The sequence below is a fragment of the Actinomadura sp. NTSP31 genome, assembly GCF_041951385.1.
Lineage (GTDB): Bacteria > Actinomycetota > Actinomycetes > Streptosporangiales > Streptosporangiaceae > Spirillospora > Spirillospora napierensis.
Window position 1 is genome coordinate 1 of the sequence record NZ_JBGNUT010000038.1, and the last position, 57671, is coordinate 57671.

General features: G+C 72.6%; 50 protein-coding genes and 1 tRNA gene (1 of these 51 running past the window's edge). 18 read left to right on the forward strand and 33 right to left on the reverse strand.

Annotated features, from left to right (window positions below; genetic code table 11):
• Nucleotides 1-67 precede the first annotated feature (67 nt).
• The 3 genes from ACA514_RS41810 to ACA514_RS41820 are packed head-to-tail and all read right to left on the reverse strand — an operon-like array spanning nt 68 to nt 3299.
• On the reverse strand, nt 68-1369 hold the full coding sequence (locus ACA514_RS41810) for an ABC transporter permease (RefSeq protein WP_375046989.1): 1302 nt from the start codon (nt 1367-1369) through the stop codon (nt 68-70).
• Entirely contained in the window at nt 1366-2106 is a 741-nt protein-coding gene (locus tag ACA514_RS41815) for an ABC transporter ATP-binding protein (protein WP_375047102.1), read from the reverse strand. Before ACA514_RS41815 ends, ACA514_RS41810 begins: the two co-directional genes overlap by 4 nt.
• A complete protein-coding gene (locus ACA514_RS41820; protein WP_375046991.1) occupies nt 2106-3299 on the reverse strand; it encodes an efflux RND transporter periplasmic adaptor subunit in 1194 nt (397 codons plus the stop codon). The genes ACA514_RS41815 and ACA514_RS41820 overlap by 1 nt, the downstream gene beginning before the upstream one ends.
• Before the next feature lie 183 nt (nt 3300-3482).
• Between ACA514_RS41820 and ACA514_RS41825 the strand changes: the two genes are divergently transcribed.
• The 5 genes from ACA514_RS41825 to ACA514_RS41845 all read left to right on the forward strand — a co-directional run bounded on the left by ACA514_RS41825 (nt 3483) and on the right by ACA514_RS41845 (nt 8889).
• Entirely contained in the window at nt 3483-4235 is a 753-nt protein-coding gene (locus ACA514_RS41825; RefSeq protein WP_375046993.1) for a DUF427 domain-containing protein, read from the forward strand.
• Between the two features lie 320 nt (nt 4236-4555).
• Nucleotides 4556-5605 carry a ferredoxin reductase gene (locus tag ACA514_RS41830; RefSeq protein ID WP_375046995.1) on the forward strand — a complete coding sequence of 350 codons (1050 nt, stop codon included), beginning with the start codon at nt 4556-4558 and terminating at the stop codon, nt 5603-5605.
• Nucleotides 5606-5617: 12 nt separating this feature from the next.
• Entirely contained in the window at nt 5618-6730 is a 1113-nt protein-coding gene (locus ACA514_RS41835) for a fatty acid desaturase family protein (protein WP_375046997.1), read from the forward strand.
• Between the two features lie 144 nt (nt 6731-6874).
• Nucleotides 6875-8302, forward strand: a complete 1428-nt coding sequence (locus ACA514_RS41840) for an MFS transporter (RefSeq protein ID WP_375046999.1) — start codon at nt 6875-6877, stop codon at nt 8300-8302.
• A gap of 65 nt (nt 8303-8367) precedes the next feature.
• Nucleotides 8368-8889, forward strand: a complete 522-nt coding sequence (locus tag ACA514_RS41845) for a hypothetical protein (RefSeq protein ID WP_375047001.1) — start codon at nt 8368-8370, stop codon at nt 8887-8889.
• 16 nt (nt 8890-8905) lie between these two features.
• Here ACA514_RS41845 and ACA514_RS41850 read toward each other — a convergent pair whose 3' ends face one another.
• The 10 genes from ACA514_RS41850 to topA all read right to left on the reverse strand — a co-directional run bounded on the left by ACA514_RS41850 (nt 8906) and on the right by topA (nt 21544).
• Nucleotides 8906-9733 carry a stage 0 sporulation family protein gene (locus ACA514_RS41850; protein WP_375047103.1) on the reverse strand — a complete coding sequence of 276 codons (828 nt, stop codon included), beginning with the start codon at nt 9731-9733 and terminating at the stop codon, nt 8906-8908.
• A 92-nt stretch (nt 9734-9825) separates the two neighbouring features.
• On the reverse strand, nt 9826-10860 hold the full coding sequence (locus tag ACA514_RS41855; protein WP_375047003.1) for a hypothetical protein: 1035 nt from the start codon (nt 10858-10860) through the stop codon (nt 9826-9828).
• Nucleotides 10861-10989: 129 nt separating this feature from the next.
• On the reverse strand, nt 10990-11832 hold the full coding sequence (locus ACA514_RS41860; protein ID WP_375047004.1) for a fructosamine kinase family protein: 843 nt from the start codon (nt 11830-11832) through the stop codon (nt 10990-10992).
• Between the two features lies 1 nt (nt 11833).
• Nucleotides 11834-12313 carry a low molecular weight protein-tyrosine-phosphatase gene (locus ACA514_RS41865; RefSeq protein WP_375047006.1) on the reverse strand — a complete coding sequence of 160 codons (480 nt, stop codon included), beginning with the start codon at nt 12311-12313 and terminating at the stop codon, nt 11834-11836.
• Between the two features lie 19 nt (nt 12314-12332).
• Entirely contained in the window at nt 12333-12911 is a 579-nt protein-coding gene (locus ACA514_RS41870) for a permease-like cell division protein FtsX (protein WP_375047008.1), read from the reverse strand.
• Entirely contained in the window at nt 12908-13432 is a 525-nt protein-coding gene (locus ACA514_RS41875) for a SigE family RNA polymerase sigma factor (protein ID WP_375047010.1), read from the reverse strand. The genes ACA514_RS41870 and ACA514_RS41875 overlap by 4 nt, the downstream gene beginning before the upstream one ends.
• A gap of 147 nt (nt 13433-13579) precedes the next feature.
• Nucleotides 13580-15289: a S8 family serine peptidase gene (locus ACA514_RS41880; RefSeq protein WP_375047012.1), complete on the reverse strand. Its 1710-nt coding sequence runs from the start codon at nt 15287-15289 to the stop codon at nt 13580-13582.
• Nucleotides 15290-15441: 152 nt separating this feature from the next.
• The gene (locus ACA514_RS41885) at nt 15442-16584 is read right to left on the reverse strand and encodes a DNA polymerase III subunit delta' (RefSeq protein ID WP_375047014.1); all 1143 of its coding nucleotides are present in this window, start codon (nt 16582-16584) and stop codon (nt 15442-15444) included.
• Between the two features lie 114 nt (nt 16585-16698).
• On the reverse strand, nt 16699-18819 hold the full coding sequence (gene tmk / locus ACA514_RS41890; protein ID WP_375047016.1) for a dTMP kinase: 2121 nt from the start codon (nt 18817-18819) through the stop codon (nt 16699-16701).
• Nucleotides 18820-18847: 28 nt separating this feature from the next.
• Nucleotides 18848-21544, reverse strand: a complete 2697-nt coding sequence (topA, locus tag ACA514_RS41895; RefSeq protein WP_375047018.1) for a type I DNA topoisomerase — start codon at nt 21542-21544, stop codon at nt 18848-18850.
• A 253-nt stretch (nt 21545-21797) separates the two neighbouring features.
• Between topA and ACA514_RS41900 the strand changes: the two genes are divergently transcribed.
• A complete protein-coding gene (locus tag ACA514_RS41900; RefSeq protein ID WP_375047020.1) occupies nt 21798-21983 on the forward strand; it encodes a DUF5703 family protein in 186 nt (61 codons plus the stop codon).
• 335 nt (nt 21984-22318) lie between these two features.
• On the opposite strand, the gene ACA514_RS41905 is transcribed toward ACA514_RS41900, so the two are convergent.
• The 3 genes from ACA514_RS41905 to ACA514_RS41915 form a co-directional block, all read right to left on the reverse strand.
• Entirely contained in the window at nt 22319-24613 is a 2295-nt protein-coding gene (locus tag ACA514_RS41905; RefSeq protein ID WP_375047022.1) for a chaplin family protein, read from the reverse strand.
• A 133-nt stretch (nt 24614-24746) separates the two neighbouring features.
• On the reverse strand, nt 24747-25451 hold the full coding sequence (locus tag ACA514_RS41910; RefSeq protein ID WP_375047024.1) for a hypothetical protein: 705 nt from the start codon (nt 25449-25451) through the stop codon (nt 24747-24749).
• A gap of 100 nt (nt 25452-25551) precedes the next feature.
• Nucleotides 25552-26862, reverse strand: a complete 1311-nt coding sequence (locus ACA514_RS41915) for a M20/M25/M40 family metallo-hydrolase (protein WP_375047026.1) — start codon at nt 26860-26862, stop codon at nt 25552-25554.
• Nucleotides 26863-26987: 125 nt separating this feature from the next.
• Between ACA514_RS41915 and ACA514_RS41920 the strand changes: the two genes are divergently transcribed.
• Nucleotides 26988-27073 (forward strand) — tRNA-Leu (locus tag ACA514_RS41920).
• Nucleotides 27074-27192: 119 nt separating this feature from the next.
• Here ACA514_RS41920 and ACA514_RS41925 read toward each other — a convergent pair.
• Entirely contained in the window at nt 27193-27615 is a 423-nt protein-coding gene (locus ACA514_RS41925; RefSeq protein ID WP_375047028.1) for a hypothetical protein, read from the reverse strand.
• 37 nt (nt 27616-27652) lie between these two features.
• On the reverse strand, nt 27653-28102 hold the full coding sequence (locus ACA514_RS41930; protein WP_375047030.1) for a nitroreductase family deazaflavin-dependent oxidoreductase: 450 nt from the start codon (nt 28100-28102) through the stop codon (nt 27653-27655).
• Nucleotides 28103-28268: 166 nt separating this feature from the next.
• Here ACA514_RS41930 and ACA514_RS41935 point away from each other — a divergent pair, with 166 nt between their 5' ends.
• Complete coding sequence (locus ACA514_RS41935; protein ID WP_375047032.1) at nt 28269-28730, forward strand: MarR family winged helix-turn-helix transcriptional regulator; 462 nt, start codon at nt 28269-28271, stop codon at nt 28728-28730.
• A gap of 291 nt (nt 28731-29021) precedes the next feature.
• Here ACA514_RS41935 and ACA514_RS41940 read toward each other — a convergent pair whose 3' ends face one another.
• Together ACA514_RS41940 and ACA514_RS41945 are read right to left on the reverse strand one after the other, a co-directional pair.
• A complete protein-coding gene (locus ACA514_RS41940) occupies nt 29022-29309 on the reverse strand; it encodes a hypothetical protein (RefSeq protein ID WP_375047034.1) in 288 nt (95 codons plus the stop codon).
• 68 nt (nt 29310-29377) lie between these two features.
• On the reverse strand, nt 29378-30904 hold the full coding sequence (locus ACA514_RS41945) for a beta-N-acetylhexosaminidase (RefSeq protein WP_375047036.1): 1527 nt from the start codon (nt 30902-30904) through the stop codon (nt 29378-29380).
• Between the two features lie 355 nt (nt 30905-31259).
• Between ACA514_RS41945 and ACA514_RS41950 the strand changes: the two genes are divergently transcribed.
• The 3 genes from ACA514_RS41950 to ACA514_RS41960 all read left to right on the forward strand — a co-directional run bounded on the left by ACA514_RS41950 (nt 31260) and on the right by ACA514_RS41960 (nt 35888).
• Nucleotides 31260-33017 (forward strand): hypothetical protein, encoded by a 1758-nt coding sequence (locus tag ACA514_RS41950; RefSeq protein WP_375047038.1) that lies wholly within the window; start codon nt 31260-31262, stop codon nt 33015-33017.
• Between the two features lie 37 nt (nt 33018-33054).
• Nucleotides 33055-33642: a hypothetical protein gene (locus tag ACA514_RS41955; RefSeq protein ID WP_375047040.1), complete on the forward strand. Its 588-nt coding sequence runs from the start codon at nt 33055-33057 to the stop codon at nt 33640-33642.
• A 383-nt stretch (nt 33643-34025) separates the two neighbouring features.
• Nucleotides 34026-35888 (forward strand): hypothetical protein, encoded by a 1863-nt coding sequence (locus ACA514_RS41960; protein WP_375047042.1) that lies wholly within the window; start codon nt 34026-34028, stop codon nt 35886-35888.
• 75 nt (nt 35889-35963) lie between these two features.
• Here ACA514_RS41960 and ACA514_RS41965 read toward each other — a convergent pair whose 3' ends face one another.
• Both ACA514_RS41965 and ACA514_RS41970 read right to left on the reverse strand, forming a co-directional pair.
• Nucleotides 35964-37961: an ATP-binding protein gene (locus ACA514_RS41965; RefSeq protein WP_375047043.1), complete on the reverse strand. Its 1998-nt coding sequence runs from the start codon at nt 37959-37961 to the stop codon at nt 35964-35966.
• Nucleotides 37962-38004: 43 nt separating this feature from the next.
• On the reverse strand, nt 38005-38694 hold the full coding sequence (locus ACA514_RS41970; protein WP_375047044.1) for a response regulator transcription factor: 690 nt from the start codon (nt 38692-38694) through the stop codon (nt 38005-38007).
• A gap of 93 nt (nt 38695-38787) precedes the next feature.
• On the opposite strand from ACA514_RS41970, the gene ACA514_RS41975 reads away from it, so the two are divergent.
• The 4 genes from ACA514_RS41975 (at nt 38788) to ACA514_RS41990 (ending at nt 42570) form a co-directional block, all read left to right on the forward strand.
• A complete protein-coding gene (locus ACA514_RS41975) occupies nt 38788-39540 on the forward strand; it encodes a L,D-transpeptidase (RefSeq protein ID WP_375047045.1) in 753 nt (250 codons plus the stop codon).
• A gap of 34 nt (nt 39541-39574) precedes the next feature.
• Nucleotides 39575-39817 (forward strand): hypothetical protein, encoded by a 243-nt coding sequence (locus tag ACA514_RS41980; RefSeq protein WP_375047046.1) that lies wholly within the window; start codon nt 39575-39577, stop codon nt 39815-39817.
• A gap of 45 nt (nt 39818-39862) precedes the next feature.
• A complete protein-coding gene (locus ACA514_RS41985; protein ID WP_375047047.1) occupies nt 39863-41185 on the forward strand; it encodes a tetratricopeptide repeat protein in 1323 nt (440 codons plus the stop codon).
• 185 nt (nt 41186-41370) lie between these two features.
• Nucleotides 41371-42570 (forward strand): N(5)-(carboxyethyl)ornithine synthase, encoded by a 1200-nt coding sequence (locus tag ACA514_RS41990; protein WP_375047048.1) that lies wholly within the window; start codon nt 41371-41373, stop codon nt 42568-42570.
• A gap of 46 nt (nt 42571-42616) precedes the next feature.
• Here the strand turns inward: ACA514_RS41990 and ACA514_RS41995 are convergent, their stop codons facing one another.
• Both ACA514_RS41995 and ACA514_RS42000 read right to left on the reverse strand, forming a co-directional pair.
• Nucleotides 42617-44023, reverse strand: a complete 1407-nt coding sequence (locus ACA514_RS41995) for an FAD-binding oxidoreductase (protein WP_375047049.1) — start codon at nt 44021-44023, stop codon at nt 42617-42619.
• A gap of 84 nt (nt 44024-44107) precedes the next feature.
• Complete coding sequence (locus tag ACA514_RS42000) at nt 44108-47197, reverse strand: AAA family ATPase (protein WP_375047050.1); 3090 nt, start codon at nt 47195-47197, stop codon at nt 44108-44110.
• 202 nt (nt 47198-47399) lie between these two features.
• Here ACA514_RS42000 and ACA514_RS42005 point away from each other — a divergent pair, with 202 nt between their 5' ends.
• Nucleotides 47400-48590 (forward strand): cytochrome P450, encoded by a 1191-nt coding sequence (locus ACA514_RS42005; protein WP_375047051.1) that lies wholly within the window; start codon nt 47400-47402, stop codon nt 48588-48590.
• 19 nt (nt 48591-48609) lie between these two features.
• Complete coding sequence (locus ACA514_RS42010) at nt 48610-49533, forward strand: NADP-dependent oxidoreductase (RefSeq protein ID WP_375047052.1); 924 nt, start codon at nt 48610-48612, stop codon at nt 49531-49533.
• A gap of 18 nt (nt 49534-49551) precedes the next feature.
• Here ACA514_RS42010 and ACA514_RS42015 read toward each other — a convergent pair whose 3' ends face one another.
• The 7 genes from ACA514_RS42015 to ACA514_RS42045 form a co-directional block, all read right to left on the reverse strand.
• The gene (locus ACA514_RS42015) at nt 49552-50328 is read right to left on the reverse strand and encodes a polysaccharide deacetylase family protein (protein ID WP_375047053.1); all 777 of its coding nucleotides are present in this window, start codon (nt 50326-50328) and stop codon (nt 49552-49554) included.
• 99 nt (nt 50329-50427) lie between these two features.
• Nucleotides 50428-51228, reverse strand: a complete 801-nt coding sequence (locus tag ACA514_RS42020) for an ABC transporter permease (protein ID WP_375047054.1) — start codon at nt 51226-51228, stop codon at nt 50428-50430.
• Nucleotides 51225-52199 (reverse strand): ATP-binding cassette domain-containing protein, encoded by a 975-nt coding sequence (locus ACA514_RS42025; RefSeq protein ID WP_375047055.1) that lies wholly within the window; start codon nt 52197-52199, stop codon nt 51225-51227. Before ACA514_RS42025 ends, ACA514_RS42020 begins: the two co-directional genes overlap by 4 nt.
• Nucleotides 52200-52225: 26 nt before the next feature.
• Complete coding sequence (locus ACA514_RS42030; protein ID WP_375047056.1) at nt 52226-53071, reverse strand: DUF4097 domain-containing protein; 846 nt, start codon at nt 53069-53071, stop codon at nt 52226-52228.
• A 78-nt stretch (nt 53072-53149) separates the two neighbouring features.
• A complete protein-coding gene (locus tag ACA514_RS42035; protein ID WP_375047057.1) occupies nt 53150-53683 on the reverse strand; it encodes a toxin-antitoxin system HicB family antitoxin in 534 nt (177 codons plus the stop codon).
• 90 nt (nt 53684-53773) lie between these two features.
• A complete protein-coding gene (locus ACA514_RS42040; RefSeq protein ID WP_375047058.1) occupies nt 53774-55684 on the reverse strand; it encodes a potassium transporter Kup in 1911 nt (636 codons plus the stop codon).
• Nucleotides 55685-55741: 57 nt separating this feature from the next.
• Nucleotides 55742-56113 carry a BlaI/MecI/CopY family transcriptional regulator gene (locus ACA514_RS42045; protein WP_375047059.1) on the reverse strand — a complete coding sequence of 124 codons (372 nt, stop codon included), beginning with the start codon at nt 56111-56113 and terminating at the stop codon, nt 55742-55744.
• Between the two features lie 96 nt (nt 56114-56209).
• On the opposite strand from ACA514_RS42045, the gene ACA514_RS42050 reads away from it, so the two are divergent.
• Nucleotides 56210-56752, forward strand: a complete 543-nt coding sequence (locus ACA514_RS42050) for an SMI1/KNR4 family protein (protein WP_375047060.1) — start codon at nt 56210-56212, stop codon at nt 56750-56752.
• A gap of 172 nt (nt 56753-56924) precedes the next feature.
• Here ACA514_RS42050 and ACA514_RS42055 read toward each other — a convergent pair whose 3' ends face one another.
• A complete protein-coding gene (locus tag ACA514_RS42055; RefSeq protein ID WP_375047061.1) occupies nt 56925-57638 on the reverse strand; it encodes a class I SAM-dependent methyltransferase in 714 nt (237 codons plus the stop codon).
• A gap of 26 nt (nt 57639-57664) precedes the next feature.
• Nucleotides 57665-57671, reverse strand: the 3' portion of a protein-coding gene (locus ACA514_RS42060; protein WP_375047062.1) for a helix-turn-helix transcriptional regulator. It continues 818 nt past the right edge of the window; the window shows 7 of its 825 coding nt (coding positions 819-825); its start codon lies off the right edge, out of view; it ends in the stop codon at nt 57665-57667.

Sequence of the window (57671 nt, forward strand, 5' to 3'; positions counted from 1 at the left end):
GGGTGGGGCGGGAGCGTGGGCGGTCGGGGCTGTGGCGCCTGGGGGTCACGTGTGGCTCCTTGGGCGGTCACTCATGGCGGAGCGCCTCGATCGGGCGGAGCTTGGCGGCGCGGTTGGCCGGGTAGCTGCCGAAGAACAGGCCGATCGCGACGGAGACGGCCAGGGCGAGCACGATCGACGACGGGACCAGGACGGGTTTGACGCCGACGATCGTGAAGAGGCTGCCGACCACGCCCGCGACGACGCCGAGGACGCCGCCGATGAGGGACAGGACGGTGGCCTCGGCGATGAACTGGCCGAGGATGGCGCCGCGGGGGGCGCCGACGGCCTTGCGGATGCCGATCTCGCGGGTCCGCTCGGTGACGGTGACCAGCATGATGTTGGTGATGCCGATGCCGCCGACGAGCAGGCTGATCGCGGCGACGGCGCCGAGCAGGACGGTGAAGGTCCTGTTCGACTCCGAGACCGCGGACTGGACGCTGGCCTGGCTGGAGACGGTGAAGTCCGCGGTGCCGGAGGAGGCGGTGTCGTGCCGCTGGCCGAGGATGTCGGTGATCTCGGCCTGGGCGGAGTCGACGGCGCCCGAGTCCTTGGCCTGGACGATGATCTGGTCGAGGGCGCCGTAGCCGGTGAGGGCCTCCTGGACGGCGGGCAGCGGGGCGACCGCGATGCTGTCGGGGTCGGAGAAGCTGGAGGAGGACGACCCGGTCGCCTTGAGGACCCCGACGACGGTGAACCGGATGCCGCTGACGTCGATCTTCTTGCCGATCGGGCTGACGCGTCCGAACAGGTCGGAGGCGGTGGTGCTGCCGAGGACGACGGTCTTGTTCGCGGCGGTGACGTCGGCGGCGGTGAAGGCGGAGCCGGCGGCGACGGTCTTGTTGGCGGCGGCGAAGTAGGTCGGGGTGGTGCCGACGAACTGGCTGATCGTGGCGCTGGTGCCCGAGTAGCCGGCGGTGACGGACTGGCTGGTCACGACAGGTGAGGCGCTCTTGACGGACGGGGCGTCGGAGGCGTCGACGAGGGCCGCGGCGTCCTGGGCGGTCAGGTCGTGGGCCTGGGTGCGGGGGCCGGAGCTCTGGCCGGTCTGCGAGCCGGCGCCGGGGCCGCCCCCGCCGCCCGGGCCGCCGCCGAAACCGCCGAAGCCGCCGCGTCCGCCGCCGCCCGTGGTGGTCTTGGTGACGGTGAGGGAGTCGGCGCCGAGCCGCTGGATGCTCTTCTTGATCTGCTCGGACGAGCCGTTGCCGACGGCGACGAGCAGGATGACGGCGCCGACGCCGATGAGGATGCCGAGGGTGGTGAGCGAGCTGCGCATCTTGTTGGCCGACAGGCCGCGCAGCGCGAACCGCAGGATCTCCAGGGGGCTCACCGGGCGCCCTCCGTGGTCCAGGACACGGCGGGCGGCGGGCCGGCGACGGGCGCGCGGCGGACGTCGTCGACGACGCGGCCGTCGACGAGCCGGACGACGCGTTTGGCGTGCGCGGCGACGTCGTCCTCGTGGGTGATGACGACGATGGTGCGGCGGGCGAGGCTGAGCCGGTCGAAGACGGCGAGGACGTCGGCGGTGGAGCCGCTGTCGAGGGCGCCGGTGGGTTCGTCGGCGAGCAGCAGGGTGGGGGCGGTGACGAGGGCGCGGGCGACGGCGACGCGCTGCTGCTGGCCGCCGGACAGTTCGTTGGGCTCGTGCCGGGTGCGGTCGGCGAGACCGACCTCGCGGAGGGCGGCGAGGGCGCGGCGGCGGCGTTCGGGGCCTTTGACGCCGCCGTAGGCGAGCGGGAGTTCGACGTTGGCCTGCGCAGTCATCCGGGGAATGAGGTTGAACGACTGGAAGATGAACCCGATGCGGCGGTTGCGCAGGATGGCGAGGCGGCGCTCGTCGAGGCCGCCGACGTCGATGCCGTCGAGGAGGTAGCGGCCGGAGGTCGGCACGTCCAGGCAGCCGATGATGTTCATCAGGGTGGACTTGCCGGACCCGGACGCGCCCATGATCGCGACGTAGTCGCCGGTGTCGACGGTGAGGGAGACGCCGCGCAGCGCGTGGACGGCGGTGTCGCCCTCACCGTAGGTCTTGCTCGCGTCGCGGATGTCGAGGACCGGCTGGGGGATCACCTGCGGCCTCCGGCGCCGCCCGGCGCGCCGCCCCCGAAACCGCCGCCGACGCCGCCGGGCAGGCCGCCGCGCTGGGTGGTGCCGGTCGATCCGGTGGTGCTGGAGGTGACGACGACCTGCTCGCCCTCGTCGAGGCCGGACGTGATCTCGGTGCCCTGGTCGCCCTTGACGCCGACCTCGACGGTGACGGGGACCTGCTTGCCGTTGCGGACGACGGTGACGGTGCTCTGCCCGCCGGCGGTCTTGACGGCGGCGGTCGGCACGTACAGGACGTCGTCGGCGGACGCGGTGGTGATCTCGACGGTGGCGGTCTGCCCGAGCCGGACCCCGGACGGCACCTTGGTGAGCGAGATCGTCACGGGGAACTTCACCACGTTGTCGGTGGTGGTCGGGGACAGCCCGATCGCGGTGATCTTGCCGGTGGCGGTCTTGCCGGTGAGCGCGTCGAAGGAGACGGTCGCGGTCTGGCCGGTCTTGAGCTTGGTGGTGTCGGCCTCGGTGAAGTCGCCCTCGATCTGCAGGTGCTTGGTGTCGATGAGCTCGATGAAGCCCGAGCCCGACGACGAGGAGGAGGACCCGGACGACGAGGACGACGAGGCCCCTCCGCCCGCGGAGGCCCCCGAGCCGGACGCCCCGGAACTCGCGCCGGAGCCGGACGAGGACGACGAGGCCCCGGAGCCGCTGGAACTGCCGCCGACGGTTCCGTTGACGGCGGTGACCGTCCCGGCGAACGGGGCCTTCAGCACGGTGCCCTGGTAGGCGCGCAGTGCGGAGTTGTAGGCGTTCTTCACCTGCAGGTAGCTGGCGTAGCCCTTGGCGGACGTGGTGTCGCCGTCCTCGGCGGCGGCCAGGTTGGCCTTGGCCGCGTCGACGTTCTCGAGCGCCTCGGTCTGGTCGAGCCGGGCCAGGACGGCGCCGGCGGGGACCTTCTGGCCCGCCTTGACGTAGATCTTGGCGACCGTGCCGGACGCGCCGAACGACAGGTCGCCGCTGCGGGCGCTCGCGACGGAACCGGACGCCGAGACCGACGCCGACACCGTGCCGCGCTGGACCTGCGTGACCCGGGTGGCCGCGGCGGCGCCGTCACCTCCGTCGCCGAGGGTGAGGTATGCGGTGCCGGCTCCGGCCACCAGCAGCACGCCGAGGGTGCCGTTGATGAGCGTGGTCCGGCGTTGGAACGGCCATTTCATGTCGAGCAGGCTCTTGGCCGCGCATGGGGCTGAGGTGAGGTGAATATGAGAATTGGATGAGAGAACCGGGACCGGTGTGACAGGACGGGCGCATGTGGGCAGATACAGGGGTCGCGGTCGAGGCGGCGGGAAGCGGCCGCCGGAAGGCGAAATAGCACTGCCGACGGGCGGGTTGGTGCGGTCATGAGTGCACCGAAGGAGCGGACCCGCGTCCGTATCGAGCAGAGCGGCAAGCGCGTCAGGGCGTACCTCGGCGGCAACCTGGTGGCCGACACCACGTCGCCGTATCTCGTCTGGGAGATCCCCTACTACCCGACCTACTACTTCCCTGTGGCGGACGTGCGGGCCGAGCTTGTCGAGGACGGCCCGGGCAAGCATTCGCCGAGCCGGGGCGACGCGACGGCTTACACGGTGAAGGTGGACGGGGCGGAGGCGCCGGGCGCGGTGCTCCGCTATGCCGAGTCGCCGGTGGAGGAGCTGCGCGGGCTCGTCCGGCTGGACTGGGACGCGATGGACGCCTGGTTCGAGGAGGACGAGGAGGTGTTCGTCCATCCGCGCAACCCGTACACGCGTGTCGACGTGCTGGCGAGTTCGCGGCATGTGCGCGTGGAGGTGGACGGCGTGACGGTGGCGGAGTCGTCGAGCCCCAGGCTGCTGTTCGAGACCGGTCTTCCGGTGCGGTATTACCTGCCGAAGACGCACGTCCGGATGGATTTGCTAGAGCACACCGACACCGTGAGCCACTGCCCTTACAAGGGCACGGCGGAGTACTGGTCGGTGCGGGCCGGCGGCAAGGTCCACGAGGATCTGGCGTGGGGGTACCGGACGCCGCTGGAAGAGTCCCGCCAGGTGGCCGGTCTGGTCTGCTTCTACAACGAGAAAGTGGACGTCTTCGTCGACGGGGTGCTGCAGGAGCGGCCGAAGTCGCGTTTCTGAGACCGGACGGTTCCGTCGTCTGAGCGAGGAGAGGTAGCGCCCAACCCACATATCCACGTGGAACGTTGTCACCAGGCATTACACCATCGGATGGACCATCGTGCGATGGTGTGATGCCTGTCGCTTTCCGGCGCCGGGGCTTGCTCCTTCCCTACGGCTACGTAACCGTAGGTTACTCACGCGTATGTCAGAGCGCCGACGGGGAGGCACCCTTGACCTCTGCACTCCCGGCCGCCCCGGTGCGGCCGGATCGATCCAGGCCGGACCGCTCCGGACGGGGCCGGTCCAGGCCGGGCCGCCGGCTCGCGGCGGCCGCCCGAATGCTGACGACACCGCTCCTGCCCGAGGACTACCTCGGCCTGCTCAACCCGCTGTGGTCCACCGCCGAACCGCGCGGACGCGTCGAGGCGGTACGGCACGAGGCGCCCGGCGCGGCGACCCTGGTGATCAGGCCGGGGACGGCGTGGCGGGGCCACCGCCCCGGCCAGTGGGTGAAGGTCGGCGTGGACATCGGCGGCGTCCGGCACTGGCGCACGTTCTCGCTGTCGTCCCCGTCCCGCCCGGACGGCCGGATCACCATCACGGTCAAGGCGGCGCCGGACGGCTTCGTGTCAGCGCACCTCGTCCACGAGATCCGCCCCGGCGCGATCGTCCGGCTGGGCGCGGCGGACGGCGACTTCACGCTCCCGTCGCCCGCGCCGTCCCGGCTGCTGTTCGTCACCGCGGGCAGCGGGATCACGCCGGTCATGGCGATGCTCCGGCACCTCGCCGGCACGGGCGCCGCGCCCGACGCCGCGCCCGACGCCGCACCCGACATCGCGCCCGATGTCACGCTCGTCCACTCCGATCGCCACGCCGGCGACGTCATCTTCGGCGACGAGCTGCGGAGAATGCCCGGGATACGCCTGCACGAGCGGTACACGTCCGCGGACGGCCGCCTCACCCCGTCCGATCTCGCCGCGATCTGCCCGGACTGGGCGGAACGCGACACCTGGGCCTGCGGCCCGTCCGGAATGCTTGACGACCTCGCCGAGCACTGGCGGGCGGCCGGGATCGAGGACCGGCTCCGCGTCGAGCGGTTCCGCCCCGCCCTGGCGGCGGGGACGGGCGGCGAAGGCGGCCGCGTCCGCTTCACCGCGAGCGGCGTCGAGGCCGACGCCGACGGGAGCACGCCGCTCCTGGACGCCGGCGAGCGCGCCGGCGCGCTGCTGCCGAGCGGCTGCCGGATGGGCATCTGCCACAGCTGCGTCGGCCGGCTGCGCTCCGGCCGGGTCCGCGACCTGCGCACCGGCGAGGTGCACGGCGAGGAGGGCCAGATCGTCCAGACCTGTATCTCGGCCGCCGCCGGCCCCGTCGACATCGAACTCTGAAAGGGACCGACGATGCCCGCACCGACCGACCACCTCACCCCCGCCGACTACGCCGCGATCGCCCGCGAGCTGGACGCGCTCCGCGACGAGATCACCGCCGACCTCGGCGAGCGCGACGCGGACTACATCCACCGGGTGATCCGCTGGCAGCGCGGGCTGGAGATCGGCGGCCGCGCGCTGCTGATGGCGTCCGCGCTGCCGCCCGCCTGGCTCGCCGGGACCGCGACGCTGGCCGTCGCGAAGATCCTGGAGAACATGGAGATCGGGCACAACGTCATGCACGGCCAGTGGGACTGGATGCGCGACCCGAAGATCCACTCGACGACCTGGGAGTGGGACAACGTCTCCCCCGCCGAGCAGTGGAAGCACTCGCACAACTTCGTCCACCACACCTTCACCAACGTCCTCGGCAAGGACAACGACGTCGGCTACGGCATCCTGCGCGTCGCGCCCGAGCAGCCGTGGAGCTGGGGCAACGTCCCGCAGCCGGTCTACAACGCGCTGCTGGCGATGTTCTTCGAGTACGGCGTGGCGCTGCACGACCTGGAGCTCGACAGGATCCGCGAGGGCACCCACGACGAGGAGGCGACGAAGGCGAAGCTGCGCGCCATCGGGCGCAAGATCCGCCGCCAGTGGGGCAAGGACTACCTGGCGTTCCCGCTGCTCAGCGGCCCGCAGTTCCTGTCCACGCTGTCGGCGAACTTCACCGCGAACGTCGCCCGCAACGTCTGGGCGCACATGATCATCTTCTGCGGGCACTTCCCCGGCGACATCGACGTGTTCGAGGAGGACTACCCGCTCGAGGACGAGACGAAGGGCGAGTGGTATGTCCGGCAGCTGCTCGGCTCGGCGAACATCACCGGCGGCGCGCTGTTCCACCTGATGACCGGCAACCTCAGCCACCAGGTCGAGCACCACCTGTTCCCGGACATTCCGAGCAACCGGTACGCCGAGATCGCGCCGCGCGTCCGCGACCTGTGCGCCCGCTACGGCCTGCCGTACCACACCGGCTCGCTGTCGAAGCAGGTCACGAGCACCTGGAAGAAGATCTTCCGGTACGCGCTGCCCGGCGGCGCCCCGAAGCCGGAGCCGGAGCCCGCGACCCGCGAACCCGTCGCCGCCTGACCCCGTCCGTCGCCTCCTGACCCCGACCCGCGGCCTGACCCCGGCCGCTCGCGCGCGGCATTACCTCTCGCGTCATCGACCCGATGACCGCGCGCGGGAGATCGTCATGGTGCACACCACGACGGACCCAACCGGGGAGCACCCTTGTCAACGACCGCGACACCGCGAGCGGGCAGGCAGCCGCAGGGGGCCGCGCCGGCGCACGCAGCGCCGGCGGGCGGCCTGCTCGTCCTGCTCATCGGCATCTTCATCACCACCCTCGACTTCTTCATCGTCAACGTCGCCATCCCCGACATCCAGGGCGACCTGCACGCGGGCGCCGCCGCCACGCAGTGGGTGGTCGCGGGGTTCGGGCTCGCGCTCGGCGGCGGGCTGATCACCGGCGGGCGGCTCGGCGACCTGGCCGGACGCCGCCGGATGTACGCGATCGGGCTCGCCGCGTTCACCGCCGCGTCCCTGGCCTGCGGGCTGGCCCCCACGGCCGGCGCGCTGATCGCCGCACGAGTGGCGCAGGGCGTCGCGGCGGCGATGCTGATGCCGCAGGTGCTCGGCATCATCAACGGCGCGTTCGAGGGCGCGGCGCGCGTCCGCGCGTTCACCGCCTACGGCCTGACGATGGGCTTCGGCGGCGTGTTCGGCCAGCTCATCGGCGGCGCGCTGATCCAGGCGGACGTCCTCGGCAGCGGCTGGCGGAGCATCTTCCTGATCAACGTGCCGATCGGCGCGGCCACCATCGCGCTCGTCCGGCGGACCGTCCCGGCGACCCCGGCCGCCCGCGGCACCCGGCTCGACCTCGCCGGCACCGCGCTGGTCACGCTCGGCCTCGTCGCGCTCGTCCTGCCGCTGATCGAGGGCCGCCGGCTCGGCTGGCCGGAGTGGACGTGGTTCTCGTTCGCCGGCTCGGCCGTCCTGCTCACCGCGTTCGCGCTCTGGCAGCGGCGCAGCACCGCGCCGCTGATCGCCCCGGCGCTGTTCCGGGAGCGCGCGTTCACCGTCGGCGTCGGCATCGCCCTCGCCTACCAGCTCGCCATGGCCTCGTTCTTCCTCTACCTGGCCCTCTACCTGCAGCAGGGACGCGGCCTGAGCGCCCTGCAGTCGGGCCTGCTGTTCACCGCCCTCGGCGCCGGCTACTTCGCCGCCTCGACCCGCGCCAGTGCCGTCGCCGCCCGGATCGGCCGGCAGGTCCTCGCGCTCGGCGCGGTCGTCCAGGCCGCCGGCTGCCTGCTCCTGATCGACGGCATCGCCCAGGACGGCGGCGTCGCCTGGCTGATCCCCGGCCTCGCCCTCGCCGGCGCGGGCATGGGCTTCGTCCTCGCGCCGATGTCGGCGCTCGTGCTCGCCGGCGTCGGCGAGAGCCACGCGGCCTCGGCGGCGGGCGTCCTGTCGACGTTCCAGCAGGTCGGCGGCGCACTCGGAGTGGCACTCGTCGGAATCGTCTTCTACGGCGTCCTCGGCGCCCACCCCGTCCCGGCGGACGTCGCCGACGCCTTCCAGGCGGGCCTGCTACCGGTCATCGGCTTCTGCGCCGCCACCGCCGCCCTCGCCCAACTCCTCCCGAAGAACCGCGCCTGACCGTCCGCCTGGGCGCCGGCCGGTAGGGGTCGGGGTGTCGGAGGTGGTCGGTACGGTGACGGGCCATGACCGACATCTTGGAAGTCGCGCTGAACGCGCGGGAGGGGCGGACGCTCACGGGGTCCGTGACGGCCCTGAACGCTCATCACACCAAGTTCTCCAGGAGGCCGGAATTCGGCGTCCAGCTCATCATCGACGCGTGGGACAGGCCCGATGCCGCGACCGGGCCGCTGGCGCCCGCGACCGAGGCCGAGTTCAGGAGGCTGTTCGAGCTCTTCATGGGGCGGAAGGTCCGCGTCGACGCCGACGGGTTCCTGGTGGACGAGCCGGGCGTGAAGGCCGAGGAGCGGCACCGCCGTGAGCTCTCCGGCTCCTTCGGCTCCGACGAGGACGGCCCTTTCGTCAGCCTCAAGCCGGACCCGGACGGGTTCCGGCGGCACACGAAGGGCATGGTCATGGCGTTCGAGCTGGCCAAGACGGGGCGCGGGAGCGCCGACTTCACGCTGAAGGTGACCAGCGAGCGCTACCTCGCGCATCTCGAGAACCCCGTCACCTTCAGGACCACGTTCACCGGTCTTCTCCCCTGAACGGCCCCCGAAGGCGTCAGTCGTCGGGGGTGGGGTTGTACTGGGCGTCGTGCTGCTGGCGGGGGGAGCAGACGGAGGCGGAGGGGCAGGAGCAGCGGCCGCCGCTGTTCAGCCGGACGGCGACCTTGTCGGACGGGACGTTGCGGCCCACGACCTGCCCGGGGCCCTGCGGGGTCTCGACGCGGGCGCCCAGCTTCGGCATCCGCTCGTGCGCCTCGACGTAGAGCGGGTGCTCGTACTTGAGGCAGCACATGAGGCGGCCGCAGGCGCCGGCGATGCGCAGGGGGTTGACGGGCAGGTCCTGCTCCTTCGCCATCCGGACGGAGACGGGCTCGAAGTCCTTGAGGAAGGTGGCGCAGCACAGGTCGCGGCCGCACGGGCCGATGCCGCCCTGCAGGCGCGCCTCGTCGCGGGGGCCGACCTGGCGCAGCTCGACCCGGGCCTTGATGTTGCGGGCGAGGTCGCGGACCAGGGCGCGGAAGTCGACCCGGTGCGGGGCCGTGAAGTAGATCTTGAAGACGTTGTCGGCGTCGAGGTAGTCGACGCCGATGACCTTCATGGGGAGTTCGTGCCTGCGGATGAGCCGCTTGGCGATCGAGCGGCCCTCGGCGCGGCGGCGGCGGTTCGCGTCGTCGCGGGCGAGGTGCTCGTCGGTGGCGGGGCCGGCGCATTCGGGGAGGCCGCCGATGTCCTCGGAGACCCACTGCGGCGCCCACACGCACTCGGCGACCTCCGCGCCCGCGTCGGTGGGGACGAGGACCTTGTCGCCCACCTTCGGGGTGTGAGGGCCCGGGTCGAGGTAGTAGAGGCGGCCGTAACGGGTGAAGCTGACGGCCATCACCATGCCCACGGTTTCGCTCCGTTCGCCCGGTTCGTGGGTCCACTGTACGGCGGACGCGTGACACTCCTCACCAAGCGGTGCTCATCGGGCTCCGCTCACCAGGCGGTGTCGGCGAGATCCTTACCGGGAAGCGTGCCGGCGCCCACGGCGTAGACGCGGCCGTCGCCCGCGGAGATCAGCAGCTTTCCCTTGGCGCCGGAGTCGAGCCCGGTGATCGGGGCCTCCAGCGCCTGCCTCCAGAGGATCTTCGTCGGTGCGCCGGTGGCGGCCGAGTACGCCTGGAGGGACCCGACGGAGCGCTGGACGACACCCGCGACGACGGTCTTGCCGTCGTGGCTGATGACCGCGCTGGTGGTGCCCTTCGGCAGCTTCGCGACCGCCCTGCTGGCCTTGAGGTCTCCGGCGGCGCCGCCCGTGTCGAGCGTGCGGATCTCGTGGCCGGTCTCGGTGAGCCTGCCGTGCACGCGCCGGACGGGGTTCCAGACGAACGCGAGGGTGTCGCCGGCCCAGGAGAGGCTGCTGACGCGGGCGGAGTACGGGGTCGTCCAGGCCTTGTGAACTCCGGTGCGGGCGGAGACGACGTCCACGCGCGCGCGGGCGTCCCGGTAGGTGACGTAGGCGATCCGGTCGCCGTCGGACGCCACGGCCAGGTCCGACCATGCCGCCGAGACGCCGGAGATCGTCGCCTGGGGGAGCTCCGTCAGGGACTCGGGACGGCCGTCGCCGTCGAGCTTGAGGCGCTGGAACGTGACCTTCCGGCCGCCGTAGGAGGCGACGACGTAGGAGTCGCCGTCGCCCGCCACACGCTCGAAGCGGCGTCCCTGAGGGGCGGCGACGGGCAGGCCGACGGCGGCACCGGAGCGGGCGTCGCGGACGGTCAGCGCGGTGCCCGTGCGGGAGACGCCGACGACGAAGCGCGGCCCCGGCGGCGTGCTGCTGACGGCGGCGGCCGCCGCGTCGTGCTTCTTGTTCGCCTCGCGCTGGTGGCGGTGCACCAGGTCGATGCTGCCGCCGAGGAAGAGCGCCGCCGCGGCGGCCGCACCGACCGGCAGCGCGGTCCGCCACGCCTGCCGGAGCCGTATCCCGTTCTTGCGCTCGTCGCGTCCGCCGTCCATGGCGCCGGTCCGCACCGCCTCTCCACTGCTCGGCTTTTGTCATACCTCGCGGCAAACGCCCGTGTTGGCGGAGTTATCACTTCGAGTCCGAGCCCGTGCCTGAGGCGCCACGACCCTAGTGGATGACCGCGCGGGAACGGGACATCAGCCCAGTGCGGAACGGGCCGCCTCGACCATCGACGTGCGGTACGAACCGCCGAACAGCGCGACATGGACCAGCAGCGGATGCAGTTGGTGCAGCGGGACGCGGGCACGCCAGCCGTCCGCGAGCGGCGCCACCTCGTCGTAGGCGGCGATGATCCGGTCGAGATGCGGGGTGCCGAACAGCGCCATCATCGCCAGGTCCGTCTCCCGGTGGCCGCCGTGCGCCGCCGGGTCGATCAGCAGCGCCCGGTCGCCCGTCCACTGGACGTTCCCCGACCACAGGTCGCCGTGGATGCGGCTCGGCGGCTCCGGCGGCCCGGCCAGCTCCTCGACGCGTTCCATCACCCGCTCGACGAGCCGGACGTCGTCCGCCGACAGGTGCCGCTCGCCCCGGCGCAGGAACGGTTCGAGCCGGCGCTCCGCGTACCAGCGGGGCCAGCCGCGGCCGTCGAGGGTGTTGTCGAGCGGCAGGTCGGCGATGAACCCCTCCCAGGGCGCGCCGTAGGCGTCCGGGCGGGAACCGGTGTGCAGGGCGGCGAGCTCGCGGCCGAGCCGCTCGGCGGCCTGCGGCGTGGGCGCGCCCGACGGCAGCCACGGCAGGACGAGCATCCGGTCGTCGGCGGCCAGGACGTCCGGGACGGGCGCGCCGGGCCCCGCCTCCCCCAGCCAGCGCAGCCCGGCCGCCTCCGCCGCGAACACGCCCGCCTGGTCGGGCGCGGCCTTCACGAACACCTCGCGCCCGTCGGCGAGCGCCGCCCGGTGCAGCGTCCACGCGTGGCTGGACCCGAGACCGCGGACCGACTCGACCGGGCTGCCCAGCAGCCGTCCGATGCGCTCCCGCACGTCAGGCGGCCTTCGACCCGGCCCGGATCTCCTCCAGCAGGCCCGGGACCGCCGCCTCCACCTGCTCCAGCACGAGGTCGAAGTCGGCCCGGCCGCCGTAGTAGGGGTCCGGAACGTCCAGGTCGTCGCCCGCCTCCGGGTCGAACTCGCGCAGCAGCCGGACCCGCGCCCGCGCCTCGTCGTCCGGCGCCATCGACCGCAGCGCCCGCAGGTGCCCCTGGTCGAGCGCCAGGATCAGGTCGTACCGGTCGAACCAGGACTCCTCGAACTGGCGGGCGATGTGCGCCGACCGGTAGCCGGCCCGGTGCAGCGCCGCGACGGTCCGTTCGTCGGCGCCGTCGCCCACATGCCAGTTGCCGGTGCCGGAGCTGTCGACCTCGACGTCCAGCCCCTCTTCCTCGGCGTGATGGCGCAGGATCGCCTCCGCCATCGGCGAGCGGCAGATGTTCCCCGTGCAGACGAAAGTGACTCGGTACGGCATGGCCCCATCATGCCCGAGGTCAGCGCCCCACAACGATGACGGTGTCGACGCCGGGACGCCCCAGGTAGGACTGCATGACGCTCTTCGCGTCCGCGCGCGCGACCGTCACGATGAACGCCTCCGGGATGTCCCGGGGCAAGCCCGACGACGGCGTCGGCGCCCCCGAGCTCTCCATCCGCGCCTTGAATCGCTCGAAGCGCTGCTTCTTCGTCATGTACACGGCCTCCCGCACCCGCCGGTCCGCCTTCAGGGCCCTCTGGAGCTCCGCCCTCTGGGCGCCGGTCATCTCCTTGCCCTCGCATGAGGCGTTGGAGGACGTCCTGGTGCACAGGTTCACCTCCACCTGCACCTCGCCGGCCGGTACGGTCAGCGCACCGGTCTTGTGGCCGTTCTCGTGGCCGGACGACAGGGCGCCTCCGGCGACCGCGCCACCGGCCACGATGGCGGCGGACGCCGCGACGGCGGCCGTCAGCAGCATCGGGCGCCGGAACGCCGCACGGCGCCGTCCGGTGAAGCGCGGCGGCGGGACGTCCTCGGGCCCGATGGTCTCGCCGACGGTCCGCAGCGCGTCCGCCAGGCGCTCTTCGGTCGCGTTCACTGCTCCTCCTCCAGGATCCGGCCGAGCGCGGCGAGCGCCCGGGACGTGGTCGACTTGACGGTGCCGGTGCTGACCCGCATCGCGGCGGCGATCTCCTCGACGGACAGGTCGGCGAAGAACCGCAGCACCAGCGCCTCGCGCTGGCGGTGCGGGAGCCCGTGCAGCGCTTCCATGACCTCGCGGCGGTCCTCGCCGACCATCGCCGCGGCCTCGGCGGACCACACCGGCGCCGCGTGGACGGCCCGCAGCGGCCTGCGGCGGCGGCGCAGCGCCGTCCGCGACCCGTTCAGGACCGCCGACCGCACGTACGTCAGCGCCTTGTCCCGGTCGTCCAACCGCGACCACCGCTTGTAGAGGCCCGCGAACGCGTCCTGGACGACGTCCTCCGCCGTCCCGCGGTCGCCCACCATCACGAGGGCGAGGCGCATCAACCCGAGCGCGTGCCCCCGGTACAGCTCCGTGACCGCGTCCGCCGCGTCATGGGCCGCTGAGGCCGTGGGGCGGTCCAGTTCGGGGAGCACCGTTTTAGTCTCCATGTCCCAGAGACGCCACCGAGCACCACAGGTTGCTTCGCGCGGTGGATTCTTTTCAGGGGGACGCGGCCGCACCCCGTGCAAGGGCGCGGCCCCCGGCCGGGAGGGGACGGGGGCCGCGTGTCGGAGGAGGGGTTACCGCTGGACGGCGTGGAGGGCGTCCACGATGCCGTTCCCGAAGAACCCGTTCTGCTCCTTGGATCCCTCACAGGTCTGCGTGGAGGTGTGCTTCACCCACTTGCCGTCCGTCTGCGTGTACCAGACGTACTCGACGGTGCTCGGGCTCGGGCACGCCTTCGGGGTGGCGCTGCCGCGCAGCTTCCATTCCACGAAGTCCGGGTCGAGCGTGAGGCCGCCGCCCTGGCGGTCGCGGTGCCCGTACTTGCTGATGATGAGCGCGGCGACGCCCACCGCGTGCGGGGACGCCATCGAGGTGCCCTGCAGCGACTGGTAGTAGGCGCACGTCTTGCCCTTGCAGCTGCGGATCACGTACGACACCTTCGGGGTGCCGTCCGCGTTCAGCTCGCCGCGCTCCTTGGCGAGGCGCTCGGGGTAGGCGGCCCAGATGCCGCCGCGGTCGTCCGGTCGCTGGGCGGCGTTGTCGACCTTGTCGCCGCCGGGCGCGGCCACCGCGACGTAGCCGTTGCCGAAGCTGCTGTAGTACGACTTGCGGGTGCTCGGCCCGGTCGCCGAGATCGCGACGACGTGCTTCCCCTCGGACGGCATCGACTGGCAGCTCGCCGGGATCGTCCGCTCGTACGGCTTCTCTCCCGGGTAGGACGGGAAGTCCGGGCTGGTGTCGTCGATGTTGGTCTTGGTGTAGTCGACGAAGTCGTTGCCCGCCGCGGAGATCAGCGTGACGCCGTGCCGGTGCGCGAAGTCCAGGGCCCGCTGCGTCGCCTGGATGATGGTGCGCTGCTCGAGCTGGTCCTCCGGCTTGTCCGCCGGGTTATTGGCACAATTCCACAGCCACGGGTCGATGTAATAGCTCATATTGACGACGTCGATGCCGTGTTTCGCGGCGTAGGTGAGGCCGTCGACGGTCGGCTGCAGGTAGAACTGCCCGGAGTCCTGGCCGACCCGCAGATTCACCAGCGTCACCTTCGGCGCGACGCCCGCCATTCCGAGGCCGTTGCGCGGCGAGGCGATCTCGGACGCGACGTGCGTTCCATGGTCGTTGTCGTCCCAGTCGGCCGGGTCGACGCACGACTTGAACTCGCAGGGGCCGTCCAGCACATTGCCGTCGGCGTCGTAAGGGACGTCGTGCGTGAAGTTCCGGCTGAGCTTGCGGTCGAAGTTCGGCTTGATGTCGGGGTGGTCCCCGTCCACGCCGGTGTCGAGGATGCCGACGAGCACCTTCTTGTCGCCGGGCTCGGCCCGGTACGACCCGTCCGCCGTCGCGTGGATCTGCTTCATGTCCCACTGCAGGTCGGCGAGGGGCTCGGTGTCCTTGGACGGCTTGCCCTTCACCGCCAGCCGGCCCTGTGCGCCGACGGTCTTCTCGACCTTCTTCGCGGCGGCCTTCTTCTCCTTCGGGGCCTCGCCGATGACCCGGTTGTGCGCGGCGCCGTCCAGGGCGCCCTGCCCCATCGCCGCGCGGACGAACTCCGGGTTCTTCGATCGCACGGTCGCGACGCCCACATCGGTGTTCTCGCTGACGACGGAGCCGCCGGCCGCCTTCACCGCGTCATGGGCCCGGGCCGGCGAAACGCCCTCCTTGTAGAGGACGACGTACTCCGACGCCTCGCCTTTCGCGCGCGGCTCGACCGGTGCCGCGGACGCTGGAATCGCGAGCGCCGCCGTGGTGACGACGGCGCACGCGGCGGAAATCAAGGCTCGCCGCAAAGCAGACCTCCTGGCCATGGGGGGAGCTCGCCCTTTCTCGGCGTGCTTTGGCCAGCAGACGGTACGGGTGCGTCTGTTGAGAGACGCGTACGGAGTTGTAACAAAATGGGACGACTTGTGTTAATCCAAGACGAGCCGTCGAATAAGGGTGCTCAGCCCGTGCGCAGCGCGAGGGTCAGCGCCTCGAACGCCAGCTGCGGGTTGACGTTCGCCGCCAGCTTCTCCCGGCAGTCCATGATCGCGTCCAGCCGGCGCAGCGTGTCCTCGGGGCGGCCCGCGCCCGCCGCCGTCCGCAGCTCCGGCCCCAGCTCGATGTTGACCAGCTCGCTGCCCGCGCCGAGCTGGATCGCCAGCACGTCCCGGTAATAGGACGCGAGGTCGAGCAGCGTGCGGTCCAGGGCGTCGCGCAGCAGCCGCGTCGACCGCGACTTCTGCCGGTCCTCCAGATCCTTCAGGGCGCCCGCCGTCCCGCGCGGCATGCGGCCCTTCTCGCTCTCCCCCAGCGCCTTGCGCAGCGCGGACGTCTCCGGCTCGTTCAGCTCCGACGTCCGCGCCTCCATCTCCGCCCGCGCGGCCTTCACCAGCGTCTCCGCCGCCGCGACCGCCGGGCTCACCCCGGTCAGCCGGCGCGGCACCGCCACGACCTCCGCCCGCACCCTGCGCATCCGCTCGTCCGACGCGAGCAGCCGCGCCCGGCCGATGTGCCCCTGCGCGGCCCGCGCGACGATCTCCGCGGTGTCCCGGTCGACGCCGTCGCGCTGGACGAGCATGTCCACGACGGCCGTGATCGGCGGCGTCTGCAGCGTCACCTGCCGGCACCGCGACCTGATCGTCACCAGCAGGTCCTCCGCCGACGGCGTGCACAGCAGCCACACCGTCCGCGGCGGCGGCTCCTCGATCGCCTTCAGCAGCGCGTTCGCCGCGCCCTCGGTGGCCCGGTCGGCGTCCTCGAACAGCACGATCTGCCGGCCGCGCCCGCTCGGCGACGACGACGCCCGCAGCACCAGCGCGCGGGCGTCCTTGATCCCGAACGACAGCCCCTGCGGGCGGACGACCTCCACGTCCGCGTGCGTGCCCTGCAGCACCTGGTGGCAGGACGCGCAGTGCCCGCAGCCGCGCGGCGTCTCGGTGCACTGCAGCGCCGCCGCGAACGCCCGCGCCGCGGTCACCCGACCCGACCCGGGCGGCCCGGTGAACAGCCAGGCGTGCGCCATGCCGCCGCCCGTGCCGTCGGCGGCCGACGACAGCTGCTCGACGACCGGCGCCTGCCCCACCAGGTCATCCCACACGCTCATGACACCAGGCTACGGGCTTCAGAGTCCCTCCTGGGGGGACAACCCCCCAGACCCCCCGGCAAAGCGGTCTGACCGTCGCCTTCCGCTCCGCTGGCGCTCCGCTCCAGGCGCCGGTCAGACGTCCGTGATGGCCGGGAAGGTGCTCGTCGCGTCCTCGGTGCCGGCCGGGATCGGGTCGGGGAGGATCTCGCGGATGCGGTACTGGATCAGGCGGCTCAGCTCGGCCTGCGGGCGGCTCGCGTCCAGCACCAGGTACCGGTCGGGATCGGCCTCGGCGAGCGCGCGGAAGCCCGCCCGGACGCGTTCGTGGAACTCCTGCGGCTCGGACTCGATGCGGTCGGCGGGCGCCGACAGCCGGCGCAGCCCGTCCGCCGGCGGGACCTCCAGCAGGACGGTCAGGTCGGGCATCAGGCCGCCGGTCGCCCACGCGTTGACCCGCGCGATCTCCTCGACCGGCTGCCGCCGGCCGTAGCCCTGGTAGGCCAGCGACGAGTCGAGGTAGCGGTCGCTCACCACGATCGCGCCGCGCTCCAGCGCCGGCCTGATCACGTTGGCGACGTGGTCGGCGCGGTCCGCCGCGTAGAGCAGGCTCTCGGCGCGGTCGGACAGCCCGGTGGTGTCCCGGTCCAGCAGCATCGCGCGCAGCCGCATGCCGATCTTGGTGGCGCCCGGCTCGTGCGTGGTGATCACGTCGTAGCCGTGGTCGCGCAGCCAGATCGCGGCGAGCCGCGCCTGCGTGGTCTTGCCCGCGCCCTCACCGCCCTCGAACGCGATGAACACGCCGTGCTCGCGGCGCACGGGCTCGGGCTCCACGATCTGCGAGGGCGGGACGTACACCTCGCCGCGCAGCGCGGCCCGCAGGTCGGCGACGAGCGGGATCCCGGGCCGGTCGTCCAGCCTCCGGTACGCCGCCAGCCCGGCCACCAGGGCGAGGACGGCGGCGATGAGCTGCGCGGCCATCGACCCGTCGAGGTCGTAGCCATCGCCGGCGTCGATCCGGTGCGAGCCGAGCGCCCCCGCGACGGCGGGGACGGCCGCGAACGCGACCAGCGTGGCGACGAGCACCACCGAGCGCAGGAACGCGCGCGGACGGTCGTCCTGCGGCGCGTCGGGGTCGCGGTCGGAGTCGTTGGCAGAGGCGACGCCGCTGGACCACGCGGCACCGGCGGCGACGCCCAGGAACGCCGTCACGAACACCACGACGACGAGGTTGCGCACGAGCGCGTCGACGACCAGCAGCAGCGCGGCGGCGATCACCGCGAGGCCGAGGAGCCGCCGGCGGCTGAACGGCCCGAGCACGCGGGGCCCGAGGAACAGACCGGACGCGAGCCCCACGGCCAGCCCGGTGAGGACGGCGCCGTATCCGGCGTCCCCGCCGCCCAGCTCGCCGGTGTGCACCCGCGCGACGGCGACGACGGCGCCCGCTGCGAGCGCGGCACCGCCGACCGCCAGGCCGAGGCCGGCCCGGTCGAGGCCGGGCCCCCGGAACAGCAGCTTCAGCGGCGCGGGGACCGTGATCGGCTCCGTCGCCGGAACGTCCTTGACCAGCGCGGTCAGCGCCGCCGAGACGACGAACAGCGCCGCCGTCACGTACAGCGCGAGGTCGGCGCGGTGCGACGCGCCCAGCGCCGCGTTCGCGACCAGAGCGAGCAGCGCGAACACCAGCGCGGCGACCGGCGCCGGCCCGTAGACGACGCGGACCGCCGTCCGGCGCGCGGCGGCGCGCGGATCGCCCTCCCCTGCCGCACTCGCGACGAGGACTCCGCCCCCGGCCATCTCCATGCTCGCGCCGGAGGCGAGGGCGGGCAGCGACGCGGCCGCCGCCGGCGCCCACAGCAGCGACATGCAGCCGACCAGGAACGCGGCCGCCAGGGTCCACGGCAGGGCGTCGACCAGCGGCACCGTCAGGACGACCACGAACCGCAGCGCGTCCGCGATCAGCAGCGCGAGCCGCCGGTCGATCCGGTCGGCGAGCGCCCCGGCGAGCGGCGCGAGCAGCACCGCGGGCAGGACCAGCAGCGCCAGCGCACCGCCGGCGGCGCGCAGCCGCGCCCCGGTGCCGTCCGCCGGCAGCACCGCCATCGCCGACAGCGCCGGCACGGCGAGCCACAGGCCCAGGCCGGACACCGACAGCGCGGACCGGAGCCGGCGGAACGGCCCCGCAGGGGCCGGGAGCGACGAAGCACCCGGCTGCGGCGCGGCGGGGTGCGGCCGGGTGGCGTCCGTTCTGGTCATGTCGGTCAGGGTATCGGCGCGAATGTCGTTATGAGCCGGACTTTGCAGAGGTGCGGCGGCGCGGCGCCGTCTTCTTCTTCCCGCCGCCCGCGGCCACCTTCTCACGCCGTTCCGCGAGCAGCTCCGCGGCGCGCTGGATCGTGATGGACTCGACCTCGTCGCCCTTGCGGAGGCTGGCGTTCGTCTCGCCGTCGGTGACGTACGGGCCGAACCGGCCCTCCTTCACCACCACCGGCTTCTCGCTCGCCGGGTCCTTGCCGAGCTCGCGCAGCGGCGCCGCCGCGGCGGCCCGCCGGCCGCGCTGCTTCGGCTGCGCCAGCAGCTCCTTCGCCTGCTCCAGCGTGACGGTGAAGAGCTCCTCCTCCGACCCGAGCGAGCGGCTGTCGGTGCCCTTCTTGATGTACGGGCCGAACCGCCCGTTCTGCGCCGTCACCGGTTCGCCGTCCAGCTCGCCCAGCGTCCGCGGCAGCGACAGCAGCTTCAGCGCGTCGTCCAGCGTGATCGTGTCCAGCGTCATCGACTTGAACAGCGACCCGGTACGCGGCTTGCCCGCGTCCGCCTTCTTCGTCCGCTTCTTCTTCTCGCCCTCGGCCGGCGGCGCCGCCTCCGGCAGGACCTCGGTGACGTACGGGCCGAACCGCCCGAGCTTCGCCACGATCATGTGCCCGGTCTCCGGGTCGACGCCCAGCTCGCGGTCGCCCGACGGCTGCGCGAACAGCTCCTCGGCCTTCTCGGCCGTCAGCTCGTCCGGCGAGATGTCGTCGGGGATGTTGACCTTCTCGCCGTCCCGGTCCAGGTACGACCCGTACCGCCCGACCCGGACGACGATGTCGGTGCCCTTCACCGGGAACGAGCTGATCTCCCGGGCGTCGATGTCGCTGATGTCCTCGGTGAGGTCCTTCAGCCCCTCGTCGCCGTTGTCGCCGAAGTAGAACCGGCTCAGCCAGCGGACCCGCTCCGCCTCGCCGCGCGCGATCTCGTCGAGGCCGTCCTCCATGTGCGCGGTGAAGTCGTAGTCGACCAGGTTGCCGAAGTGCTGCTCCAGCAGGTTGACCACCGCGAACGCCAGGAACGACGGGACGAGCGCCGTGCCCTTCTTGAACACGTACTCGCGCGCCAGGATCGTCCCGATGATCGAGGCGTAGGTGGACGGGCGGCCGATCTCCCGCTCCTCCAGCTCCTTGACCAGGCTCGCCTCGGTGTAGCGGGCCGGCGGGCGGGTCGAGTGGCCCTCGGCGTCCACCGCGTTCGCCGACAGCGGGTCGCCCTGCTCCAGGTTCGGCAGCCGCCGCTCCTGGTCGTCGCGGTCGGTGGACGGGTCGTCCGCGCTCTCGACGTAGGCCTTCAGGAACCCGTAGAAGGTGATCGTCTTACCGGTGGCGTTGAACTCCGCGGTCTCGTTCTGCGTGGAGACCCCGGTCACCCGGATCGACACCGAACGGCCCGCCGCGTCCTTCATCTGCGACGCGATCGTCCGCTTCCAGATCAGCTCGTACAGCCGGAACTGGTCGCCGGACAGGCCCGTCTCGGCGGGGGTGCGGAAGCTGTCGCCCGCCGGGCGGATCGCCTCGTGCGCCTCCTGCGCGTTCTTCACCTTCGACTGGTAGACGCGCGGCTTGTCCGGCACGTACTCGCCGCCGAACAGGCTCGCCGCCTGCCGCCGCGCCGCCGTGATCGCCGTCTCCGACAGCGTGATCGAGTCGGTTCGCATGTAGGTGATGAAGCCGTTCTCGTACAGCTTCTGCGCCACCGACATCGTGTACTTCGCGGAGTAGCCGAGCTTGCGGCTGGCCTCCTGCTGCAACGTCGTCGTCCGGAACGGCGGGTACGGCTTGCGCGTGTACGGCTTGGACTCGACCGACTTGACCTCGAACGGCCGGCCGCGCAGCCGCTCGGCCAGCGCGCGCGCCGACGGCTCGTCCAGGTGCAGCGCGTCCTTCGTCTTCAGCGTGCCGTCGGAGGCGAAGTCGCGGCCCTGCGCGACCCGCTTGCCGTCCACCGAGAGGAGGCCGGCCTTGAACGCCTTGGGCTCCTCCTCCTTACCGGTGTCGAACTCGGCCAGGATGTCCCAGTAGTGCGCCGGGACGAACGCGATCCGCTCGCGCTCCCGCTCCACCACCAGCCGCGTCGCCACCGACTGCACCCGGCCCGCCGACAGCTTCGGCATGACCTTCTTCCACAGGACGGGGCTGACCTCGTACCCGTAGAGCCGGTCCAGGACGCGGCGCGTCTCCTGCGCGTTCACCAGCGGCATGTTCAGCTGGCGCGGGTTCGCGGCGGCGCGCTGGATCGCGTCCTTGGTGATCTCGTTGAAGACCATCCGGTGCACCGGGACCTTCGGGTTCAGCACCTCCCGGAGGTGCCAGGCGATCGCCTCGCCCTCCCGGTCCTCGTCCGTGGCGAGGAAGAGCTCGTCGGCCTCGGCCAGCAGCTTCTTCAGCTTGGCGACTTGCTGCCGCTTGTCGGTGTTGACCACGTAGAGCGGTTCGAAGTCGTGCTCGACGTTCACGCCGAGCTTCGCCCACGGCTCGCCCTTGTACTTGGCCGGCACCTCCGAGGCGCTCCCGGGCAGGTCCCGGATATGGCCGATACTGGACTCCACGATGTAGCCACGGCCCAGGTAACCCGCGATCGTCTTCGCCTTCGCGGGCGACTCGACGATCACCAGGCGTGTCCCGGCGCCGTTCGCCTGGCCACTCTTCGCAGTGCCGTTCTTGGCTGGCACAGTCGCTCCAACCTCGCTGTCTGGTCTTCTAGCTCACACTCTTCTTACACAGGCTTCCTACAACGTCGCATGACGGCGGGTTCATACCCGGATGCCCCCATGCCGCCCCTTCGGTCGTCGCTCCGCCCGTGGCGGGCGCAACTCTCATCCGCCGCTCGCCTCCGGACAGGATGACATGCCGCCACCCCCGGTGCGGACCGGGCCGCCACCGTACGATGCACAACACCCGGTCCACCAAGTAATAATGGTCGCAATGGTGCAGTACACCTACCTCGTCCTGTCCCTGCCGGCCGGCACCACGCGTGACACCGCCCGGCAGATCCTGACCGAGCACGCCGAGCGCGGCGGCTGGGAGATCGATCGGTTGCGCCTCTACCCGGACGGCCGCCGCCGTATTCAACTGCGGCGCAAGGTCATCCGCGCGGTCCGCACGTTCTGAGATCCGCGTCGGCGGTTCCGGCGTTCCGGCCGGCCGCGGAGGTTCGCTCCGTTTCCCGCCGCACCCGGGCGATCGGCGCCCGTTCAGGGCGGCTCACCCGAGTCCCGGACGGAGCGTAGCACTACGTACGAAACGCATGACGTCCCGTAATCATATTCGCCGGCCGGGATGCCTCGGCCCGACCGCAAGGGAAAGCGCCGCCACGAGCGGTGCGCGGACAGGGCTTCGCCCGCCCCGGACCGCGCCTCCGGGACGGGCAAAGCGTTCATGGACGGGCCTGCCGGACGGGCGCCGTCACCGCCCGGCAGGCCCCGCCGGACCGGCGGCCGGATCGGTCAGCGGCGGCCGGGACGCAGGCGGCGGCTGAGCGCGAGGGTGCCGGAGAACGCCGCGGCCAGCATCGCCGCGCCGAGCACCCACAGCGAGCCGTCCTCGGTACCGGACGTCAGCGGCTCGTTGCCGGCGACGGTCCGGACCGGGCCGAGGTTCGTCACCGCGCCACCGGTCTTCGGCGCCTTGACGGCCCCGGTGGGCAGCGCGGCGCCCGCCGGCAGCTTCACGCCGCCGGTCGCGGGGGCCTTGACGCCCTTCGTCCCCGGCAGGCCGGGGACGGGGAGCGCGGTGCCGGACGCGCCGGACGTGCGGGCGTTCGAGGCCACCGGGACGACCGGCACCGCGGGCAGCGCCTTGGTCGACAGCGCGCTCGGGTCGACCGGCAGGGTGGCGATGGTCATGCCGTTCTGGCCGGTGTGGACGGTCCGCTTGGCGCCCGCGGCGGGCGCCTTCGGCAGGCCGTTGACCCTGGGCGTGATCGTGGGCGTCATGCCGCCGCCGAGCAGGGTGTTCACGGTGGGCAGGTCGCCGCGGACGGGCAGGGCCCCGGCGGCGGGCAGCTGCGAGCCGGGGACCGGGCCCAGGGACGGGGCGCCGGTGCGCTGCCCGGCGGTGCGCTGCTCGGCGGTCCGCTGCCCGCCAGTGCGCGGGAGCAGGTTGGTCGCGGACAGGGCGTCCGACACCGGCACGCTCCTGGTCGCCGGGATCCCGTTCACGGTCGAGGTCGCGTTGGACAGGGCGCCCGGCACGCTCGGCAGGCCGGTCACGGGCAGGCCGGCCGTCCCCTTCGTCCCGGGCTTTCCGGCGGCGCGGTCGTTCGCACCGGGCAGCCGCGGGACGGCGGGCAGCGCCGAACCGGGGTCGACCGGCAGGGCCGGCCGCACCGGCACCGGCTCGCCGGCCGAGCGGGCGTAGGGGTGGTAGCCGCCGAAGCCGGGGCCGTCCTGGCAGTGCGCGAGGGAGCGGCCGACCACGGCGCCGACGTTCCCGCACACGTCCACGGGGGCCTTCGCCGGCGCGTGCGCCTGGTTGCCGCCGCCGACGCTGCCGTTCCCGGAGGTGTGCCCGCCGGGCCCCTGCGGGCCCTCGACCAGCGTCTGGCCGTTGCAGTGCGCGGCCGCCTCGCCGACGACCGCGGCGGCGTTGCCGCAGACGTCCACGGGCGCGGTGATCGGCGCGTTGCCCTGGTTGCCGCCGATGACGCTGCCGGTGCCGGAGGTGTGCTGGTCGCCGCCGGAGCTGCTGCGCACGTGCGCGCCGCCCTCGCAGTACGCGCCCGCCTCGCCGACCAGCGCCGCGGCGTTCCCGCAGACGGTCGCCGGGACGCTGATCGGCGCGTTCGCCTGGTTCCCGCCGATCACGCTGAACGTGCCGTCGGTGGTCTGCCCGCCGGAGCCGTGCCCGCCGTTGCGGACCGACGCGCCGCCCTCGCATTCGGCGAGGGCGTTGCCGATCGCGTTGCCGCACACGTCCACCGGCGCGCTGACCGGGGCGTTCGCCTGGTTGCCGCCGAGCACGCCGTTCAGCCCGGACGTCCGCTGGCCGGCGCCGGTGTCCCCGCCGTTCTTGACGATCGCGCCGCCCTCGCAGCCGGCCGCCGCCTCCCCGACGATCGCGACCGCGTTGCCGCAGACGTTCACCGGCGCGCTGATCGGCGCGTTCACCTGGTTGCCGGCGATGATCCCGAGCGAGCCGTCGGTGCTCTGCCCGCTGCCGCCGCGGCCCGCGCCGCCGCCGTTGTGCACGGTCGCGCCGCCCTCGCAGCCCGCCTCCGCCTTGCCGATGATCGCGACGGCGTTGCCGCAGACGTCCACGGGGGCGGAGATCGGCGCGTTCACCTGGTTGCCGCCGAGCACGCTGTGCTCGCCGGAGGTCTGCTGGCCGCCCGCGCCGCCGCCGTTGTGCACCGAGGAGCCGCCGGGGCAGCCCGCGTCGGCCTTGCCGATCAGCGCGACGGCGTTGCCGCAGGCGTTCACCGGCAGCGAGACCGGCGCGTTGACCTGGTTGCCGCCGCCGACGCTGCCGGTGCCGGAGGTGTGCTGGCCGCCTCCGCCGCCGTTGACGACGGACGCGCCGCCGCGGGACGCGCCGTGCCCCTGGCCGACGATGCCCGCGCCGTTGCCGCTGACGTCGACCGGCGCGGAGACCGGCAGGTCGACCTGGTTGCCGCCGAGCACGCTGCCGTCGCCGTTCGTGACGTCGGCGAAGGCGTTGGCCGGAATGGCGCTGACACCGAGAGCGACGAAACTCGCGGTGAGTACCGCCGTGCGTGCGGTGCTTTTTGCCCACGTTCGCATGATGCTCCGTTCGGGGGATGGTGAATGGAATGCCGAGACGCCTTGGAGGTCTCGTGGAAAGGACACGCCTGACGGCAGGCCGCGGGCCGGCCCGAGCCGCACGGGCATCCGGCCGCAAGCCTGTGATCAGGGATTAGTCAGGCGCGAAGGAGGGCTCGTCCGCAGCGGTGCGGACGGCCGGGGGAACCACGCCGAAGACGCGCGGAACGCGGACCCGCGGCGGAACCGGAGTCCAGGGGAAAACGGTCGGCAGGCCGGCGGCGGCACCGATCGGAACACCGCCGCAGGTCGCCGAATGCGTGCCGGACTCGCCCGGCGCCCGGAAAGGCGCGGGGTGCCGCTCGATGGCACGGTGATGCCGGGCATGGGACGCCGGACGCGGCCGGGAGACCGCGTGCGCCCGGGTGTGCGAACGGCGCTCCGGAACCGCGCTGCCGTGCACGTGCCGCGGTGCGCCGTGCGCCTTCCGCGGCGCCGCGGGCCGTTCCGCCGGCGGTGCGGCCTTCGCCGCTCCGGCCGGCTTCGCCGACGTCGCCGGCGGGACGGGCCGGACGGGCGTCACCGCCCGCACGGGCGGCGCCTGGTGCCCGACGGCCCCGACCACCGACCGGATCGGGGCGTGCGGGGCCGGCAGCACCTTTCCCAGCACCGGGGCGTCCGCGACGGCCTCCGGTGGCGCGGGCAGCTCGGCGGCACTGGCCTGCTGCGCCATGCCGCCGAGGATCCAGCCCGCGACCAGCAGGCCGGCGAGGACGAGCAGCCGCCGGACGATCCGCCCGGTGGCGACGCGGCGCAGCCGGACGGAGACCGTCCGTGCCCGCGCCGTGTCACATGCCACCGTCAGACCTCCGTTGCGACTACCGCCCATCCCTCACGGGACGGGCGGGTCCCTACGAACGGTGACGATAGCACCACTCATCGCATTGGCAACGGGAAATTCAAGACCGGTCGAGGAATTGGTCGAGAACCCGCACGCCGAAGCGCAGACCGTCCACCGGAACGCGCTCGTCGATGCCGTGGAACATTCCGGAAAAGTCCAACTCTGGGGGCAATTTCAGCGGCGCGAAACCGAAGCACCGCATTCCCAGCCGCGCGAACGACTTGGCGTCCGTCCCGCCGCTCAGGCAGTACGGCACCGGCAGCGCGCCCGGATCCTCCGAGGTCAGCGCCGCCTCCATCGCCGCGACCAGCGCGCCCTCGTACTCGGTCTCCACCGCGTGGTCGTGATGCACGAAATCCCGCTCGACGTCCGGCCCGAGAAGTTCGTCCACCGTCGCGAAGAAATCGGCCTCATATCCGGGCAGGAAACGCCCGTCCACCTGAGCCGTCGCACTCTGCGGGATCACATTGGTCTTGTACCCCGCGTCCAGCCGCGTCGGATTCAGCGTGTGCCGCAGCGTCGCCCCGATCATCCGCGCCAGCGGCCCGATCTTCTCCAGGGCCTCCTCCGGACGCTCCGGATCGAACTCCACCCCGTACGCCAGGCACGCCCGCTCCAGGAACGCCCGCACCGTCTTCGTCAGCCGCACCGGGAACTCGTGCTCCCCCAGCCGCGCCACGGCCGCCGCCAGCGCCGTCACCGCGTTGTCCGGATGCACCATCGACCCGTGCCCGGCGGTCCCCTTGGCGGTCAGGTTCATCCAGGCGATGCCCTTCTCCGCCGTCTCGATGAGGTACATCCGCTTGTCGCCCGGCACGGTCAGGCTGAACCCGCCGACCTCCCCCACGGCCTCCGTGCACCCCTCGAACAACCCGGGGTGCTCGTCGACGAGCCACTGCGCGCCCCACTTGCCCCCGGCCTCCTCATCCGCCAGGAAGGCGAGCACCACGTCCCGCGGCGGCCGGCGGCCCTCCCGCAGCCGCTGCCGCGCCACCGCGAGGATCATCGCGTCCATGTCCTTCATGTCCACGGCCCCGCGGCCCCAGACGCACCCGTCCGCGATCTCCCCGCCGAACGGGTCCCGCGTCCAGTCCTCCTTGCGGGCCGGCACCACGTCCAGATGCCCGTGGAGCAGCAGCGCGTCCCGGCCGGGGTCCTCCCCCTCGATCCGCGCCACCACGCTGGCCCGGCCGGGGCGCGACTCGAGGATCGTCGCCTCCAGCCCCACCTCCGCGAGCTTCTCCGCGACGTACTCCGCCGCGACCCGTTCCCCGGGGCCGGAATGATCCCCCGGATTGCTGGTGTCGATCCGGATCAGCTCCTGGCAGAGCCCGACGACCTCGTCCTCAGCGGTCGGCTGATGGGGCACAGTGATCACCTTCGCGTTAGCCGTCCTCGTACCCCACCATCGTGCCCGCTCGATCGACTTCGCCGCGACTCGGCTCCTTTGGTATGGTGAAGCCCGCCGCAGCCGCGCTGCGGCCTGCGACACCGGTCCGGGTGGCGGAATAGGCAGACGCGCTAGCTTGAGGTGCTAGTGCCCTTCACGGGGCATGGGGGTTCAAGTCCCCCCTCGGACACACCGCGACAAAGTGGGACAGACAACCGTCTGCCCCACTTTTTGCTTTCCCGGGCCCCGGCGGCCTGGTCGGGAACGTACGGCCGGTAGCCGCCCGAGACCATGGGGCACATCTTGCTTTCAGCTCTGCGGCGGTGGTTCGCCGATGGGGGTGTTCTGTGCCGCCGCGAGCCACCATCGTCCGGCCCGTTCGACCAGGACGTACAGCGCCATCTCGGAGAATCCGCCGGCGTCGGCGGCTCGCCGGCGGATCTGCGTCACCACCACGCCGGGTGCGGGGGTGATCGCGGTGACCACTTCGAACCGTGACGGCGGGGCGGCATTTCCCGCCATGAGGCGCCGGTGGATGGCGTTCAGTTCGGGGTAACCGGCCACGGTCGCTCCGAAGGGGCTGCCCCACAGCACGTCCGCCGCGAAGGCGGAGTCGTAGAGGTCGGCGTCGCGGGTCTCGCCGGCCCGCTGCAACATCGTGGCGAAGTCGGCCGCCACCGTCTGCGGGCTCACGGCACCTTCGGTGTCGTTCAGGGCAGGGCGCGTGTTCATGGTTCGTCCATCCGTTTCCACTGGGTCGGTGCGGGATCTACGCGGACGGAGCTTGCGGGGTGAGGATCACCAGGGGCAGTTCGCGGGCTGTTTCCTCCTGGTACTTGGCGTATTGAGGGAACACCCCGGTCACGATCTGCCACAGCCGGGGCTTCTCCTCGGCGGTGGCGGTGTGGGCGGTGGCGGTGAAGCGGTCCGGTCCGACCTGCAGCGACACGGCCGGGGTGTCGGTGAGGTTGAGATACCAGTCCGGGTGGCGGTCCGCGCCGCCGTTCGAGGCGACCAGCAGGTAGCGGTCCTGGTCGCGGCCGTAGATGAGCGCGGTGCGGCGAAGCCTGCCGGACCTGCGGCCTCGCGTGGTGAGCAGCAGCGTCGGCCAGCCCTGGTAGAGGTGGCCCTGGGCACCGCCGGTTTCGACGTAGGCGCGGATGTGGTCGGCGACCCAGGGGGTGGGGCTGTCGAGGACCTCGTTCTCGGGCTCCGTCATCGACCGCTCCCCGTGCCGGCGCGCGCGGCCGTACTCTCGTGCGTCATCGCCAGAGTTCCCTTCAGTTGCTTCATAGTTCAGGTTCTTAAGTTTCTCCTCCGGGACGATAGCATCTACTTCATGAGCTGAACAGTTCAGTGGCTTAACCAGCGGCTATGCTGGCCGCATGAGCCCCGATGCCGGTACCGATGCGGATGCGGTCGTGGCCGAGCTGAGCGGCCTGGTCTTCGAGGTCACCGGACGGCTGCGCGCCCAGTTCAACGCGGCCGCGGCGGAACTCGGCCTTCCCCCCGCCCAGGCACTCGTCCTGACCAACCTGTCCGGCCCCGCCCCGATGCGCCAGTTGGCCGACTGGCTGTCATGCGAGCCGTCCAACGTCACCGGCATCGTCGACGGCCTGGAACGCCGCGGCCTGGTGACCCGCCGGCCCACCCCGGGCGACCGCCGCGTCAAGCACGTGGTGCTCACCGAGGCCGGCGAGCACAAGCGCGGGCAGTTGCGCTCCAGCACCTACGCGCTGGCCCGGACCTTCTTCGAACTGCCCGGACCCGACCAGCGGCACCTCCGCGACCTGCTGGCCCGCGTCCTGGCCGGCCCGCCCGCGAACACGGACGCGGAATCCGCCTGAAAAGCAGTGCGCTCAGGGTCAAGTCGGCCATTACCATTGCGGACGTTCGATCGCGACGGGTAAGCGCCGTCCACGACCGCTCATGGAAAGGCGCCCTTGATGATGCGGCTCCCGGAGCAACGGCCTGAACACCCTGAGTTGCTTGAGCAGGGGCACCCCTTCCGGCAGTGGAAGACATGGCGGATTCCCGGCGTCCAAGGCGTCCGGCGCGGACATCACGTGCGGGTCGTGGAGTGCGAACACAAGGTGCCCTGTGTGGGATATACGTTCTCGGAGCGGCGCAAGGCGCTCCTACCGGAGTTCGAAGAGCTGCGGCGGTTCCTGCTGAAAGAGGGGCGGGGCGGGGAATTCGGCCAGGTCATGGCCCGGCACCGCAAGGACGGCGTCGAGGTCGACGGTACGGTCGACCGGCCGCTGTTCGCGTTTCTCGGCGACACGTATGTGAACGTGTTCGAGCGAAATCCATGGCTCTTCGATTATCCGGTCGTCATCACCGAGTGCACCTTCCTGGACGACGCCGAATCGGAGCGCGTTCTTCCGCCGGGAGTGGGAGGTGACGAAAGGCGGGCGGCCGGACAACGTCCTATTGTGGGTGCACCCGGAAAGCCACCTGCCCGAGCAGCATCAGCACAGCTGACGCTGAGGAGTCAGTTCGCCATCCGCCAGGTCTTGCGAGGTTTGTTGTGCATCCGTCCCGGGATGCCGGGGCGCTGCTGCCAGGGGTGCGGGCCGCCGGGCGGACGGTACCCGACGCCCAGCGCGTCCAAGCGGGCATAGTGCGCCCTGTTCATTCGGCGCTCGAAGTCCTCGAAATCGCGCTCGTCCGGGCCCGGTAACCGCGACCAGGCCACTTCGGCGAACGCGACGAGGCGGGGGAACGCCTGGTAGTCCACCCGACCGCGGTTCTCGGCGACCTCGGTCCACAGATTGGCCTGTGCACCGATGATGTTGTCGGCGTGGGGCGTACCGGCCAGCCGGGGCGGTACGGGTTCGAACCGGTAGACATCCTCGAGCGTGTGGACCCATCCGAACGGCACGGGCTCTTCAGGGCCGTGGGCCTGGGCGTGGTCAAGGTAGACCTCTTGTTGCGGGCACATCACCACACTGTGGCCGGCCTGCGCGGCGGCGATCCCTCCCGAGTACCACCGCCAGCACATGACGGCGGCGCCATCCGCCAGGCCGCCCTCCAGGATCTCGTCCCAGCCGATGAGGCGCCGGCCCCGCGCGGCGAGCCGGCGGGCGAAGTGGCGGATCATCCACGATTGGAGATCGTGTTCGTTCTCGAGCCCGAGTTCCCGGATGCGGGCCTGGGCCGCGGGCGACTGGCGCCACTGGTCCTTGAAGCATTCGTCCCCGCCGATGTGGACGAACCGGCCGGGAAAGATCGCCAGCACTTCCTCCAGGACGTCCTCATAGAAGCGGATCACGGCGTCGGTAGGGGCCAGCACGTTGCGGTTGAAGCCCCAGTCGGTCCACACCTCGAGCGCGGCGGTGTCGACGGCGTCGCTGTTCCCCAGTTCGGGGTAAGCGGCGATGGCGGCCTGGGAATGGCCTGGAAGGTCGATCTCGGGCACGACGGTGACGTGCCGCTCCGCCGCGTACGCGACGATCTCGCGCAGATCGTCCTGGGTATAGAAGCCGCCGTGCGGCCGCTCGTCCCACAGCGCCGGCTCCCCCCAGCCCAGGCGAGTACGCCGCCGCCAGGCGCCGATCTCGGTCAGCCGGGGGTGGCGCCGGATCTCGACCCGCCACCCCTGGTCGTCGGTGAGATGCAGGTGCAGCACGTTCAGTTTGTGGGCGGCCAGCAGGTCGACATAGCGCAGCACATCGTCTTTGGGCAGGAAGTGCCGCGCGACGTCGAGCATGAAGCCCCGCCAAGCGAAACGCGGCCGGTCCTCGACGGTCACGTACGGCACCGTGACCGGTCCCCGCGCGCTGGGGGCGCGGCGAAAGGCCTCCGGGCCCAGCATCTGCCGCAAGGTCTGACGCCCCCAGAAGGCGCCCGCCTCATCACCGCCCACGATCTCGGCCCCATCGGCCGACACGGTGAGCCGGTACGCCTCCGGCCCCAGCGTCGGATCAACATTGGTACGCACCTCCCCGCTGAAAGCACCGGACCCTCCGGTCCGTTCGACCCGGTCCGGGGCTGGTATCAAGTTCAACTCAGCCGTCATGCACCCAGTTTGTGTGACCGGTGTGCTCGGGTGGTGGTGCGGCCGTAAAAGGGGGGCGGGGCGTCCGCAACCCGTTCCGTTAACGGCGGGCGCCGTGGAGGAGGGGCTTATCCCGCATACCTCGGCCGCCTCTGCGGGCGGGGCTCCGGATATGGCTGTCACCAGGACTTTTATGGCCCTTGCGCGTTGCCGGTCTGTGGGGATTAACCGCTCGGCGGCAGATCGGTGGCCGGTGAGACGGCGAGCATGGGGTGCGAGGCGTCCGCATTTGGCCACGCCGTTGCCATGAAACACCTTCTGGTTTTCTATCCGGAGGGAACTCAAACCGGCTCGGGGGACGCGAACCAAGGAGGCGATGGCTTTGCGCCATCGTGGATTACGCCATCGGGGCAGGACGGCGGCGGCGCTCGCCGCGGCGGCGCTTCTCGTCACCGGCATCAGCGCCGCACCGGCCGGCGCGACGGCGGTCGGCGAGGAACCCGCGCTCATCCCGGACTCGGCCCCCCTCGGCCTCACCGTGGGCACGCTGGGCAGCATCTGGTACACCGCGCACGCCGGTTCGGTGCTCGGACGCGACACCGCGGGGATCGTGACCGAGTACAAGGTCGGGGCGAACTCCCAGGGCAGCACGGGCGTGCTGGAGGGCATGGCCAGCGCCTCCGACGGCACGCCGTGGTTCACCGACGCCTCGACGGTCGTGCCCCGCGTCGGCAAGGTCAACGTGGTGACCGGCAAGGCCACGGTCTACGAGGTGACGGACCCGCTGTTCGCCGGCAACCAGATCACCGACATCACGCGCGGCCCGGACGGGAACATGTGGTTCACCGGCAACGGCAACGGCGCGATCGGACGGGTCACCTCGTCCGGTTCGATCAAGGTGTACGACACCAACGCGTACGGGCTCTCGCCCTACGCGATCACCACCGGCTCCGACAAGGCCCTCTGGTTCACCGACACCGCGGGCGGCGCCATCGGCCGCATCGACCCGTCCAGCGGCGCGATCTCGGCCTACTACCCGCCGAGCTCGCTCAACGGCTTCCCGGCCACCGGCGGCATCACCGCCGGTCCGGACGGCGCGCTCTGGTTCACCGAGCCCGGGGTCGGCAAGGTCGGCCGCGTCACCACGGCGGGCGCGATCACCGAGTACGCCCCGCCCACCGCGAACGCGGCGCCCGAGGGCATCGTCACCGGCTCGGACGGCAACCTGTGGTTCACCGAGGCGGCGGCCGGCAACGTCGCGAAGATCACCCCGGCCGGCAAGGTCACCGAGTATCCGCTGCCGTCGAAGTACGCGGCGCCGATGCGGATCATCTCCGCGCCCAGCGGGAAGCTCTGGTTCACCCAGACGGGGCGGAACGCGCTCGGCAGCATCGACCCGAAGAGCCCGCCGTCCGGCTCGCCGAACCCCGCGATCACGCCGATCGCGGCCGGGTCCACCCCGCGGATCGCCGCCGCCTACCAGGCCCGCTGCCCGCTCGGGTCGATCTGCGAGACGCAGGTCAACACCGGCGGCCACGTGGGCATCGGCTCGTTCGGCCTGGACATGCCCGCCGGGGCGATCCGGGTCACCGGCTACGTCAAGACCTTCAACCCCGACGGCACGGCGACCCTGCAGCCGCCGCTCTCCGGGTCCCAGTTCGAGTCGGTCCCGGTCGTGGTCCCCGGCGGCCTGATCGGCACCCTCCCCGGAATCGGCACCGTCCTCGGCATGACCGCGGACGCGCTGCTGCCGTTCAACCGGCTCACCGTCAGCCAGACGCTGAGCGGGCCCATCACGGTCCGCAGCACGGGCTCGACCTTCGAGGCGACCGCCACCGTGACGATCCACCTCAACAACACCCTGCTCGGCTCCGGCTGCACGATCGGCCCGGTCACCCAGAAGCTCAACCCGGTCAGCGAGCAGGGCGGCGCGCCGCAGGACCCGCAGCTCGGCTGGCAGCCGCAGATCGTGCGGATCAAGGACAACACCTTCACGGTCCCCGCCGCCAAGGGCTGCGGCCTCGGCGGGATCCTCAACGGCCTCATCAACTCCACCATCGGCCTGCCCTCGACCAGCGGGCAGAGCTCCATCGACCTCCCCGCCGTACTGAGCATCGGCGGCGGAGCCGGGTGACCCCACCCACTCACCCCACGGAAAGGGGAACCACCCCATGAAGTCCCTGCTCACGAGAAGCGCCGTCGTCGCGACGGGCGCGGCGGCCCTCATCGGCGCCGGTGCCGTCGCGGCCTGGGCCACCATCACCCCTGGCAGCACGGCGGTGACGGTGACCAGCACCAGCCTGAAGTTCTCCGGGACGATCAACGGCACCGCCGTGACCGTCACCTGCACCAGCGCGTCGATCGGGTTCACCACGCCGGCCTCCGGCAACGGCCCGGTCAACACCAGCCTGCCCGTCATCAGCGGCTGCACCGACACCCTCGGCGGCAGTGACACCATCACGCCCAGCGGCACCTGGCAGATCGCCGCGAACTCCAGCCCGACCCAGGTGAAGCTCACGATCCCGCAGAACGGCGCCACGTTCACGACGTCGGCGATCGCGGGCTGCAGCATCAAGGCGTCGCCGAGCGGCTCCACCACGGTGACCGCCGCATACGTGAACCCGACCAGCGCACCGCCGAACGGCCGGGCGACGTTCACGAACGTGAGCGTCCCCTTCGCCGGAACCGGCTGCACGGTGACCTCGCCCGGGAAGATGACGGGCGTCTTCACCCCCAACACCCCCGTGACCATCAGCTGACGGCGCCCGCCGGCCGAACGGCCGCCCGTTCCCCGTGCGGGCGGCCTTCGCCGGCACTCCGATCCCGTTCTCCGCGGCGGGCCGCGTGGTGGCCTCGTCCGGAAGGACGACCGGTTTCCCTTTTCCCCGACGTCGCCTTGACCGTCCGTTGACAGCGCCCAGCGAAATCCGCACGGCCGCCCGCGCTCGCGAGCGGCCGTGCGCCTGCGGTAACCCCCGTGGGCGCACGGAACGGGCGGCACATATCTGACGGCCGACGCCCCAGGGGCCGGTGATGCGGATTGTCCAAATGCGGCCTTTCAATTGACTCTAAACACCACCGGGTTTCCAATTGGTTTCTGCTCTTTTCGCCTCGGGGACCGGACAGCTAGGGAGGCGATGGCATGCGCCATCGTGGACGACGGGCCGTCGCGCTCGCATTGTCGGGATTACTGGGCGCGGCGGCGCTCAGCGCGGCGCGCCCCGCGGCGGCCGCCGAGGTGCCCGAGTACCCCGTCCCGATCCGGGACGTGGCGCCGCTCGGGCTGGCGGCCGCCCCCGACGGCAGCGTCTGGTTCACCGAGATGAACGCCGGCATCGGCAAGGTGGACGGGTCCGGCAAGGTCACCGAATACGCCGTCGGCAAGAACTCGCAGGGCGTCCTCGGGGTGCCGGACGCGATCACCACCGCGCCCGACGGGACGCTGTGGTTCACCGACGCGTCCACGGCGGTGCCCCGGATCGGCAAGATCGACAAGGCGACCGGGAAGAGCACCTTCACCGAGGTGCCCGACCTCGCCGGCAACCAGATCACCGACATCACGGCGGGCCCGGACGGGAACATGTGGTTCACCGGGAACGGGAACGGCGCGCTCGGCCGCATCACCCCGTCCGGCGCCGTCACGACCTACGACATGAACGCCTACGGGCTCTCGCCGTACGCGATCACCGCCGGGCCCGACAAGGCCCTGTGGTTCACCGACTCCGCCGGCGGCGCCATCGGCCGCATCGACCCGGCCACCGCCGAGGTCTCGATCTTCTACCCGTCCTCCTCGCTCAACGGTTCCCCGGCGCTCGGCGGGATCACCTCCGGCCCGGACGGCGCGCTCTGGTTCACCGAGCCCGGCGTCGGCATGATCGGCCGCGTCGGCACCGACGGCGCCATCACCGAGTACCGGCTCCCGACCGCGGACGCCGCGCCGGCCGGCATCGTCACGGGCTCGGACGGCAACCTGTGGTTCACCGAGGCCGCGGGCAGCAACATCGGCAGGATCACCCCGTCCGGCCAGGTCAGCGAGTACCCGCTGCCGTCCACCCTGTCCGCCCCGATGCGGATCGTGTCCGGGCCCGGCGGCAGGCTCTGGTTCACCGAGCAGGGCAAGGGCGCCATCGGCAGCATCGACCCGTCCGCGCCGCCGTCCGGCCAGCGCAACCTGCCGCCGCAGCCGGTGGCTGCGGGCAGCTCGCCCCGGATCGCCGCGCCCTTCCAGGGCCAGTGCCCCACCGGCGCCATCTGCCTCGCCCAGGTCACCATGGGAGGCACCGCGAAGGTCGGCTCGGTCACCCTGCCGCTGCCGCCCGGCGGGATCCGGCTCACCGGCTACATCAAGTCCGTCGGCGCCGACGGCACCGCCATCCTCCAGCCGCCGGTGATGGGCCAGCAGTACGTGTCGCCGCCGGTGGACGTCCCGGGCGGCCTGATCGGGCAGCTGCCGCTGGTCGGCGCGGCGTTCGGCATGACGCCGCTCGCCACCCTCGACTTCAACAAGCTGACGGTGAGCCAGACGCTCGCCGGCCCGGTCAAGGTGACCCTGTCCCCGGTCAGCGCGACCGTGCAGCTGAACATCCACCTCAACAACCAGCTGCTCGGGACGGACTGCGTGATCGGCCCGGTCACCCAGACGCTGGCCCCGGAGTCGCTGACCGCCGACGCGAACGGCGACCCGGTGACGCTGGCCGGCTGGACCCCGACGGTGCGGCGCGCCGCCGGCACCTTCGGTATCCCCGCCGCGAAGGGCTGCGGCCCGTTCGGGCTCCTGGACGGCATCATCAACGCGACGATGGGCCTGCCGTCCAATTCCGGAGCGGTCGACCTGCCGCTGATCCTCAGCCTGGGCTCGGGCGCGAACGTGGTGAACACCCCGGTGGACGCCTCCGCCACCGCCACCGCCGCGCGGATCGCCAAGATGCTCGGCACCAAGGCTCCCGCGAAGGCCAAGAAGGTCCGCAAGGCTCCGGCGCACTTCACCCTGAAGCCGTCGAAGTGACCGACGCGACCTGACCCGGCGGCGAACGCCAGGAGAGGGGGCACGGCGCAATGCCGTGTCCCCTCTCCGCCGTGGTCACGCGGTCTCCGTCGTTGTCCGGGGCAGCCGCAGGACGAACGTCGCGCCGCGGTCCGGCTCGCTGCGCACCGCGGCGGAACCGCCGTGCGCCTCGGCGAGCTGCCGCACGATGGCCAGGCCCAGCCCGCTGCCGCCGGTCTGCCGGCTGCGCGACTTCTCCGCCCGCCAGAACCGGTCGAAGACGTACGGCAGATGCTCGGGCGCGATGCCCGGCCCGGTGTCGGCCACCTCGATCAGCACGTCATCGCCGTCGGCGTACGCGCGCAGGCTCACCCGCCCGCCGGCCGGCGTGTAGCGGACCGCGTTGGCGAGCAGGTTGCCGGCGGCCTGCCGCAGCCGTACCGGATCGGCGTCCAGGTACAGGCGGCCGGTCGCCTCGACGGTCAGCACCAGCCCGGCGGCCTCGGCCGCCGCGCGGTGGACGGCCGCGAGCTGCTCGACCAGGTCGGCGGCGTCGACCGGCTCGGGGCGCAGCCGCAGCCTGCCCGCGTCGGCGAGCGCGAGCTGCTGCAGGTCGTCGACGATGTGCTGCAGCAGCGTGGCCTCCTCGACCAGCGAAGCGGTCAGCGCCGGATCCAGCTCGGCCACGCCGTCCTGCGCGGCCTCCAGCCAGCCGCGGATGTTGCTCAGCGGCGTGCGCAGCTCGTGCGACACGTCGTTGACCATCGCCTTGCGCTGCCGCTCCACGCGGTCCAGGTGGTCGGACATCTCGTTGAACGCGGCGCCCAGCTCGCCGACCTCGCCCTTGGCGCGCACCGTGACCCGGGCCGAGCCGTCGCCGGCCCGCATCCGCCGGGCCGCCGCGGTCACCGCCCGCACCGGCCGCACCAGCCGGGTGGCGACGAGCACGCTGATCCCGGCCGCCAGGACGAGGATCACCGCGGTGACCCCCGCGATGCCGTACGGGTCGATGGCCGGCGTCCGGTCCTCCGGCGAGCCGATGTAGAGCAGTGCGGCCGGCGCGACGTACGGCTTCAGCTGGGTGCGGCGCGCGGTGGCCAGGCACTCGGCGGCCGACGCCGGAGCGGCCGGCGTGCCGGTCTCGTCCAGCCACACGTCGACCCAGCTTCCGCGGCACTGCCGGACCAGGACGGCGAGCCGGTCGAGCGCGCGCTTCTCGGTGGCGGTCGGCCCGGGCGCGTCCGGCGAGCACGGCGGCGAGCCGGGCCTGGACGGCGCGGGCAGCGGCGTGCGCTGCCGCGTCACGGTGGGCCGGTCCTGCGGCGCCTCGCCGGGCGCGCCGGTCGGCTTGCCGGGCGTGGTCCTCGGCCGTTGCGGGTCGGCCGACGGAGCGGGCTTCAGCGTCGTCGCGACCGCGACCGGCCGCGTCCCGGAGCCGCCGGCGAGCCGTACCGCTTCGCCACCGGACGTTCGCAATGTGGAAGGGGCATGTCCGGACGGCGCACCGACGGCCGGACGCGTGCGGCCCGTGCCCGGTGCCGGGGTGGCCGGAACGCCCTCGCGGCGGAGGTACGGGCGGCCGCCGGGCCCGACGACCACCGTGGCGCGCTGGCCCTCGCGGCGCAGGCACGCCGCCTGCGCGTCGACCTCCCCGCGCAGCCGGACCCGTTCGGGCTCCGGCAGCCGGAACGGCCCGGCCGTGCGGGCGTCGATCCGGTCGGTGGCCGCGCCGGGCACCAGCGAGACGTCGACGGCGAGCGGGTCGACGACGGCCGAGGCGCGCGCCGGCAGCGGCGGCCGGCCGGCCGCCGAGTCCGCGATCCGGACGCCGCCCTCGGTCGCGAGCGCGACCCGCTGGCCGCTCTGCCGGGCGAGGACGCGCACGGTCTCCCCGACGCCGTCCCAGCGCGGGTGGCCGGCCGCGTAGCCGAGCAGCGCGTCGTTGATGCGGGCGTCGCGGGCGAGCGTGCGGCCCTGCCGCTCCCGGATCTCGCCGGACGTGCCGCGCGCCGCCAGCCACGCGGTCGCCACGATCGAGCACACCGCGATCAGCACCGAGCTGGCGACCAGCCGGACGAGCAGGCTATGGCGCACGGTCAATCTAGGGCGCACGGCCGGGTTAGGGCGCACGGTCGGGCTAGGGCGCACGGTCGCCGACCAGCTTGTACCCGACGCCGTACACCGTGCGCAGCCGGACCGGCCGCCGCGGCTGCGGTTCGATCTTCTTGCGCAGGTTCTTCACGTGCACGTCGACCGTCCGCTCGGTGATGAAGCGGTCGAAACCGTGCAGGTGCTCCAGGAGCTGCGCCCGGGAGAAGACGCGCTCCGGCCGCGCGGCCAGCGCCTCCAGGAGGCGGAACTCCGCGGGCGTGCACCCGACCTCGCGCCCGTCCGCGAGCACGAGGTGCCGCCCGGGGTCCACCGTGATGCCGCCGACCCGGTACACCCGCTCGCCGCTCCCCGGCCCGGCCCGCCGCAGCAGCGTGCGCACCCGGGCCATCAGCTCGCGCGGGCTGTACGGCTTGGTGACGTAGTCGTCGGCGCCGAGGTCGAGGCCGAGCAGCAGGTCGTCCTCGGTCGAGCGGGCGGTCAGCATCAGCACCGGCACGTCGGACTCGGCGCGCAGCCCGCGGCACACCTCGAGGCCGTCCACGACCGGCATCATCACGTCGAGCAGGACGAGGTCGGGGCGGCGGGCGCGGGCCGCGTCGAGGGCGGCCCGCCCGTCGTGGACGACGACCACGGAGTGCCCCTCGCGCCGGAGATAGCGGCGCAGCAGCTCCGCCTGTTTGGCATCGTCCTCCGCGACCAGGACATTCGCGCACATAGGCCCCGAGGGTAGGCGACGCGTCACCCGCGCCACGGGATCACCACATCGGCCTCACAGGTTCTTCACTTTCCTTGGCCAGCATCTCGCGGCATGCGCCACCTCACCATTCACACCGGCGCCCTGCTCGCCGCCGGCCTGATCGCCGGGCCGGCCGGCTGCGGCTCGTCGGGCGACGGCAGATCGGGGGACGGCCCGCCCAAGGCGAGCCGCCCGGCGGCCGCCGCCGCCGAGCCACAGCGGCAGGGCGGTGCGGAGATAGCGACCGTGCTCGGCCGCCGGATCGCCGTGCACAAGCGGAAGGGCGACGGCGCGGTCTGGAAGACGCTGTCCAATCCCAACGAGATGGGCGCCACCCGGGTCTTCCTCGTCGACGCCGAGGACGGCGACTGGCTCAAGGTGCTGCTGCCGATCCGGCCCAACGGCAGTACCGGCTGGGTCAAGGCATCCGACGTCGAGCTGTCGGCGACGACCCGCCGGCTGGAGATCGACCCGAAGGCGTTCAGGTTCACCGTCCTCGACGGCGGCAAGGTGCTGCGCACCGGCAAGGTCGCCACCGGCGAGGGCGGCACCCCCACCCCGGTCGGCCGCTTCTACTTCACCGAGCTGGTCGAACCGCCGGACCCGGGCGGCGGCTACGGCGCGTACGCCTTCGGGCTGAGCGGTTTCTCGCCGACGCTGAAGAGCTTCGCCGGCGGCCCCGGACAGCTCGCCGTCCACGGCACGAACAAGGCGTCGGCGCTGGGCGGCAAGGCCAGCCACGGCTGCGTGCGGGTCAGCAATGACGACATCACCTGGATGGCCAAGAACCTGGCGATCGGCACGCCTGTCGTCGTCAAGGAATGAAACACCAGCGGAAACACCACCGGAAGGAACATCAATGCGCCTGAAGTCCCTCATCGCGGCCGTCGCCCTGGGCGTCGGCCTGGCCGGCACCACCCTGGCCACCGCGGAGGCCGACACCACCGCGCCCCACCCGACCGCCTCACCCGGCCCCATGAAGCCGGGCCGCCCCGGCGACAGGCCGTCCAGGCCCGGCGAGCGGCCGTCGAAGCCCGGCGAGCGGCCGATCGCCATGCCGCCCGGCAAGGCCATCCCCAGGACGCCGAACTACACCGGCTGACCTGGCCCGCAGGCCCGCACATCTCTCACGAAAAGGAGAACGCCCGTGGCCGATGACCGGCGATGGGACCGGCGCTCGCTGTTACGGGGCGCGGCCGTGGTGGCCGGTGCCGCCGCGACCGCACCGCTGCTAGGCAAGGCGGCTACGGCGCACGCCGACGGCGGTGACGCGGACGCGTTGTTCAAGGCCGGGAAGTTCGAGCAGGCCGGCCGAGCATACGAGGAGGTCCTGAAAAAGGACCCCACGAACCTGCACGCGGCGCGCCAGCGCGGCTATGTCGGGCTACTGGCCAACAAGTTCCCCGACGCGGAGAAGTACCTCACGATGGCCCTCAAAATGGCGCCCGACGACAAGGAGACCAACGCGCTGCTGGGCGACTGCTACATCCGGCAGGACAAGTTCTCCCTCTCCGTTCCTCGCTGGCGTGCGGCCGGCGAGGAAGGCTACGCCAAATGGTTCGCGGCGATCCGCGGCGAGGCGTACCAGATCCACGGCGACACCGGCCAGGTGGAATGGCAGCAGACGGACCCGGAGCCACTGGTGGAGGTCTCGCTCAACGGCGGACCGTCCAAGAGCTTCACGTTCTACACCGGCGCCCCGAATCTCAGCGTGACCGCGTCGGTCGCCAAGGAAGCCGGACTCACCCCCGTGTACAAGGAGGAAAGCGAGTTCGAAGGTCTTCCCATCTGGGTGTACTACGGGATTCTGGACTCGTTCAAGCTGGGCGGCCTCGAACTGCGCAACGTCCCCGTGGGCTGGTCCTCGACCAAATCGGGCGAGGACGTCAGCACGGACAACGACGGCCTGATCGGCACGTGGGTCTTCTACCACTTGCTGACCACCTTCGACTACGCCGGACGGTCGCTGATCCTGCGCCGTCCGACCCCGCAGGCGGCCGCGAGGCTACGCGCCGACGCCGCCAGGGCGGGCGCCAGGCCCCTGCCACTGTGGCTGTCCCGTGACCACGATCTCAGCAGCATCGGCAGCATCGCCGGCTCCTCCGGATCCGGCCCACGGGTGATGGGCGTGAACTTCGGCGGGATCGGCGAACTGGTCGCGGGCATGCCCGGAGAGGTGGCCGAGCGGCTGGGCGTCCGCACCGACCACGACCGCCCGATCGGGACCTTCGGCCACAGCCACGCGACCACCACCTATCCCTGCTACCCCAAGGAGATCCGCCTGGGCGACGCCGTCGCCAACGACCTCTACTGCGAAACGGACCCGAACATGCCGATCAACGTGCCCTGGCCCTACGGCCCGGGATACGACGCCACCGGCTGGTTGGCCCACTGCTTCTGGAAGCCCTACAACATCACCCTCGACTTCACCCACATGAACCTCTACATCGCACGCGGCAAGGCCACCTGACCACCGCCGAAGCCCCGGCGTCTCGCGGCCGCCCCCTTCCGCACGGGGGCGGCCGCGAGGCTTCCAGAGGACGCCGCCCTCCGGGCCCTGAAGTAGGGTCGTAGAAGCCGGGGAACGGCGGCATCCAGCCCTGAGGCTGACCCGCCCCACCGGCTACACCCCCGAGAGGGGACGTTTTGCCGATCATGAATGAACCCCAGCGTTCCGCCGCCGTCGCGGCCGGGAACGACCCGAAGACCGGTCTGAGCCTCGGCGTCCTGGCGCGTACGGCCAAGGAGAACGAGCACCGGCAGCCGATCCATCCGCTGCACCTCCGCCGGATCGACCCCGGCCTGCGGTCGCGCATCTACCTCGAACGCGGCTACGGCGAGCCCTTCGGCATCTCGGACGAGGAGCTCGCCCCCCAGGTCGCCGGGCTGCTCCCCCGCGACCGGCTCATCGCCCGCTGCGACGTCGTCCTGCTGCTCAAGCCGCTGGCCCACGACCTCAAGGAACTGCGCCCCGGCCAGGTCCTGTGGGGCTGGCCGCACTGCGTCCAGGACCGGGAGCTCACCCAGGCCGCCATCGACGGGCGGCTCACCCTGATCGCGTTCGAGGCGATGAACCACTGGACGGCCGACGGCGGGTTCAACCTCCACGTGTTCCACAAGAACAACGAGCTCGCCGGCTACTGCTCGGTCCTGCACGCCCTCGCCCTCACCGGCTCCACCGGCGCCTACGGACGGCGGCGCCACGCCGCCGTCATCAGCTTCGGGGCGACCGCCCGGGGCGCGGTCACGGCCCTCAACGCGCACGGCGTCCACGACGTCCACGTCCTGACCCACCGGGGCGTCAGCGCGGTCGGCTCGCCCATCCACTCGGCGCAGATCGTCCACTTCGATCGTGATCCCGAGACCCCCGCCCGCACCCGCGCCCTCACCGACGACGGCCCGATCGCGACGGCCGCCTTCCTCGCCCGGCACGACATCGTCGTCAACTGCGTCCTCCAGGACACCGGCGCCCCGCTGATGTTCGCCACCAACGACGACCTGCCGGTCTTCTCCCCGGGCACCCTCATCGTCGACGTCTCCTGCGACGCGGGAATGGGCTTCGAGTGGGCGCGGCCGACGACCTTCACCGATCCGATGTTCACGGTCGGGCACAACGTCCACCACTACGGCGTCGACCACAGCCCCTCCTACCTGTGGGACTCCGCGACCTGGGAGATCAGCCAGGCCCTGATCCCGCACCTGGCGACGGTCCTCGACGGGCCCGCCGCCTGGGACGCCGACAAGACCATCCGGCAGGCCGTCGAGATCCGCGACGGCGTCGTCCAGAACCCCGCCATCCTGTCGTTCCAGCACCGCGCCCCCGGCTACCCGCACACGGCGGACGAGCCGGTCTGAAGCCTCGTGCCGCACCGGGCCCGCTCCGCACCGGGCCCGCTCCGCCTCAGGTGGCGGGCTGGATGTTCTGGTTGATGTGGAAGATGTTGTCCGGGTCGTAGCGGTTCTTGATGCGGGCGAGCCGGGCGTAGTTGCCGCGGTAGGCGGCCTGGACCCGGTCCTGGCCCTCGCTCATCAGGAAGTTGACGTAGGCGCCGCCGGCCGAGGTGGGGTGCAGCTCCTGCCAGTAGTCCCGTGCCCATTGCGAGATGAGGTCGGCGTTGGCCGGGTCCGGGTCGACGCCAACGATGACGCCGGCCCAGCCGCCGTCGCGGTAGGCGAAGGCGGTGGCGTCGGCGGGGACGCGGGCGGCGGCGCCGTCGATGGGGTAGAGGTGCATGGTGGAGTGGCCGGTCGGCAGCCGCTCGCCGTACTTGCGGTGGACGTCGATCGCGGTGTCGGAGATCTCGTCGAAGAAGTCCGCGCGCCAGTACCACTGCAGGCCGGCCGGGTACAGGCCGTCGAACGCGCTCTGCAGGGCGGTGAAGGGCATCTCCTGCACGCCCACCAGCAGCGGCGAGCCGAAGGTCCTGACCGGTTCGAGCACCTTGTCGGCCCGGTCGTGCGGCCCGGTGTAGCACCAGACGATCGCGCAGGACTTGCGGCCCCAGAGCTCCTCCGGGAACGGCGGGGCCGGCGGCACGGTGATCAGCCCGAGCCAGCCGCTCAGCTCCTCCGGCAGCGAGGGCAGCAGCTCCCGGTACCAGCGCATGACGTCGGCGGTGTCGGCGAAGTCGTACAGCACCGGGCCGCCGACGATGACGCCCTCCTCGCCGATGTCGTGGCAGCGGAACGTGAACGAGGTGACGACGCCGAAGTTCCCGCCGCCGCCGCGCAGCGCCCAGAACAGGTCGCCGTGGGACGTCTCGCTCGCCGTCACGAACGTGCCGTCGGCGAGGACGACGTCGGCGGAGACCAGGTTGTCGACGGTGAGGCCGAACCGGCGCGACAGGTAGCCGATGCCGCCGCCGAGCGTCAGCCCGCCGACGCCGGTGGAGGCGAGGAAGCCCGACGGGGTGGCCATGCCGAATCCGACGGTCGCGTGGTCGACGTCCCCCCAGGTGCATCCGGCGTCGGCGCGGACGGTGCGGGCCGCGGGGTCGACGGTGGTGCTGCGCAGCGCCGAGAGGTCGATGACCAGCGCGCCGTCCGCCACGGCGAGGCCGCCGGCGTTGTGCCCGCCGCCCCGGACGGCGAGGTCGACGCCGTGCGCGCGGCCGAACCGCACGCAGGCGATCACGTCGACGGCGTCCCGGCAGCGCGCGATGGCGGCCGGGCGCTTGTCGATCATGGCGTTGTAGACGGCGCGCGCCCCGTCGTACGCGGCGTCCCCGGGCCTGATCAGGTCACCGCGCAGGGCCCCGGCCAGTTCGTCGTAGCGGGCCGCGGCGGTCGTCTCTGTTGCCGTGCTCATGGCGCTCCCCCTTGGACGCGTTGCTCGATGTGAACGACGTTAGGAAGCGGGGCGTTCGCGGAGCGTTCGCCCGGCGCGGCCGTCTCAGCCGATGGGGCGAACGCCCGGCTCGGGACGCCGGATCCGCAGGTCGCGCTCGCAACGCCGGAGCAGCGCGGCGCTGCCCTGGCCGGATGCCATCCGTGCGGCGGAACGCAGCCGCGAGACGGCCCTGTCGCCGTCGTCGTAGGCGGCGCGCATCCGCATCAGCTCGGGCAGCCACCAGAGCTCGTCATGGGCCTGCCCGTCCGCGAGCGCGGCGTCGAGGGTCGCGCACGCCGCGTCCGGACGGCCGTCGCGCGCCAGCAGGTCGGCCAGCAGCGACAGCCAGTAGGGCATCCGGGCGAACGAGCCCTGGGACCTGAGGTTCCCGATGCCCTGCCGCGCGAGGCCCACGCCCGCCTCGCCGCCCCGGTGCCACCCGTCCAGGATCAGGCCCCACTCCCGGTAGTAGGCGAAGTCGTAGCGGTCGCACAGTTCCCGCAGCTCGGCGACGGTGTCCCCCAGTTCGGGCAGGTCGCCGCGCAACTGGCGGGTGATGCCGCCGTAGGCCAGCGCCACCGCCAGGCTGTAGGGGTGCCCGATCACCCGGGCGTGCTCGATCGCGTCGGTGCAGCCGGCCAGCGCGTCGCCGTCGTGGCCGAGGAGCCAGTGGGCGTGCGCCGCCCAGGCCGTCCCGTGGACGTCGGGGCGGGTACCGACGCTCAGCAGGAAGGCGCCGCGCGTCAGCGTGACGGCGAGCCGCAGGTGGCGCAGGGCCTCGGCGGGCATGCCGAGGCTCACCGCCGTCCCGCCGGCGGCGAGGTGGGCCGGACCGCTCGGCTCGGAGTCGGCGCCGGCGATGTTCAGCGCCCGGACGGCGATCCGGTACCCGTCGGCCGTGCGGCCCTGGACGAACCGGGACGTCCAGAGCGCGACCAGGACGGCCGGGACCGCGTCGTCGCGGCCGAGGGATTCGGCCAGGTCGACGGAGCGTTCGAGGGTCTCCTGGAGGTCCGGGGAGGCGTAGCCGTACCTGGCGTTGAGCGGTGCCGCCATGGCCTGGAGGACCTCGAACTCCTTGGTGTCCCTGTCGCGGCCCTCGGGCAGGGCGCGCACGATCGACAGCGCCTTCCGGTGCAGCCGGATCGCCTCGGTGTGGGCGAACAGCCCGGCGGCGACCTCCGCCGCCCGCCGGTAGTAGGCCAGGGCGCGGTCGGGGCGCCCGCCGCGCGCGTACTGCTCGGCGAGCTGCGCCGAGACCGCGTCGGTGTCATCGGTGTGCAGCAGTTCCAGCCCCTGCGCGACCCGGCGGTGCAGCAGCCACCGCCTCGGCGGGCTGACGCCCGCGTACGCCGCGTCGCGCAGCAGGTCGTGGGCGAAGTCGTAGCCGCCCCGGAACTCCCGCATGATGCGCTGGCGCCACAGCTCGTCGACCGCCCCGACCACGGCGCCGGCGTCCAGGTCGCTCGCTTCGGTGAGCAGGTCCAGCGTGAAGTCGGTCCCCACGGCCGCCGCGAGGCCGGCGACCTCCCGGGCCGGCGCGGACGCCCGTTCCAGGCGGTTGCGCAGCACCGACGTGAGGTCGCCGATGGACAGCGGGACGCCGTCCGGACCGGCGCCGCCGCGCAGGGTCTCCACGACGTAGAGCGGAAACCCGCCCGTCGTCGCGTGCAGCAGGTCCGCGTCGGCCGCGGGGAGGCGCCGCCCGCTGATCGCCTCGGCGAGGGCGGCGGTGCCGGCGGCCTCCAGCGGGTCGAGGGAGAACTCGGCGAGCAGCCCGGCGGTCCGCATCCGGACCGCCCAGTCCGCGAGCTCCGGGGAGTCCCCGGGCCCCTCGTCGCGCAGCGTCCCGGCCACCATGACCGGAGCGTCGCGGGCCAGCCCCAGATAGAACGTCAGGAACGCCAGCGTTTCCTGGTCGCACCACTGCATGTTGTCCAGGACCAGCAGCATGGGCCGGCCGACGGCGATCAGCGCCCGCGCCAGGCCCTCGAAGAAGCGGGGCCGCTGCCAGGCGTCCGCCATGGCCCGCGACCCGGCGCCGCGCGGCCCGTGGCCCGCCACCGGCACCAGCCGGTCGACCTCGGCGCGCCACGCCTCGTCGAGCGTCGCGGCGGCCGCCTGGGCGGCCGGGTCCCGCAGCCAGTCCGCCACCGGGGCCAGCGCCAGCCGTCCCGAGGACCCGAAGCACTGGCTGCCCGCCACGACGGCGCCCTGCCGCCGGGCGAGCTCGGCGAAATCGGTCACCAGGCGGGTCTTCCCCACGCCGGCGGCACCCCGCACGAGCGTGAAGCCGGGACGGCCCGCCGCGGCGGCCCGCCACAGACCGTCCAGCAGGCCGAGCTCCCGCGACCGGCCGACGAGCTGGGGCACCGCGCCGCCGGACCGTCCGGCGGCCGGCCCCACCACCGCCGCTTCCTCGCCCGCGCCCGCCATCAGCCGCTGGAACGCCCGCCGTGTCGCCGGATCCGGGACGACACCGAGTTCGCGTTCCAGGACGGAGGCGCAATGGTGGTAGGTGCTGATCGCGCCGGCCCGGTCACCCGAGTCGGCCTGCAACCGGATCAGGACCCGGTAGCCGACCTCCTCCAGCGGCTGCAACCGGATCCGGCGGCGGGCGGCGTCCACGGCCCCGGTCAGGTCCCCCGTTCCGGTCCTCGTCGTGGCGACCAGATCGCACATGTCCACGCACCGGCGTTCGAGCTCCGACCGGACGTCCAGCACCCAGTCGTCGTACACCCCGGGCAGGAGATCCCCCTTGTACTGGGCGATCGCGCCGGTGGCGAACTCGACGGCCGCCTTGCCGTCCCCTGCGGCCAGCGCCGCGAGGGCGTCCTCGCACCGGACGGCGAAGACGCGCATGTCGACGCGGCACGTCCCGGTGTCGCGCCAGCACAGATCCCTGGAGGTGATCACCAGGGACGGCTCCGGGCCGAGCACCCTGCGCAGGTGGTGCAGTTCGCGGCGCAGGTTGGTCAGCGCCTGCCCGGCCGGCGAGTCCGGCCAGAAGACCCCCGCGATGCGCTGCCGGGTCTGCGGCGAACCCGCATGGGCGGCCAGGTACGCGACGAGACCGACCGTGCGCGGTGAACGCGACCGCACCCCGGTCCTGTCGCCGATGACCTGGTCCCCGAGCAGGGACGCGTAGAGCATGTCGACCCGGCCTCCCGACATCCCAGGCTAGCTCCGCCGCGCCGCCCGCCCCTGGCCACCGTCGGCCGCGCGCGATCCGCCGCCGAGGGCGGTCGCCGATCCGGGCGGCGGCTGGGATGCTGGAGGCCGGGCCGACCGACGTGCCGCAGGGGCGGGACGGCCGGCCCGGGGGCAGCCGCGCCGCGCGCAAGGGAGATCGCCGATGAGCCATCCGCGGATCGACTTCGACCCCTTCGGCGAGCCCCGGCCGGCCGGCGCCACCCACGCGATGCTGGACGAACTCCGCGAGCGGTGCCCGGCCTTCCACAGCCCGGCCGGGCGCGGCTTCTGGGTGCTGACCCGGCACGCCGACATCCTCGCCGCCTACCAGGACACCGCGTCCCACTCCAGCCGGGCCATCGCCGTCAGCGACCCGGAACCGTCCTACCAGTGGATCCCGGTCATGCTGGATCCGCCCGCGCACACCACGTGGCGGCGCCTGCTGCGCCCGCTGTTCACCCCGGCGCGCGCGACCGCGATGCAGGACGCCGTCCGGCGGCGATGCGGCGAGCTGATCGACGCCCTGGCCGCCCGGGGGTCGTGCGACTTCGTCACGGACTTCGCCCGCCGCTACCCCACCGCCGTCTTCCTGGAGTTCATGGGGCTGCCGGTCGGCAGGCTGGAGGAGTTCCTGGAGTGGGAGTACGCGATCCTGCACGCGCGGTCGGCGGGGGCCGGACGCGCCGAGGCCATGGGCAAGGTGGCGGCCCTGTTCCAGGAACTCATCGCCGAGCGGCGCCGGGACCCGCGCGACGACGTCGTCAGCGCGGCCATCGCCTTCGAGCCGGACGGCAGGCCCGTCACCGACGACGAGCTGCTGCAGCTGTGCACCCTGCTGTTCCTGGCCGGGCTGGACACCGTCGCCGCGCAGCTGTCGTACTCGTTCTGGCATCTGGCGCGCCATGACGCCGACCGGGCCCGGATCACGGCGGAGCCCGGCATCCTCCCCGACGCCGTCGAGGAGCTGCTGCGCGCCTACTCCCTGGTGCTGCCCGCCCGCAAGCTCACCGCGGACGCCACGGCCCACGGCTGCCCCATGAACGAAGACGACATGGTCATGCTGCCCCTCGCGATGGCCAACCGGGATCCCCGCGTGTTCGCCGACCCGGAGACCGTCGACTTCGACCGGACGCCCAACCGGCACATCGCCTTCGGCGCCGGCCCGCACCGCTGCCTCGGCTCCCACCTGGCCCGCCTGGAACTGCGCATCGCCCTGGAGGAGTGGCACCGCCGCATCCCGCACTACCGCATTCCCGACGGCGCCCGTCCGACCGAACATGCCAGCCTCGTCCTCGGCTTGGACACCCTCCCCCTCACCTGGCGACCTGTACGCGCGGCGCCCCCGACGCACTGAACCGAGATCGGAGCGAATGATGAAGGCAGCCCTTTTCCAGCGGTTCGGGGGTCCGGAGGTTCTCGAGATCGCGGATCTTCCCGATCCGCATCCGGGTCCCGGGCAGGTGCGGATCGCGGTGCGCGCGGCCGGCGTCAACCCGAGCGACTGGAACAAGCGGCAGGGCCTGATGGACGAGGGGCTCCCGCAGACCATGGGCTACGAGGCGGCGGGCGTCGTCGACGAACTCGGTGAGGGCGTCGCGGACGTGGCGGTCGGGGATCGCGTGTTCGGCTTCTCCACCGAGGGGGCGGCGCAGGCCGAGCTGGCGGTGCTGTCGCATTACGCGCCGATCCCGCCGTCGCTCGACTTCACCGGCGCCGCCGCGCTGCCCGCCGCCGTCGAGACGGCCACGCGCGCACTCGACCAGCTCGGCGTGGAGGGCGGCGGCACGCTGCTCGTCAACGGCGCGTCCGGCAGCGTCGGCAGCGCAGCGGTCCAGCTCGCGGTGGTGCGCGGCGCGCGCGTGATCGGCACCGCCAGTCCGGCGAACCACGAGTACCTGCGCTCGCTGGGGGCCGAGCCCGTCGCCTACGGCGAGGGCCTGGTCGAGCGGGTCCGCGCGCTCGCGCCCGACGGCGTCGACCTGGCGCTCGACGTCGCCGGGAGCGGCGTCCTGCCCGAGCTCATCGGGCTCGCGGGCGGCGCCGAGCACGTCGTCACGGTCGCCGACTTCGCCGGCGCGCGGGAGCACGGGGTGAGGTTCAGCCGCGGCGACACCGGCCGCGCGCTCCACGCGCTCGCCGGGATCGGCGGCCTGATCGAGGCCGGGCGCTTCTCGCTCCCGGTCGCGCGGACCTTCCCGCTCGCCGACGTCGCGGCGGCGCACCGCGCCGGCGAGAGCGGTCGCGCGCGCGGGAAGCTCGTGCTGGTGGTCGGCTCTCCCGTGGGCGCCTCCGGCTGATGCACGCGCGCCGTCTCCTCAGAGGGCGACGAAGGTCAGGCCGCGCTGCTTGAGTGCGGGGATGACGGTGCGCAGGGCCGCGACGGTCTGGGAGCGGTCGCCGCCGCCGTCGTGGCACAGCAGGATGTCGCCCGGCTTGGCCCTCTCCAGGTCCGCGGTGATGTGCGGGACGCCCGGACGGGCCCAGTCGCGGGGGTCGACGCCCCAGTCGACGCAGATCATCCCGAGCGCGGTGGCGGTCTCGACGACCTGCTGCGACCAGGCGCCTCCCGGGGAGCGGAAGAACCGCGGGGCGGCCGAGGCGGCCTGCGCGATCCGGTCGTGGGCCTCGGCGATCTCCTGCCGGATGCGCTGGGCGGGCAGCTTCGGCAGGTTGATCGGGTGGGTGAGGGTGTGGTCGGCGATCTGGTGCCCGGCCGCGACGATCCGCTGGACGAGCCGGGTGTTCTCCGGCACCTGCTCGCCGATCATGTTGAAGGTCGCGTGCACGTCGAACTCGGCGAGCACGTCCAGGACCTTGGGCGTCCAGTACGGGTGCGGCCCGTCGTCGATGGTCAGCGCGACCGCGTTCGGCGGCGCGGCCGGGGCCAGTTCGTGCAGGGAGTGGATCGGGTTGGTGGCGGCTCTCATGGTCCGCGCCGGCGCGAATCCGGGGTCCGGCGGCGGTGGCGGCGTCCGGCGGGCCGCCGCGTGGGCCGGCTGGTGCCGTCCGGAATGCCGCAGCTCGGGGACCGCACCGGCCGCCACGCCCGCAGCGGCGGCGGCCATCATGGTGAGAACGTGACGGCGGTCCATTCGGGTGTCCTTTGTCGTGGGGGGCATTGACAAGTGAGATGGTCCGTCAAGCCTTCGAGTTGGCGCTCCTCTTCTCGGTTACCGGTCGGCTGACGGCCGTCAGCCGACCGTCTTCTTGTAGAGGCGGGTCGCCAGCGGGACGAAGGCGACGAGGAGGACGGCGATCCAGAGCAGCGACGCCAGGACGGCGTGCTGGATGGGCCAGACGTCCGAGGTCTTCAGCGCCGGACTGGTGTTGCCGAACAGCTCGCGTGCCGCCTGGGTGAAGGTGGAGACGGGGTTCCACTCGGCGACGACGCGCAGCGGCGCGGGCAGCCTGGAGCTGTCGAGGAAGGCGTTGGAGACGAACACCAGCGGGAACGAGACCATGGTCGCGATGTTGTTGAAGCTCTCCGGCGTGCGCAGGGCCAGCGCGACGGTCGCGGTGACCCAGGAGAACGCGTAGGCGAACAGCATCAGCAGCCCGAACCCGAGCACCGCCTCCAGCGGCGAGGTGTGCACCCGCCAGCCGACGGCCAGCCCGACCGCCGCCATGACGACCAGGCCGGCGAGGTTCATCAGCAGGTCGCTGACGGTCTGCCCGATCAGCACCGCGGACGGGGCCATGGGCAGCGAGCGGAACCGGTCGAAGATGCCCTTCTGCAGGTCGAGGGTGAGCGTGTAGCCGGTGATCTGCGCGCTCATGATCACCGCCTGGACGAAGATGCCGGGCAGCAGGAACTCCCGGTACGACATCCCCGGAACGTGGATGGCGCTGCCGAAGACGTAGGCGAACAGCAGCACGAGCACGATCGGGAGCATGATCACGCCGCCGAGCATGTCCGGCGACCGCCTGATCTTCAGGGCGTTGCGCTTGGCGATGGTCCAGCCGTCGATGACCGGCATGGTGACCGCGTTCATCCGATGGCCTCCCGCGTCTGCTCGTCGGTACCGGACGCCTGGTGCCCGGTCAGGGTGAGGTAAACGTCGTCGAGGGTGGGGCGCCGCAGTCCCGCGTCCCGGACCCGGACGCCCTCCTCGGCGAGCCGGCCGAGGACCCGGCGGAGCGCCTCGGCGCCGTCGGTGACCGGAACGGTGATCCGCAGCGACTCCGGGACGGTCCGCATGGGGCCGACGGCGACCCAGGCGAGCGCCTCCCGGGCGGTCTCCAGCTCGGCGGCGCCGGTCACGGTCACCTCGATGCGGTTGCCGCCGACCCGGTCCTTGAGCTCGTCGGCGGTGCCGCGGGCGATGGCGCGGCCGTGGTCGACCACCAGGACCTGGTCGGCGAGATGGTCGGCCTCGTCCATGTACTGGGTGGTCAGCAGCAGCGTGCTGCCGCCCGCGACGAGTTCGGCGATGGTGTCCCACAGCGCGGCGCGGGCGCGGGGGTCCAGACCGGTGCTGGGCTCGTCCAGGAACAGGACGGGCGGGTCGGCGACCAGGGCGCCGGCGAGGTCGATGCGGCGGCGCATGCCGCCGGAGTAGCCCTTCACCGGGCGGTCGGCGGCGCCGGTGAGGTCGAAGCGTTCGAGCAGCTCGCGGGCGCGGGCCCTGCTGCGCTTGGCGCCCAGGTGGTACAGCCGTCCGACCATCTCGAGGTTCTCGGCGCCGGTGAGGTGCTCGTCGACGGCGGCGTACTGGCCGGACAGCCCGATGTGGGAGCGCAGGCGCCGGGCGTCGCGGACGACGTCGCATCCGGCGACGGTGGCGCGGCCCGCGTCGGGGCGCAGCAGCGTGGCCAGGATCCGCACCGTGGTGGTCTTGCCCGCGCCGTTCGGGCCGAGGAGGGCGAGCACGGTGCCCTGCGGGACGGTGAAGCTCAGCCCGTCCAGCGCGGTCGCCTCGCCGTATCTCTTGACCAGCCCTTCGGCTGTGATCGCGTCGCTCATGGGGGCTCCTTCTGGTGGAGGGCCGGTCAGGCCCGGTGGACGTCGATGTCGCCCCAGTTGGTCTGCGCGTGCACCTCGACGACCGCGTCGCTGGTCTCGGGGCCTTCGGCGGCGGCCAGGGCGTTGCGCACCACGCCGTTCTTGGAGTTCAGGTCCAGCCAGGCGGCGGTGCCCTCGGCGATGCCGAGGTCGACCTTTCCGTGGCCGCCCTCGATGCGGACGGTGCCGCTGATCGCCGCACCGATCCGGATCCGGCCGTGCGCGGTCCTGGCGGTGAGGCCGGCGGGCACGCGGTCGACGGTGATGTCACCGATGCCCGTCTTCAGCTGGAGGTCGCCGGTCGCCTCGCCGAGCGTGATCCCGCCGGTGGAGTTCTTCACCGTGCCGGGGCCGTCGATGGCGCCGATCCGGACCGTCCCGGTGGAGGCGGTCACCTCGGCGGGCCCGGTCACCCGGTCCACGGTGATGTCGCCGATGGACGCCTTGGCCTCCAGCGGGCCGGTCTCCTCCAGCCGGACGTCGCCGCTCAGGCTGCGCAGGACGGTCTCGCCGAGCCTGCCGGTGGCGACGAAGTCCGCGGCGACCCTCGCGTCGACGCGGGACCCGGCGGGCAGGGCGACGGTCACGTCGATGGCGCCGCGCCAGGAGCGCAGGTGCGCGAGCCCCTTGGGCTTGGGGCCCTTGACGAGCAGCCGCCCGGCGGAGAACTCCACGATCGTCCGCTCGGCGGCCTGCACGCTCGCCTCGAGGGACGGGTCGCTCGGCCGCACCTCGACCACGGTGTCGGTGCGGTCGCCGGCGTGGACGCGGACCTGGCCGATGTAGACGTCGATGTCGGCGGTGATCGGTTCGGGGGTGTCGAATTCGGGCATGGCGGAGCCTTCCTCACGGGTCCGGAGCGAAATCCCGGCCTGGGCGGCCGGGCGATGAGCGGTAGGGCGGGGCGGTCGCTAGCGCACCCAGCCGGTGTAGCTGCGCCCGGTCGGGGACGGCTGCGGCCGGTCGGCGGGACGGCTCGCTGCACCGGGCTCGAAGGCGGCGGAGATGGCGCGGACCAGCCAGGCGTTCACCGAGACGCCCTGCCGGCCGGCGGCGGCCTCCACGCGCAGCTTGAGGTGCTCGGGGAGCCGCAGGGTCATCCGCGCGGTGCCGCCCTCCTCGCCGGGCGACGGCGCGGTGGTAGGCGGCGCGCCGGACGGCGCGGTCTCCGCCGGCTCCGCGGCGGTGCTCGCGGAGGACGGCTGCGCCGGCGTCACCACGAACGCCGGGTCGCCGCCGCGGAGCCGCACGTCGACCGAGCCCGGCGCGAGGTCGCTGGTGATCTCGTCCGCCGCGGCCGACAGCGCCTCCAGCAGCGTGAGCCGCAGGGCCGACTCCAGCGGGCCCGTCAGGCGCTCGGCCAGCGCGCGCGCCTCCGGCCCGCCCGCCTCGGCGGCGACGGCGAGTTCGCGGCGCAGGTTCTCGACGTACGGCATCAGGTCCATGCCACAACTATGACGCCATGGCGACGTCACGTCAAGTGCTATATGACGTCACTGACATCTGAGCGACGTCAACGCGACGGCACAGCGGCGTCAGATGTCGACCTGCGAGCCCATGACGACGGTGCGCGTCGCGGGCAGGCCGAAGTACTCGGCGGGGTTGGCGGCGTTGCGGGCCAGGGCCAGGAACAGCCGTTTGCGCCATTGCGGCATGCCGTCCGGATGCGTGGACCGCAGCGTCACCCGGGACAGGAAGTAGGACGCGCGGTCGGGGTCGAAGCGCAGTTCGGCCTCCGGAAGGAGGGCGGCGCGGCGCAGGGCCTTCGGAAGGTCCTGGCGGTCCTGGAACCCGTGCCGCACGGTGACGTGCAGGATGCCGTCGTCGCGGTAGCCGAGGTCGTCGATGGCGAGCTGCTCGGCGGCGGGGACGTAGGGGACGTTCTCCGAGATCATCGAGACGATCACGACGTGCTCGTGGACGACGTGGTTGTGCTCGTAGTTGGCGCGCAGCGCCAGCGGGGTCGTCATCTTGGTCGGATGGGGGAACACCGCGGTGCCGGGGACCCGCTGGACACCCTCCCGGTGCAGCTTCTCGATGAACTCCGGCAGCGGCCCCTCCTTGGCCGTCCGGCGGTCGGTGACGATCTCGCGCCCGCGCTCCCACGTCTTCATGATCGTGAAGACCGCGACCCCGATCAGCAGCGGCAGCCAGCCGCCGTGCGCGACCTTGGTGAGGTTCGCCGCGAAGTAGGCGGCCTCCGCGCCGCCGAGCACGACCCCGGCCGCCGCCAGCTTCCAGGCCGCCCACCGCCACGCCACCCGCGCGACCACCAGGAACAGCGCGGTGGTGATCAGGAAGGTGCCGGTGACGGCCAGGCCGTAGGCGGTCGCCAGGCGTCCGGAGGAGCGGAAGCCCAGCATCAGGACCAGCACCCCGGCGAACAGGATCCAGTTGACGGCCGGCAGGTAGACCTGGCCGGCCTCGCGCGACGAGGTGTGCCGGATGCGCAGGTACGGCAGGAACCCCAGCCGGACCGCCTGCCGCGACACCGAGAACGCACCGGAGATGACGGCCTGGGAGGCGATCACCGTGGCGGCGGTGGCCAGCACCACCATCGGCAGCCGCGCCCAGTGCGGGAACAGCAGGAAGAACGGGCTCTCGATGTTGTCCGGGTCGTCCAGGATCAGCGCTCCCTGACCGAGGTAGTTCAACGTCAGCGCGGGGAACACCACCGCGAACCAGGCCCGCCGGATCGGTGCCTTGCCGAAGTGGCCCATGTCGGCGTACAGGGCCTCGGCGCCGGTGATCACCAGGACCACCGCGCCCAGCGCGACGAAGGCGGTGAACGGGCGGTCCACCAGGAACGCGCCGGCATAGGACGGCGACAGCGCCCGGACGATGCCGGGCCGCTGGATCACCTCGGCCAGGCCCGCCGCCGCCAGGGCCGCGAACCACACCACCATGACGGGCCCGAACAGGCTCCCGACGCGGTGCGTGCCCCAGCGCTGCACCACGAACAGCACCGCCAGGATCGTCGCCGCGACCGGCACCACCACGTGCGACAGGCCCGGCGTGCTCACCTTCAGGCCCTCGACCGCCGACATCACCGAGATCGCCGGGGTGATCACGCTGTCGCCGTAGAACAGCGAGGCGCCGAACACCCCGAGGGCCATCGCCACCGCCGCCCGGCCCCGCACGTCCCCCAGCACCCGGCGCACCAGGGCGGCGAGCGCCATCACCCCGCCCTCGCCGTCGTTGTCGGCCCGCAGGATGAACGTCACGTACTTCACCGACACGATCAGCGTGATCGTCCAGAACACCAGGGAGATCACGCCGTAGACGTCACCGCTGGTCGGGCGCACTTCGCCGTGGTCGATCGAGAACACGGTCTGCAACGAGTACAGCGGGCTGGTGCCGATGTCCCCGTAGACCACGCCCAGCGCGGCGAGCGTCAACGCCGCGCGCCGGCGCCGCCCGGCGGCCGGTCTCCCTTGATCGGTCATGAAGCAAGGTCTACCGAATGACCAGCACATTCATGCCGATCAGGAACGTGCGGACGTTCAGCGGGGTTCGTCCAGCCCGCTGAGGATCTCGCGCAGCTTGCGCTCCTCCGCGGCGGTGAGCGTCCGGACGAACCGGCTCAGCACTCCGCCCGGGTCGCTGGCATGGCGCAGATGGTCGCGCATGCGGCAGGCCACGAGCTCCGACTCGTCCACCGCGAGCCGGTACCGGTAATGGCGCCCCGCACGCACACGGGTGACGAGCTTCTTCTCGTACAGCCGGAAAAGCACCGTGTTCACCGTCGTGTAGGCGAGATCGGCGTCCAGCTGCGGCAGCAACTCCGCGGTGCCGGCCTCCCCGCCCCGCCTCGCGAGCGCCGCCAGGACCTCCGCCTCCAACTGCCCGAGCGCCTTGCGCGACACGTCACTCACTCCTCGGTTACTACAAGCGTACTAATAACCCAGATCACCGAGGGGGAGGCGTCCGTTACCCGACCGGACGGCACCGACGATCGCTAGCCTGCCGGGATGGCGGACATATCTGCAGATCTCGCACTGCCCACCGCCCTGGCCGAGGTCGCCGCGATCGGCTTCGAGTGGGAGTGGGACGAGGAGACCGACGAAGGCCGCGGCTGCGACTTCGAGTTGTACGAGCACTTCGAGAAGCCCGACCGGACGGCGTGGTGGTTCCGCCTGTGGACGGGCAACCAGGAGGCCGACGGGAGCGAGTTCCGCTTCTTCGGCACGACCGGCGCGGGCGACTACACCGGGTTCTGGCTGGTCCGGCCCGGTGCGCCGGTCACGGACCAGCCCGTCGTCCACATCGGCTCCGAGGGCGAGCGCGGCGTGCTCGCCCGCGATCTCGGCGACCTGCTCTGGCTCTTCGCCGCCGGCCTGGGCCCCGCCGAGGCCATGGACGACCCCGCCTCCACCGCCGAACCGAACGACGCCTTCCGCGTGATCGCCGAACGCCACGCCCCCGGCCGCGCCCGTCCCCCCGCCCAGATCGTGAACGACGCGCGGACCGAGTTCCCGCACTTCTCCGACCTCATCGACGCCATGTGCCGCTGACCGGCGCGCAGGGGGCTACGGAAGGGACCCCAGCCACCCGCTGACGAGCGCCGACACCTCCGGATGTCAGGCGGCTATGACGGCGGTGGTGGTCCGGCCGCCGTCCACGTCGAGGGTGATGCCGTGGACGAACGCGGCCTCCTCATCAGCTTCTTCTCCACCGGAGGCTCCCTCAGCCCGGCTTGCGCGCCAGGACGAGGCGGTAGCGGGGGGCGCCGTCCTTGCGGGGCCCCAGGCCGGTCAAGGGGGGCGTCGTCACGGTGAATCCTGCCGCCGTCAGGTCGTCGCGCATCGCCTGCAGCGGGCAGGTGCGGTAGTACATGACGAAGGGCGGACGCCATACCGCGTTCCGCACCCGCATCGCCGCGTCGAAGCCGAGCAGCGCCCAGTACCAGAACGAGGTGACGGGCGGCGGGCCGCCGATGGGGAACGCGAACAGCCCGCCGGGACGCAGCGCGCGGTGCACCCCGGCGAACAGCGCGGGCCGCTCGGCGGGGAGGAAGTGCCCGAGGGCGCCGAAGGTGACCGCCAGGTCGAACCCGTCCGTGAAGGGCAGCGATCGGACGTCGGCCTGGACCCACTCGGCATCGGGGTGGGACGCGCGGGCCTGCGCGAGCATGCCGGCGCTGAAGTCGACGCCCGTGGTCCGCTCCCGGCACAGCGGTTCGAGGACGCGCATGCCCGCGCCGGTGCCGCAGCACACGTCCAGCCCGGAGCCGAACGGCCCGAGCGGGCGCAGCGCGTCGGCGGTCGCGTCGAGCAGGACGTCGGACGTCCGGAACGGCGTGCGGTCGAACTTGGGGGCGAGCAGGTCGTAGCCGTGCTCGACCGACGACAGCGCCTGGACCGCCAGTTCGCGCAGGGATGGGCCTTGAGGCGAGAACACCGGCCAAGGGTACTTGCGGCGGCGGGTCACCCG

Coding starts and splice junctions, on each gene's coding strand:
- ACA514_RS41820 (WP_375046991.1), bottom strand. CDS start 3,299: ATGAAATGGCCGTTCCAACGCCGGACCACGCTCATCAACGGCACCCTC.
- ACA514_RS41825 (WP_375046993.1), top strand. CDS start 3,483: ATGAGTGCACCGAAGGAGCGGACCCGCGTCCGTATCGAGCAGAGCGGC.
- ACA514_RS41830 (WP_375046995.1), top strand. CDS start 4,556: ATGCTGACGACACCGCTCCTGCCCGAGGACTACCTCGGCCTGCTCAAC.
- ACA514_RS41835 (WP_375046997.1), top strand. CDS start 5,618: ATGCCCGCACCGACCGACCACCTCACCCCCGCCGACTACGCCGCGATC.
- ACA514_RS41845 (WP_375047001.1), top strand. CDS start 8,368: ATGACCGACATCTTGGAAGTCGCGCTGAACGCGCGGGAGGGGCGGACG.
- ACA514_RS41850 (WP_375047103.1), bottom strand. CDS start 9,733: ATGGTGATGGCCGTCAGCTTCACCCGTTACGGCCGCCTCTACTACCTC.
- ACA514_RS41865 (WP_375047006.1), bottom strand. CDS start 12,313: ATGCCGTACCGAGTCACTTTCGTCTGCACGGGGAACATCTGCCGCTCG.
- ACA514_RS41885 (WP_375047014.1), bottom strand. CDS start 16,584: ATGAGCGTGTGGGATGACCTGGTGGGGCAGGCGCCGGTCGTCGAGCAG.
- tmk (WP_375047016.1), bottom strand. CDS start 18,819: ATGACCAGAACGGACGCCACCCGGCCGCACCCCGCCGCGCCGCAGCCG.
- ACA514_RS41900 (WP_375047020.1), top strand. CDS start 21,798: ATGGTGCAGTACACCTACCTCGTCCTGTCCCTGCCGGCCGGCACCACG.
- ACA514_RS41905 (WP_375047022.1), bottom strand. CDS start 24,613: ATGCGAACGTGGGCAAAAAGCACCGCACGCACGGCGGTACTCACCGCG.
- ACA514_RS41925 (WP_375047028.1), bottom strand. CDS start 27,615: ATGAACACGCGCCCTGCCCTGAACGACACCGAAGGTGCCGTGAGCCCG.
- ACA514_RS41930 (WP_375047030.1), bottom strand. CDS start 28,102: ATGACGGAGCCCGAGAACGAGGTCCTCGACAGCCCCACCCCCTGGGTC.
- ACA514_RS41935 (WP_375047032.1), top strand. CDS start 28,269: ATGAGCCCCGATGCCGGTACCGATGCGGATGCGGTCGTGGCCGAGCTG.
- ACA514_RS41945 (WP_375047036.1), bottom strand. CDS start 30,904: ATGACGGCTGAGTTGAACTTGATACCAGCCCCGGACCGGGTCGAACGG.
- ACA514_RS41950 (WP_375047038.1), top strand. CDS start 31,260: ATGGCTTTGCGCCATCGTGGATTACGCCATCGGGGCAGGACGGCGGCG.
- ACA514_RS41955 (WP_375047040.1), top strand. CDS start 33,055: ATGAAGTCCCTGCTCACGAGAAGCGCCGTCGTCGCGACGGGCGCGGCG.
- ACA514_RS41960 (WP_375047042.1), top strand. CDS start 34,026: ATGCGCCATCGTGGACGACGGGCCGTCGCGCTCGCATTGTCGGGATTA.
- ACA514_RS41970 (WP_375047044.1), bottom strand. CDS start 38,694: ATGTGCGCGAATGTCCTGGTCGCGGAGGACGATGCCAAACAGGCGGAG.
- ACA514_RS41975 (WP_375047045.1), top strand. CDS start 38,788: ATGCGCCACCTCACCATTCACACCGGCGCCCTGCTCGCCGCCGGCCTG.
- ACA514_RS41980 (WP_375047046.1), top strand. CDS start 39,575: ATGCGCCTGAAGTCCCTCATCGCGGCCGTCGCCCTGGGCGTCGGCCTG.
- ACA514_RS41990 (WP_375047048.1), top strand. CDS start 41,371: ATGAATGAACCCCAGCGTTCCGCCGCCGTCGCGGCCGGGAACGACCCG.
- ACA514_RS41995 (WP_375047049.1), bottom strand. CDS start 44,023: ATGAGCACGGCAACAGAGACGACCGCCGCGGCCCGCTACGACGAACTG.
- ACA514_RS42000 (WP_375047050.1), bottom strand. CDS start 47,197: ATGCTCTACGCGTCCCTGCTCGGGGACCAGGTCATCGGCGACAGGACC.
- ACA514_RS42005 (WP_375047051.1), top strand. CDS start 47,400: ATGAGCCATCCGCGGATCGACTTCGACCCCTTCGGCGAGCCCCGGCCG.
- ACA514_RS42010 (WP_375047052.1), top strand. CDS start 48,610: ATGAAGGCAGCCCTTTTCCAGCGGTTCGGGGGTCCGGAGGTTCTCGAG.
- ACA514_RS42015 (WP_375047053.1), bottom strand. CDS start 50,328: ATGGACCGCCGTCACGTTCTCACCATGATGGCCGCCGCCGCTGCGGGC.
- ACA514_RS42020 (WP_375047054.1), bottom strand. CDS start 51,228: ATGAACGCGGTCACCATGCCGGTCATCGACGGCTGGACCATCGCCAAG.
- ACA514_RS42025 (WP_375047055.1), bottom strand. CDS start 52,199: ATGAGCGACGCGATCACAGCCGAAGGGCTGGTCAAGAGATACGGCGAG.
- ACA514_RS42030 (WP_375047056.1), bottom strand. CDS start 53,071: ATGCCCGAATTCGACACCCCCGAACCGATCACCGCCGACATCGACGTC.
- ACA514_RS42035 (WP_375047057.1), bottom strand. CDS start 53,683: ATGGACCTGATGCCGTACGTCGAGAACCTGCGCCGCGAACTCGCCGTC.
- ACA514_RS42040 (WP_375047058.1), bottom strand. CDS start 55,684: ATGACCGATCAAGGGAGACCGGCCGCCGGGCGGCGCCGGCGCGCGGCG.
- ACA514_RS42050 (WP_375047060.1), top strand. CDS start 56,210: ATGGCGGACATATCTGCAGATCTCGCACTGCCCACCGCCCTGGCCGAG.